The following is a 57671-nucleotide window of genomic DNA, read 5'->3' on the forward strand; positions in this document are numbered from 1 at the left end:
GAGACCGGCTTCGCCCGGCTCAAGATCGGCATGGTCTGCGCCCGGACCGGCTATCCCAGCGGCGTCGTCTACCAGCTGTTCGGCTCGAAGGAGACCCTGGTGCAGCGGCTCGTCGAGTTCGCGGCGGAGAAGTTCGCCGACGTCTTCAGCGCCGCCGTCGCCACCAGGACCGGCGGGCTGACCCCCAGCCCGATGGACATGCTGCGGGCGCTGCTGGACGTCTTCTTCGCATTGCTCACCGACATGCCGCCGCTGAACCGGGCGTTCGTGGTGCTGTGGACGGACGCGACCGTCGGCGATCCGGCGGTGCGGTCGGCGATGACCGAGGCCGATCGCCGGTACCGGTTCGCCATCGCGCAGACCGTCGCCGCCGGGATCACGGACGGCTCCATCGCCGGTGTCCGTGATCCCGACGCGTACTCGGCGGCACTGGTCGGGCAGCTGCGGGGGATCGCCGTGGCCGCGATCATCGATCCTGGCGGCATCGATCTGCGTGCCGTCCGGGCGGAGATGGAGTACGCCGTGGGCAGACTCGCCTAAACCTTGGCCAGTTCGGCCGCACCGAAGGAGACGTCGAACCGGTCGCACCAGATGGTCACGCTCGAATACCGCGCCAGATCGGTGCCGGCGGGCAGGGTGTAGTTCTGACTTCCCTTGTTGCCCTTGAGCTTCCCGGCGCTCACATGCGTGCCGTCGTCGAACACGAACCAGCCGTCCTTGCCGGGGACGACCGGCGCGTCGGTGAGCCAGACCCGCAGGTCCGGGCCGTTGCTCGTGTCCAGGTTCTCCAGTCGCAGCACCAGCGATCCGTCGGCCGCGCGCAGGATCCGGACGCCGCCGCTGGTCGCGTGCTCGTGACTGATCAGTTCGCCGGTCGCCACGATCGCGGGCTCTTTCGGCGCGGGAGCCGCACTTTCCGAAACCGGGGCGACGGGCAGTGCCTCCTGGACCGTCTCGTTCACCCAGAGCTTCCACGGCTGGAACCAGTAGAGGCCCGCGGCCACCGCCACCACCAGTCCGGCCGCCACGACGGCGAGCACCCGCTTGCGTTTCATGGCGTCATTCAACCGCGTGCGGCGCCCGAAACGCGTTACCGAACTCTTACGGCGTGAGCACCACCTTGCCCGCGACCGTTCCGGATTCGGCCAGCCGCATCGCTTCCGCGACCCGGCTCAGCGGCAGCCGCGCCGCGACCTGTGCCGTGATCGAGCCGTCTTTCAAGGCCGCGAACACCTGGGTGAGATCGGTGCGCAGGCGGGCGCGGAAGCGGTTCTTCGCGAAGGCCCGCCCGGCCCAGACGTTGAAGAAGTACGCGTTGCGGCCGTTGGGAAGGCTGTTCCACAGCAGCACGCGGGCGAGGATCTTGAGCACGGGAAACTGCTTGGAGCCCTCGTCGTCGCGGGTCGCGGCGCTGCCGTAGGAGACGAGGGTGCCGCCGCGGGCGAGCAGCTTCCACGACGCGGGCACGCTGGCACCGCCGACGTGGTCGAAGACGGCGTCGACACCCTCGGGCGCGAGTTCGCGGACGCGGGCGGAGATGTCCTCGGTGCGGTAGTCGATCGGCACGACTCCCAGGCGCCGCAACGCTTCGTGGTGCCGTTTCGACGCCGTGCCGATCACCTGTGCGCCCGCCTGTGCGGCGAGTTGCACCAGCAGCGAGCCGACGCCGCCGTTCGCGCCGTGGACCAGGATCGTCTGCCCGGCGCGCACCTTGGCCTTGCGGTGCAGCATCTGCCAGGCGGTGATGCCGTTGACCACCGCGGTCTCGGCCTCCTCGGCGCCGAGGCCGTCCGGGACCTCGACAACGTCGGCGGCGTCGAGGACCACGTGGCTGGCCCAGCCGCCGACCTTCGTCAGCGCGGCGATCCGGCGGCCGCCGAGCGAGCGGTCGACCCCGTCACCGGTCGTCAGCACGGTGCCGACCAGGTCGTAGCCGGGGACGAAAGGGAAGGGTGGCTGGTCGTAGTACTTGCCGCGGCGCATCTGCCGTTCGGCGAACGAGACCCCGGTCGCCTCCATCGCTATCACGACCTGGCCGGGGCCGGGCGAGGGTAGTGGGCGTTCCCGCAGCTCCAGGCCTTCCGGCTCGACCTTGCCCGGCAGTACGACCTCGGTCAGCGTGCTCATTTCGATCTCCCTGATTAACTCTCGTGTTCGTTAGAGGTTGTAACTATAGTGAGCATTGCTCTCGAAAGAGTCAAGCGGGGTCACGTCTGGGTTTCGGCGCCTTGACCGGGTCGCCGCCGCTTGACACGATTGCCGATCTGAAAACGGCATATCGGACGGAGGCCCCTCGATGGGTTCGGCGATGTTCTCGATTCTCCTGCCGATAGCACTGGCACTGGTCATGTTCGGGTTGGGGCTGACCCTGACCATCGGTGACTTCACCCGGGTGCTGAAATACCCCAAAGCGGCCGTCATCGCGCTGGTGTGCCAGATGATCGTGCTGCCGGCCATCTGCGTCGGCCTCATCCTGCTGTTCGGCCTCGAAGGTGTGCTCGCGGTCGGGATGATGCTGCTCGTCGCCTCGCCCGGCGGGACGTCGGCGAACCTGTTCAGTCACCTCGCCGGCGGCGACGTCGCCCTCAACGTCACGCTCACGGCGATCAACTCCGTGCTGGCCGTGTTCACCCTGCCGCTGGTGGTCGGCCTGTCGATGGCCGAGTTCCTCGACGGCGGTGCCACGGTCGGGCTCCAGCCCGCGAAGTTCGTGCAGGTGTTCGCGATCGTGCTGATCCCGGTCGTGATCGGGATGGCGGTGCGGCACCGGTTCACCGACTGGGCCGAGCGGATGCGCAAACCGGTCAAGATCGCTTCGGCGGTGGTGCTCGTGCTGGTGATCGTCGCCGCGACCGCCCAGGAGTTCCAGACCCTGATGGACAACATCGGGACGCTGGGGCCGGTAGCGCTGCTGCTGTCCGTGTTCAGTCTCACGATCGGCTACTACGTGCCGCGGTTGTTCCGAGTGGACCGCGGGCAGTCGATCGCGTCCTCGATGGAGATCGGCATCCACAACGCCACCCTCGCGATCGCCGTGGCGATCTCGGTGCTCGGTGACGAGAAGATGGCCGTTCCCGCCGGGATCTACGGCGTGCTCATGTTCTTCCCCGCCGGGATCGCGGCCTTCCTGTTGTCCCGCAGCCGGGAACGCGTCCCAGCCTGAGGGCGGCCCTTATGGCGGGCTGGTCGTGTCGCGTGATTGGTTGGACGGCACGTGTGAGCAGACGGACGACACGCGTGATGGAATGGACGACACGCGCGCGGCCGGGACACGCGTGTCGTCCATTCCATCACGTGAGTTGTCCCGCTGGTCACGCGACATCGCCACTGGCGCACCGCGGTAGGTACTCAAGACACCCTTGGCTCAACCCGGATCGCCACTCACGACACCCGACCCGCTCAACCGGCCGGCGCGAAAAGCTGGACGTACTCGGGGGTGTCGTCCACCCGCACCCGCAGGATCGGAACGGTCTTGTTCACCGGGTCACCTTTGTCGTCGAACGAGATCATGCCGCTCGCGCCGGGGACCGCGAGCTTGCCGTGCAAGCGGTTCTTGGACTGGAGCACGTCCTGCGCGGTCACCTGGGCGGGCGCGGTCCTCGGGATGCCGCGGATCGCCCACACCACGGTGAGGACGGCGTCGTGGGAGAGGATCGCGATGCCGTCGTCCAGCCGTTCCTTCGGGAACACCGCGCGAAAGCATTCGGTGCAGCCGTCCTCCTGGAAACTCGCCACCGCAGCGGGGTTGAACACCGACGGTTCGGTGGTCCACGCGCTGGGATGGGCCAGCCCTGGACCCAGCACGGTCACCTTGGACTCCAGCCCCCGGCGCATCTCCGGGCTCGGCGGCCCGACCAGCGCCAGGTCACCGGTCAGTACCGTGATGGGCCGGTCGAGGCACGGGCGTTGCGCCAGCTCGGCCACGAAAGACGAGAGGTGGTTTTCGCGACCCGCGAAGTACACGACTTCCGCTTCGTTGCCACAGATGTTCGGCATCATCTGCAGGAACGTGTTCTCGATTCCCGGCAGGCTGGAGTCGTAGACCTCGGTGCGCCCGACCATCCGGTGCGTGGCGTCCGCGAACTTCTCGGTGAACGCCTTCGCGAGCGTCTTCGGGTACAGATCACCAGGGTTGACGTCCTGCACCAGGGTCGCCGTATGCGCGGTCGGGCGGACGTAGCCCGCCGCGGCCATCCCGTAGGTGGAGCTCGTCGGGGACACCCGCATGAAACCGGGGATCTCGGAGAACTCGTCGGCGGCCACGGGCGAGGCGACGACCGGGATCTTGTGCTGTGACAACCGTTCGATGGCGTCACGTGCCGAGCCGAGGCTCAGCCCGATCCCGGTGACGGCGACGAGGCGTTCGCGTTCCACGCGGCCGACGAGGTCGTCCACCACGGGTTCCCAGTGGGTCAGCCGGCTGCCGGGATTGGCCAGCAGCAACCGGATCAGCGGAAGACTGCCCCAGGATCCGGTGGTGTTCGCCCGGCGCTGCGCGATGTAGGCGCCTTGGATCTGGTGCCGTACCCACTCGGCGGACAGGATGTCGTTCTCCACCAGGGTCATCGGCAGCAGGACCGCGATCGTCACCGAGGGTTTGCCCGAGGCGGCGACCGCTTCGTTCTCCTTGCGGATGTGGTCCTCCACGCCGGACAGTTCCGGGGAGAACACGTAGCTTCCATCCGTGACACCGACGCATTCGGCGTGCTCACCGCGTTTCTCCACCCCGTCGGCGCAGCTGCGCCCGGCTTCGTCGATCGCCGGGACGACGACGAACACGAACACGAGTGCGACGACGAGCAGGAGCAGACCTCCGACGGCCGTCAGCCACTTCGACCACGTCGGCCGTGGTGGTCTGATCCGCTCGCTCCGTGCGGTCATCGGTATCTCTCCGCCCTCTCGTGCAACAGGATGGATCCCCGTCCTCGGCCGTGCGCCAGCTGGTGGAAACCGCCTTCGATGGTCGAATTCACCGTCCCGCCCGGATCACCGAGCGGGTCCGCCGCGATCCACAACGCGACCACCAGCCAGGACAAGGTGGTCTCCAGCTCGCCGTCGGCGTTTCCGGCGTGCGCCTCCAGCTGTTCGTACGGCGCGACGGCCGGGTCCAGCCGGTTGGGCGCCGCGGTGATGACGTCGAGTTCGGCGAGCCACGCCTCGGCGGCCGCCACGTCGAACTCCACCTGGTCGTCGGCGAACGGCCTGCTCAGATGCGCGACCACCGCGGCGACGTTCTCCAGCGCCAGATCGTGATAGCGCGCCGACACACGCTGGCCGTGCTTCTCGTAGAAGTCGCGGCACCGGGTGTGTACCCGTTCCCAGTTCAGTGGGTGATGCTCGGCGCGAGAAGCCAGTTCCTGCAACAGGATTCGGCGCAGCCAGGGATGCAGGACATACTGCAGTTCTTCGCCGGGTTCCGCCCGCAACCACAGGAGATCGCCGAGCTCCTTGAACAGCGCGCCTTCCTCGGTTGCGTTGCGCAGATCGACGATGTTCTTGTGGAACAGCGTTTCCACGTCGCGCGCGGCGCTCGCCGTGACGAGGTCCTGCCTGCTCGGCGACGGCAGGTCCTGCAGCAGATAGGACTGCGCCGCGGCGAGCAAGGTCGTCTCGGTGCCGTCTTCGGCCGTGACACCGGTCCGCAAGGAGGCGCGCAGGGCGGTGGGATCGCGGGAATCGTAGAGCTGCGCCGACGCGCCGAAAAGAGTGGTGACGGCGCCGGGATGCCCATCGGTGAGCCGGTACAGGAATCGCGGCAGCCTGGAGGTCGGGTGAATGTCGCCACGGGCCACGATGTCCACCACGTCGTCCTCGGAAAGCGTGCCGAGTTCGAGGAGGTACCACGGATACCACCGTGGATCCTGGCCCGCCGTCCAGTCCGATTCCACATCGGACGGTCGCCGCGGCGACGGCGCCGGAAGCCCGTCCGTCCGGTGACCGCTCGGCCGTCTTCGTCGCGGGGTGCCCCGCTGCGGCGTCAGCAGCGACCAGCTCTCGTTCCAGTCCGGATTCCATCGGCGGCTGGTGGCGATCACCACCAGCGGGTCCGGCTCTCCGCCGGAGCGATGCCGCGCCTCCGTCAAGGTCCGCAGGAAGACCTGACCGCCCGGCGTATGCGCGTTGTCCAGCAGGACCACGCTGTTGAGGGTGCGGCGTGACCGGTTGACGCCCTGATAGGCCAGGCGCAGATCGGTGAGGAAGGCGTCGCAGAAGATGCTGTCGACGGCGGCACGGTCCTCGTCGTCACCCCGCGAGTGCTTGGCGATCTCGATGAGGAAGTCCTCGTGGTTGCCGGTGTTGGCGGGCAGTGCCTTGATCTTTCCCAGCAGCCGCCGCCTGTTGTACCAGCCGAGTCCGCGCAGCAGCAGGTCGGTGGCTTCGGACCAGCCTTTGAGCCCGCCCGCCGGAGCGACGCCGCCGACGAGGCGCACCACATCGACGATCGTCTCCCGGTTCTGTTCGAGCGGCTGGTTCTCCAGCAGCAGTTCGCGGATCTTGCGCAACGCGGCACGGCGGTCACGCAGTTCCACCGGCGCGCTCAGCACGAGCATGCACAGCCACAACCGGGGAAACGCCAACCGGCCGAACTGTTTCCGGTGCCTGCCGAGGTCGAACGCGAGATTCGCCAGCAGCTCCCGTGGCTGGATGTTCTCGCGTTCGTGCCGTTCGAAATCAAGGTAGGCGTGCGGAATTTCCTCGCAGCGCTCGGCGATCGAGTCCAGTAACGCCGACTTCCCGGCACCTCGAGCGCCGAGCGCGACCACGACGGGCAATGCGCGGCTGTGCCCTTTCGGGCGAGTGAGCAATTCCTCGACCAGTCCACCGGTAATCGAACCGAGACCGGAAATGCGGGGTATGCCGGCAGGCATCGGCCCCCCTCCCCGCGCGGCTCCCGATTCGACCGCGCCCGCTGTGAGCGTCGACTATAGACAGCCGATGGCGTAGCCGCAGGGAATCCCGCGGGGACAAAGACATCGCCGATTCGTGTTAACCGATTTGGCCTAAGATCAGGTCACGGTTAGCTTCGGGATGGGAAGCGTGAAACGGTAATTCGCGCACGGATATGAAGACGTTACGAATGTGACGAGAAATTATCCGCCGAACCGCGCGCAGGCGTCCGTGATCGCCTCGTCCAGTATCCCCAGTCCTTCCGCCAGTTCGTCCTCCGTCGCGGTCAGCGGGGGAGCGATCCGGAAGACCCCGCCCATCCCCGGCAGCTGAACGATGTTCATGTGCAGCCCCAGCTCGAGACAACGCCGGGTGACCAGCGCGCCCAGTTCGTCGGAGCTCTGCTTGGTGGAACGGTCCACGACGAGTTCCACGCCGACCAGCAGGCCACGCCCGCGGATGTCGCCGACGACGGGATGGCGGACGGCGAGGTCGTCGAGACCGCGGCGGAGGAACGCCCCCAGTTCGGTGGCGCGTTCGTCGAGGCGTTCGCGGGTGAGGACGTCGAGCACGGTGTTCCCGACGGCCGCCACCAGCGGGTCGGCGACGTGTGTGGTGAAGAACAGGTAGCCGCGGTCGTGCGCCTCCTGCTCGATCTCCGCGCTCGTGATCACCGCCGCCAGCGGCAGACCGGCACCCAGCGTCTTGGACAGCGTCAGGATGTCGGGGACGACGCCGTCGCGTTCGAAGGCGTACCAGTTCCCCGTGCGGCACAAGCCGGTCTGTGCCTCGTCGAGGATCAGCAGCATTCCGCGTTCGCGGCACTTCTCTCGCAGGGCCGCGAAATACCCGGGCGGCGGTTCGATGATCCCGCCCGAGCTGAGGATCGGTTCGACGACGCACGCCGCGAGACTGCCGACGGACTGGGCGTCGATCATCTCGAACCCGAAGTCGAGCTGGCGCCTCCAGTCCAGTTCCCCTTCGGCGGTGAGGAAGTCCGGCCGATAGGAATTCGGCGCGGGGATGGCGAAGTTGCCCGGCGCGGACGGGCCGTAACCCTTGCGGCCCGCGCTGTAGGTGGCGCTCGCCGCCGCCTGCGTCATCCCGTGCCACGATCGGGCGAACGACACGATCTCGTGCTTGCCCGTCACCAGTTTCGCCATCCGGATCGCGGCCTCGTTCGACTCCGCCCCGGTGGTCAGCAGCAACGCCTTTTCCAGCGGTGACGGCAAAGTCTCGGCCAGCCGCCGCGCGAGGTCGACGACGGGCCGGCTCAGCATCCCGCTGAACAGGTGGTCGAGCGAGCCGATCTGCCGCCGCACGGTGCCGACGATCTCGGGATGCGAATGCCCGAGGATCGCGCTCATCTGCCCGGACGTGAAGTCGAGGATCCGCCGCCCGGATTCGGTGAACAGATAGCTCCCGGCGGCGTGGTCGATGATCTCGCGGGTGAAGTCGCCGGCCCCGGCGTAGCGCACGAGGTGCCGGTCTGCGTCGGCCCAGAAGCGGTCGGCGGTGGACAGGTCGGTGATCGGAGCAGCCATGCCTCGACGGTAAAACGGAGCCGAGCGACACGTCCATCTCGCAATTCCGGCTATGCTGTTCGCCTGATCCGTACAACAATGGCCGGATGCTCAACCCCTGGAGGCTCAGCCTGCTGAGCCGGCTGGACACCCTCGGCACGGTCCGCGCGGTCGCGAAGGCGGCCAACCTGAGCGCGTCGAGCGTGTCCCAGCAGCTCGCGGTCCTCGAGGCCGAGACGCGTACGCACCTGCTGGAACGCACCGGCCGCCGGGTCCGGCTCACCCCGGCAGGGCTGTTGCTGGCCCGCCGCGCGAGAGCCATCCTCGACCACATGGACACCGTCGAGGCCGAGTTGCGCGGCCTCGGCGAGGCGCCGACGGGGCTCGTGCGCCTCGGCGCCTTCCAGAGCGCGATCCACACCATCGCGGTCCCCACGATGACCAGGCTTGCCCGTTCGTATCCGCAGCTGCACCTCGAACTGCTCGAACTCGAACCGCACGTGAGCATGCCCGCGCTCCGCGTCGGCGACGCCGACATCATCATCACCACCACGGATTTCGTCGAGCAGCCGCTGGGCCCGGACATCGACCTGGTGCCGCTCGCCACCGACCCGGTCGTGCTCGTCGTCCCGCCCGGCCATCCGGCCGCGGGCCGGGGTCCCGCCGACCTCGCCGCCTACGCGAGCGAGCCCTGGGCGTTCGACATCCCCCAGTCGTACATGGCGAACCTCGCCACCCGGCTCTGCCGTGAGGCCGGCTTCGAGCCGCGCGTGGTCGCCCGGTTCAGCAACTACATGATGACCTTGCAGCACGTCGAGGCCGGGCACGCGATCGCGCTCCTGCCCGGCCTCGCCGTCGACAAGCGTTACCGCGTCGCCACCCGCGAACTCGCGACGCCGGTCACCCGCTCCATCACCGCCGCGATCAGGCGCGGGTCCGCGCCTCGCGCCGCTGTCGACCTGGTTCTCGAGGCGATCCGGAGTCATCCGGAACTGCCGCTGTGAACCCGTGCCGTCGCGCCAGCAGCACCACGGCCAGCGTCGGCACGAGCAGCACCAGGACGGTCCAGGGAAACGACTCGGCGCCGAAGCCCGCGAGGAGGACGCCGCCGGCGATCCCGCCGCCCGCCATCGCGGCGTTCCACAGGGTGACCAGCATGGCCTGCGCGATGTCCGCCACGCCGCCTTTGTCGCCCGCCTGCGCGGCGGCGGTCTGCAGCAGGGTCGGGACGCCACCCCAGCCGAGCCCCCACAGCGTCACCGCGACGTAGACCAGCACCGGACTTTCGCCCAGCAGAGCCAGAATCGTCGCGCCGAGGGCGACAAGAAGAGTGCAGGCGACGGTCAGTGAGCGCAGTCGCCGGTCGATGCGGACGCCGACGACCCAGATGCTGACCATCGACGCCAGGCCGAACACGAGCAGGATTCGGTCGACCGCGCCGCCCATCGACACGTGTTCGAGGAACGTGGCGATGTAGGTGTAGAGGATGTTGTGCGCCAGCACGAAGGCCAGCGTGACGAACAGGACCGCGGCCACTCCTGGCACGGCGAGGGTCCTGCGCACCGGGAGCCTGCCGCCCTTGTCCTGTCCCGGGAAATCGGGGACGGCCAGCGCGATCCAGCCGAGGAGGCCGAGCGCGATCGCCGACATGAGCGAGAACGTCACCTGCCAGCCGAAGAGGTTGCCCAGGAACGTGCCGGCGGGGATGCCGAGCGAGAGCGCGAGCGGGATGCCGGTCATCACGATGGCGATCGCCTTGCCCCGCACCGGTTCCGGCGCCATCCGCCGGGCGTACCCGGCCAGCAGCGCCCAGACCACGCCCGCCGCGATCCCGGCGACGAACCGCGCACCGAGGGTCAAGGGGTAGCTCGTGGACAGCGCCGTGACCGTGTTGGCGACCGCGAAACCGGCCACTCCGGCCAGGAGCAAACGTTTGCGGCGCCAGCCGGCCGTCGCGGTGGACAAGGGGATCGCGGTGAGCGCGGTGCCGATCGCGTACACCGTCACCAGCTGGCCGGTCGCCGCCTCGCCGACGCCGAGACCGGCGCTCATCGCGGGCAGCACACCCGCGGGAAGGGCTTCGGTGAGGACGGTGACGAACGCCGCCGTCGTCAGCGCGAGCAACGCGCCGAGTGGGAGTTTCGGAGTCATGGTCCGTATGCTCGGACCATCACATAGATGTGAAGGTCAAGTCGGCCGGGGTGAGGTGGCGCACATGCGGATCGGAGAGCTGTCGGAGCGGACGGGGACGTCGCGCCGTCTGCTGCGGTACTACGAGGAACAGGGTCTCATCATCTCGGAACGGCAGGCCAACGGCTACCGCGACTACGGCGAGCCTTCGGTCGACAGGGTCATCCAGGTCCGCGGCCTGCTCGACGCCGGGCTGCCGACCCGGATCATCAAGCAGATCCTGCCGTGCCTGGACAAGCCCCGGCAGATCTACTTCCCGGACGCGACCACGGAGATGCTCGAAACCCTGGAATCCGAACGCGACCGGATGACCCGGCGGGCCGAATGCCTGCTCCGCAACCGGGATGCCATCACCGAGTACCTCGACGCCGTCCGCGCTCGCCGTTGAGCCGAAGGGGACCTTCCCCGCGTCCGATGAGGGGAAAGCTCCCTTCGCCGCGTCGCATGTGGGGAAAGTCCCCTTCGGCTCTCCTTGGCCTTGACACCGCGTGAAAGCGCTTTCAGGATGTTCGTGGGAAAGCGCTTTCAAAGGAGAACGGATGACCACGCGGAAACTCGGCGTCGTGATGAACGGCGTCACCGGGCGGATGGGCTACCGGCAGCACCTGGTGCGCTCGGTGCTGGCGATCAGGGAGGCGGGCGGGGTCGAGCTGGCCGACGGGTCGCGGGTCCAGCTGGAGCCGGTCCTGGTGGGGCGTAACGCCGACAAGCTCGAAGAGATCGCCAAGCGGCACGGGCTGTCCCGCTGGACCACCGACCTCGACGCCGCGCTCGGCGACGACGACCTCCCGCTGTACTTCGACGCGCAGCTGACCGCCGTCCGGGAGAAGTCGATCGTCCGCGCCATCGACGCCGGCAAGCACATCTACACCGAAAAGCCGGTGGCGGAGTCGGTCGAAGGCGCGCTCGCCCTGGCGCGGCACGCGGAGGCGGCCGGAGTCAAGAACGGTGTCGTCCACGACAAGCTGTACCTCCCCGGCCTGCTCAAGCTGAAGCGGCTGATCGACAGCGGCTTCTTCGGCCAGGTGCTTTCCGTGCGCGGCGAGTTCGGGTACTGGGTCTTCGAAGGCGACTGGCAGGCGGCGCAGCGTCCGAGCTGGAACTACCGCGCCGAAGACGGTGGCGGCATCGTCGTCGACATGTTCTGCCACTGGAACTACGTACTGGAGAACCTTTTCGGCGCCGTCAACGCCGTGACCGCGAAAGCCGTCACCCACATCCCTGAGCGCGTCGACGAGAAGGGGGACTGGTACGCCGCCACGGCTGACGACGCCGCGTACGCGATCTTCGAGCTCGAAGGCGGGGTCATCGCCCAGCTCAACTCGTCCTGGTGCGTGCGGGTCCACCGCGACGAACTGGTGGAGTTCCAGGTCGACGGCACGCGCGGCAGCGCCGTCGCGGGTCTGCACAAATGCGTCATCCAGCCACGTGAGGCCACGCCGAAGCCGGTGTGGAACCCGGATCTGGCCGAGACCCGGTCGTACCGCGCGCAGTGGCAGGAAGTGCCGGACAACGAGGACTTCGGCAACGGTTTCCGCGCCCAGTGGGAGCAGTTCATCCGCCACGTCGTCGAGGACGCGCCGCATCCGTACGACTTCATGGCAGGCGTGCGCGGCATCCGGCTCGCGGAAGCGGGCCTCGAGTCTTCGCGGGAGAACCGCCGGATTTCGCTCGCCTAGTGTCGCGTGATCCTGCTTGCTTGACGTTGGGTTTCGTTCCTCGGACGGCGATCTCGCGTGATCAGACGGCGGTTACGCGTGATCAGACGGCGGTTACGCGTGATTGGACGGCGATCTCCGGAGATCGCCGTCTGATCACGGGTAAGACCTGCAGGATCACGCGACACTAGCGGCCGAAGACCGTTCCCGGGTCCTCGGCGATCAGCACCGAGATCTCCCGGATCTTGCGGTTCGTGTGCTGCGATGCGTCGGTGAGCCAGCGGAAGGCTTCTTCGGCGTTCAGTTCCAGACGTGCCATCACGATGCCCTTCGCGGTGGCGATGGCGTCCCTGGTCTCCAATGCGGCGACCAGGGTCTCCGCCTGTTTTTCGGCGGCGGCCCAGCGGGACGCGGTCAGGATGATCGCCGAGATCGCCGAAGTGAACATCGCGACCAGTGCCGCCTCGACCGGGTCGAAGGCGTTCTGCTCGAAGCTCCAGACGTTGAGCGCGCCCGTCAGCGGCTCGGTTTCACGCCGGTTGACATGCGATTCGTCGGGGACGAACAGCGGGCAGGCCAACGCGGTCCGCACGCCGAGCTGTTCGGCGGCGGCCGCGAAGTCCGGCCAGCGTTCGGCCGCGGTCTCCAGCCGGGTCCGGACGATCGTCCCGCTTTCGGCTGCCTCCAGGCAGGGGCCCTCGTCCGCGCTGTACTGCGCCTTGTCCAGGGGGAGCAGGGACTCGTCGGTGGTGGCGACGGTGCTCGGTTCGTTGTCGGAGTACAGCGTGACCGTGGCCGCGTCCGCGCCCGGCAGCAGGCCGACCACCTTCTTCGCCGCCCGCTCCAGCAAGTCGTCACGGGGCTCGTCGAGCCTCATCGACTCCGTGAGTTCCCGCAACGCCGACGCGGTGTCGCGAAACTGATCCATCGTGTCCCTTTCCCATGACCGGCCCGGCCACGCCGGCCTCCCCAAAACGTACTCGTTCCGGCTGTCCGGGCATTGGCCGATTCGGGGTAACCCTCGAACGGTGGACCGCCCGGTTCGGCGGTGAACAAGCCCTCACCGCGTGTGAGCCCATTTCCGGCCGAAGGACCTTTCGGTCCTGGTCCGGTCGTTGCTGAAGTGCGGAGTCCGTGCTTCACTCCTTGCGTGCCGTACCGACGTACCCCGAAGACACAGGCCAGACTGGACTCCCAGCGCGGGGAGATCCTGGCCGCCGCCATCGCACTGCTGGCGGAAACCGGCTACGCGGGCTGCTCGATGGCCGCGGTCGCCGCGCAGGCGGGCGTCGGCACCGGGAGCGTGTACCGCCAGTTCCCGTCCAAGGCCGATCTGGTCGTCGAGGTCTTCCGCGAGGTGGTTTCCCGCGAGGTCAAGGCCGTCGAAGCCGCCGCTGCCCAAGGCGACGTCCGGGAGCGGGTAGTCGCGGTGATCGAGACCTTCGCGGGCCGGGCGTTGAAGGCGCCGAGGCTGGCGTACGCCCTCCTGGCCGAACCGGTCGACGCCGTGGTGGAGGCCGAGCGGCTGGTGTTCCGCCGCGCGTTCCGCGAGGTCATCGCCAGGAACATCGCCGACGGGGTCGCGAGGGGACTGCTGCCCCCGCAGGACGCGGAAGCGACCGCCGCCGCGCTGGTCGGCGCCGGCGCGGAAATGCTGGTCGGTCCCCTGGCCGGGGATGGCGGTCCGGACACGATTCCGCACCTGGTCACGTTCACCCTCCGCGCGCTGGGGGGCTCCGATGACGTTTGAGACGCTCTCCTACCGCGTCGCGGATCGGAAGGCCTACCTGACGTTGAACCGTCCCGAACGGCTCAACGCGATCAACGACGTCATGCCCGGCGAGATCCGGCAGGCCGTGGAACGGGCGAACGAGGACGACGCGGTCCGGGTGATCGTGGTGCGGGGCGAGGGCCGGTCGTTCTGCGCCGGGTACGACCTCAAGCAGTTCGCCGAGCAGGACTCCGAAGGCCACTGGAACCAGGGCCCGGTGTGGGATCCGGTCAAGGACTACCGGGTGATGAAGCGCAACACCGACGACTTCTTCACCCTTTGGCGGTCGCTGAAACCCACGATCTGCCAGGTACAGGGACACGCTGTCGCGGGTGGCAGCGACATCGCGCTGTCGTGCGACGTACTGCTCATGGCGACCGACGCGCGCATCGGCTATCCGCCCGCACGGGTGTGGGGCTGCCCGACGACCGCGATGTGGGTCTATCGCGTCGGGGCCCAGCGCGCGAAACGGATGCTGCTCACCGGCGACACCATCGACGGCACCACCGCGGCGGACTGGGGGCTCGCGCTCGACGCGGTGGAACCAGGGAAACTGGAAGCCGCCACCGAGGAACTGGCCGGCCGGATGGCCGGGGTGCCGACGAACCAGCTGGTGATGCAGAAGCTGATGATCAACCAGGCCTACGACAACATGGGCCTGTCCGGCACCCAGACGCTCGCGACGCTCTTCGACGGCATCACCCGGCACACCCCGGAAGGCCGCTGGTTCCGCGAGTTCGCCGAACGCGACGGTTTTCACGAGGCGGTGGCCTATCGCGACTCCGGACAGGTCATCCCGGACGGCGGCGGACCGCTGCCGGAGAGCACGGATCCAAGGAGGTCGTCATGACCGCGAACACCGAAAGCGAACGGGTCGCCGAGCGCCTGCAACGTTCTTCCGCGCGGCTTTCCTACGACCCGGACGTCGACGTCGATTGGCTGGCACCGTTGGTCGACGGCGCCTACGGCAAGGCACCGGAACGATGTTCCCTGTACGGCACCGCATTGTGGGAACGGCTCGACGAGGACCAGCGTGCCGAACTGAGCCGTCAGGAGGCCGCGGCCGCGGCGGCGTCGGGGATCTGGTTCGAGCTGATCCTGATGCAGGGCCTGGTGCGCCACGTCTACAACAGCGATCCGACGACGCACAACGCCCAGTACGCGCTCACCGAGATCGCCGACGAATGCCGTCACAGCACCATGTTCGCCCGCTCGATCGCGAAGACCGGCGGCGTCGTCCGTCGCCCCAGCCGCTCGGCGCACCGGGCGGGCAAAGTGTTCGGCGCCGTCTGCGGTCCGGCGCTGCTGTTCGCCGGAGCCATCTATGTCGAAGAACTCGCCGACGGCATGCAACGCGAGATGATGCGCGACCCCAGCCTGCAGCCGATGATCCGGATGATCTCGCGTATCCACGTTATCGAGGAAGCGCGCCACATCAGCTTCGCCAAGGACGAACTGGGCCGGGCGTGGGCCCGCCACGGTCGCGTCGGCCGCGAACTGATCCGCTGGGCGATCGCCGCCATGGCCTATGTGGCGACGTCGGAGTTGTTGCACCCCAAGGCATACACCTCCGTCGGCCTCGACCCCCGCGAAGCAGGCCAAGTCGCCGCCTCGAACCCGCACTGGCGCCGGACGAAGGCGTCGTGGGCGGCAAAGGCCGTCGAGTACTTCACCGAGATCGGTCTCATCGGCGGCCCGAGCCGCCGTCTGTGGCGCCGCGCCGGCGTCCTCGACTGAACGACGACGAAAGGAACCCATGTCCGCACGCACCGGCCAGGTCCTCGGCCTCACCATCGCCGCGACCGGTCTCGCCCACTTCGCCGCCCCGGCGGCGTTCGAACCCGTGACGAAGATGGCCTTCGCCGACGACGTCCGCAGCTGGACGTATCGCAACGGAGCCACCGAACTCGCCATCGGGCTCGCGATCGCGGCGGCCCCCACCCGGAAGGCAGGGGTCGCGGGGCTGGCCGTCTACGCGGGATGGCTGGCACGCCGGGTTCTTTCACGGCGCTGAGAGCTTCGAGGACTCGCGCGCCGACGAAGGCGGCGGTGAAGCTGCCGTGGGGCTCGGGACGCGGGCGCACGAGGCGCGCTCGGTCGTCTGAGACTGGGGCTTCACCCGTTCGCGACTGTGATGAATGGCGCCACCAGACGGCCTCGCCAGGGATACCGGGCTATCGTCGAGCTCAGCACTTCGTTGCCCTTCACCGCACGAGCCCGATCCCCGCTCGTAGCGTTGAGGGACCGCTCTGGACCCGGCGGCGCTCGTTGTGTCGCGACGGCGACCACGCACGAGCCGGCGAGCCGTCCGCAGCGAGAGGCTCCGATCATGGCCGACCTCCGGCGTGAGCCGTGTGGCCACGACGACGTCCGGCGAGCGGTGCCGCGCCTGGTGCGGGCGGCCGCGATGCTGGCTCCCGCGGTGGCCTTCCTCGTCCGTCGCGGGGTTTCCCGCCGTCGGTCTCGCGGGTCCAGCTCACGAAGAGCGTCGACGCCGCGGCGAACTGGCTCACCACCGGACCCCCCACCTCAGTGCCGCGCCGAGCACGGCGGCGACCGTCGGCGGGGTGCCGGCGCAGATGCTGATCTTCCAGCTCGCGTCAGCCACGTGCGCGCGAGGATGGCAGACGTCCACGCGAGCAGGCCCGCGGAATCCGGCCCGCCCGAAGCCGGCCTCGACCGGGAACCCGAACTACGTCAAGGAGATCCCCATGACCACGACGACCCGAGAACTCGATCAGGCCCAGGTGGAACTCATCGGCGAGGAACTGGATTCGCTGCGCCAACGGGTGGTGGCGGATCTCGGCGCGGAAGACGCCGACTACATCCGCCGCGTCGTCGCGGTGCAACGGCTCAGTGAGGTGTCAGGCCGGGTGCTCCTGTTCGCGGGCTGGTTCCCGCCGGCGTGGATCGCGGGCGTCGGCGCACTGTCGTTGTCGAAGATCTTGGACAACATGGAGATCGGCCACAACGTCCTGCACGGTCAGTACGACTGGATGAAGGACCCGACGCTGAATTCGCGGACCTTCGAATGGGACATGGTCTGCCCGGGCGAACAGTGGCGCCGCTCGCACAACTTCATGCACCACACCTACACCAACATCCTCGACAAGGATCGCGACGTCGGTTACGGCATCATCCGGATCACCGAAGACCAGAAGTGGAATCCGTACTACCTCGGCAATCCGCTCTACGCGGCCGCGCAGGCACTGTTCTTCGAGTACGGGATCATGCTGCACGACCTCGAAGCGGACAGGATCGTGCAAGGCCGCCGGTCATGGGCGGACGTCCGCCCGCTGCTCGGCCCGATGCTGCGCAAGGTGGGGCGGCAGGCGGGCAAGGACTACGTGCTGTTCCCCGCGCTGACCGGGCTGCTGTTCCCGGTGACCCTGGCGGCGAACGTCAGCGCGAACCTGATCCGCAATCTCTGGGCCTTCTCCATCATCTTCTGCGGCCACTTCCCCGACGGCGCCGAGGTGTTCACCGAAGAGGAGAGTGAGGCCGAGAGCAAGGGGCAGTGGTACCTGCGCCAGATGCTCGGCTCCGCGAACATCACCGGAAGCCCGCTGTTCCACCTGTTGTCAGGGAACCTCAGTCACCAGATCGAGCACCACCTGTTCCCGGACATCCCGTCCCGCCGCTATCCGCAGATCGCGGCCGAGGTGCGGGAGATCTGCGAGAAGCACGATCTGCCCTACAACACCGGTTCCCTGTCGAAACAACTCGGCTCGGTCATTCGCAAGATCTTCCGTCTCGCTTTGCCATGACCGAACGGCTTCTCGGTGATTCGACAGCCGGTTGATCATCGAGCAGGCGAAGGGCGTCCTTCCGCGCGCGGCCATGATCCGGGCAGGGAACACGCCTTCGCCGCCCTGCGCGGTTGAGCGCGACCGGCAGGTCCGGTGCGGAAGAACCGGCCACCAGGTGCGGGCCGGGAAGGCGATGGATCCGGCATTCGGGGGTCACGACCTCCTCCCCTTGGTCACCATAGACAGTCCTTAGTGGACTGTGTCTCGTTCCTTCTTACGAGGACGGCGGGACTGGAGCCCTCTGTACGCACGTTTTCGTGCGACACGGATTTCGACTGTACAATGGAAAACACCGAGAGTATTCCGCACGTCGGAGAACGACCGATGTCACCTTCGGTTCTTCATCGACGCCGGCCTGCGTGGCCGGAGACCGGAGCCGAACTTGTGCGCCGCCGATCGGCTGAAAATCAAGCCCCGCAACTCCGAGAGCGGTTTCGTCGACGGCGCCTGGTGACCCCGGTCCCGTGATTTGACGAGCGAGGTGCCCGAGCTCGCCACGGCGCTCAATGGCCGGATCGGCCCGGTGTGGCGGGTGGCGTTCCAGCCGACGGTCTGGGCGGTCACGGTCCGCGAGCTGATCTGTCAGGGCCGGTTGGTCAAACTGGAGGGAATCGACTCGCAGAGCGTCCATCTCGTGCATGTGACCGGCGGGAACATGGACCGGGTCACGCTCCTGGTCATCCCGCCGGAGGCGGGTCCGGTGGCCGCCGAGCGCGTGCTGCTCGCGGCCTCCGGGCAGAACAACGTGGCCGGCCCGGAGGCGCTCCTCGACGAGTTCGGCGCGCGGCCCGCCCCGGAAAACGCCCTCGCCCGTTGGGAGTCCGAAGGCGGACATGGCGACACTGCCGTGACAGGCGCGTGAGCTGCGGGCGCAGTGAATCGACCGTGGCCCACTGGGTTTCGGTGTCGCAAACACTGAGGAAGAAGATCCCCTGCCGCCACGCGTAAACCGCGTTCTTGACCGCGATCAACGCGGTGTGCCGGTCGGTGGTGGGCACGGTCGTGCGGTGCACCGGCTGCGGCCCCGTGTGGCGTCAAGACACCACCCTCGCCGCCGAGCCCAGGGGAATGGTTTGAGATGGGCCAGGGCCAGAAGTGCTCCCAGGCATACCGCGATCTACCGAGGTAGTGAACGGGGGGCGTGCTTGAGAGCCTTGAGCGACCTGACCTTCGCTACGCAAGACTCAACCGTGTCTTGCGCCGTGTACTTGAACGGCGGTCTGATGCTGCTCACCAAGACTCGGCGCTCTCAGCCATTTCCGGTGCGGGCATAGCCATGGTTTGGTCCCGCTCGTGGTCCACCACGTCCACGTGTACGAGGACTTCTATCGCCAACCGAACTGTCATAGGTGCGCTCCGGGTTTGTCTGAGCTGAAGTGCTTCGCTCGAGCAGAAGGGGCTGCGGTGAGGACGGGCGCGCCGGTGGCGGCGAGGATGTCGTCGGGGGTGACGCCGGGTGCGGTTTCGGCGAGCTGGAGCCCGTCGTCGGTGACGTCGAGGACGCCGAGGTCGGTGATGATGCGGTTGATGCACCTGCGGCCGGTGAGCGGCAGGGTGCATTCCTCCACGATTTTGCGGCTGCCGTCGCGGGCGGTGTGTTCGGTGAGTGCGACGACGTGGCGTGCGCCGTGGACGAGGTCCATCGCGCCGCCCATGCCTTTGATCATTTTCCCGGGGATCATCCAGTTCGCGAGGTCACCCTTGGCGGAGATCTGCATGGCGCCGAGGATCGCGGTGTCGATGTGGCCGCCGCGGATCATGGCGAAGGATTGCGCGGAGTCGAAGAAGCTGGCTCCGGGGAGTGTGGTGACGGTTTCTTTTCCGGCGTTGATGAGGTCGGGGTCGACCTGTGAGTCACGGGGGTAGGGGCCGGTGCCGAGGATGCCGTTCTCGGAGTGCAGGACGACGTGGATTCCCGCTGGAATGTGGTCGGGAACGAGGGTGGGCAGGCCGATGCCGAGGTTGACGTAGCTGCCGTCGGCGAGTTCGGCGGCGGCGCGGGCGGCCATCTGGTCGCGTGTCCACGGCATCAGTCGGTGGTCCTTTCACTGGTGGTGCGGCGTTCGATGGGTTTGTCCACGGCCTGCTCGGGCGTGAGTTCCACGACGCGCTGGACATGGATACCCGGTACATGGATCTGGTCGGGGTCGAGGGTGCCGGGTTCGACGAGTTCTTCGACTTCCGCGATGGTGATGCGCCCGGCGGCCGCGGCCAGCGGGTTGAAGTTGGCCGCCGACCGGCGGAAGACCAGGTTTCCGTGCCGATCCCCGCGATAGGCGTGTACCAAGGCGAAATCGCAGGTGATGGCTTGTTCGAGGACATGGTCGCGGCCATCGAACTCGCGGGTCTCGCGCGGCGGGGACGCGACCGCGACCGTGCCGTCCTCGGCGTAGCGCCAGGGCAGACCGCCGTCGGCGATCTGCGTGCCGACTCCGGCGGGGGTGAAGAACGCGGGGATACCGGCGCCTCCGGCGCGTAACCGCTCGGCGAGTGTGCCTTGGGGGATGAGTTCGACCTCGAGTTCGCCCGCCAGGTATTGGCGGGCGAACTCCTTGTTCTCGCCGACATAGGACGCGACGACCCGCGCGACTCGGCCGGATTCCAACAGGACTCCGAGTCCTCGTCCGTCCGTGCCGCAGTTGTTCGACACGAGGCTCAGCCTGGACGCTTCGGTTCCGTGCACGGCGTGGATGAGGGTCTGGGGTATGCCGCAGAGTCCGAAGCCGCCGACGGCCAGGGACGCTCCGTCGTGGATATCTGCCACCGCCTCGGCGGCAGTGGCGACGAGTTTGTTCATGGAGAAACCGCTCCTGGTGGGGTCATGGTGTTCCCGGCCGGGGGGCCGGGCCGGTGGATGCCGCTACGCGCAGGTGCTGTCTTTGACGTAGTAGTTCGTGCCGGTCTGACGCAGTTTCGTTGCTGTGTAAAGGTTGTTGAGGCCGAGGTTCTGGTCGGAACCGTTGGCCAAGGCGTAGCCATAGCTGTTGTGCGCCCGGCCGGCGACCACGTGGCTGTAGTTGGATCCGGAGAAGCACTGACCGGACGGAGTGCTGGTGGGCGGTGCCGTCGTGCTGGTCGGCGTCGCCGTGCCGGTCGGCGGGTTCTCGTGGGCGACGATGAACGCGCGCATCGCGGCGAACGCGGTAGCGTCTTTGACGATGGTGAAGTGCGTCGGCGCCATCGGCCCGGAGAGCAGGTAGTTGTCGTCGGCGCCCGCGAGTTTGGCGGTGTCGTAAGGTGCCGCGTTGGTGTCTTTGACCGACCGGACGGTCAGGTACGCGACCTGCGGGTGGCCCGGCACTTCGGTGCCGGAGTTCAGCTCACGCAGGAACGGGGAATTCGCCGAGCCGAACTGCTGACAGGACACATAGAACTGACAGCCGTTGTTCGTGGTGCCGTGCTGCGGGCCCGCGTAGCCGATGTACTGCGAAACCTTGTCGGCGCCACCGAGGTTCTTGATGTAGTAGCGGGCCGCCAGCGTGGACGCGGACCAAGTCGCGAGCACGACCTTGGACGCGCCGGTCTGCGAGCGCACCTGATCGACCTTGGTGCCGAGTTCCTGGGCGGCCTTGGCGAGGTCCTGGGTCATGCTGCTGCTGTCGGTCCAGGTGAACAGCCGGTTCGCCGCCCAGCCGTTGGACTGCAGGTTCGACTTCATCGCGTCCATATTGGACGGCGTGCCGGTCATGCCGGGCACCAGGATCACCGGGTCGTGTGTCGCGGCGGTCGTCTCGGCGTTGGCCGAGTACGACGTCAACGCGACTACCGTCGTGACCACCGCGACCAGCGCGGCGGACGTGGCAGCCAACAGTCGCGTCCGTCGGTTCGGGCGGTTTCGCGAGGTGAAAGACGGCTGGGTATTCGCAGGCATCGTTGCCTCCTTGAGCTACGGTACTCACGCGAAATCGCTCGAAGCGTTTCGTGCTCTCGGTGCCTGAAGGGCCGTTTGATCCGAGGTGGCAACACTGTAGGTACAAGGCACCCCGGTAGCGATATGTGCAGAGGACACACTCTTGCGTGGGTACGCATGTGTTACCCGCTGCCATGCCTTGGACCTCGTACCCAGGGAGTGACACGTGGACATCGACGAGGGCCCGGAAGTGTGTTTCCCGCCCATATGTTCGGTGGTCCGGCACCCATATCGTGTGGCTCACTCGCAAGTCTTACTCACGGTCGAGGCATTCGCGGACAGGTTACCGGCCCACCGGGCGACGTCTTCTCGGTGACGCCCCCTCGTAGTCAGGCTTCCTCGTGTCTCGTGGCCGACCAGGTTCAAACCTCCTCGTGAAGGAAGTCGTTCAGTGACCCGTTTCGGCATCATCGGCGGCGGCCTCATGGGCCATGGCATCGCCGTCGCCCTGGCCCAAGCCGGCCACCAGGTCGGTGTCTTCGACATCGACCCCGCCGTCCTGAAAAGTCTCGACGACCGTGTCGGCCAGGCGTTGTCGCGCATCGGCGTTCCGCCCGGCCAGATTCGCACGGTTCAGGAGCGCATCGCCCCCGTTGCCTCGCTGCCCGAGCTGGCGCGGCAGTCGGAGATCGTCGTGGAGGCGGTATCGGAACGCTTGGCGGTCAAGCACGACGTACTGGCGGCCATCGAGTCCGACATCGCGCCGGACACTCCGATCTGGACGAACACGTCGGTGCTGTCGATCAGCAAGGTGGCCCACGCGATGGCCCACCCGCAGCGCCTGGTCGGCGTGCACTGGTGGAACCCGCCTTATCTGATTCCCCTGGTAGAGATCGCGCCAGGTGAGGACTCCGACGCGAATGTCGTCGAACACGCCTATGACCTGATCGCGTCGCTGGGCAAGACCACGGTCCGGCTGCACCGGGACGTACCGGGGTTCATCGGGAACCGCCTGCAGTTCGCGCTGGTGAGAGAGGCCCTCTACCTGCTCGACGAGGGTGTGTGCGAGCCGGAGACGATCGACACCGTCGTCCGCGCCAGCCTCGGGCTGCGCTGGGCCGCCGTGGGGCCGATGGAGAACGCCGACTACATCGGACTGGACCTTACCCGCGCGATCCTGGCCAACCTGGCGCACGACCTGTCCACCCAGACGAACTCGTTCCCCACCCTCGACCAGCTCCTGGAGCAGGCCCGCACGGGCCGCCCCACGGGGAGCGGGCTGCTCACCTGGCCGGACGGACGCGGGGACGAAGTGGCCGCGCGCCTGGAAGCCGGGATCCGCCGAGGCCTTTCCGCGAACTGACTCGCCACCCCGGTCATCGAAGGTCACACTGTGCACAAGCGTGGTCGAACGCGCGGCGGGACGTGCCGTTGCCCATCAGGAGGATCGATGCGGACGAAAGGTGAATCCCTGCTTCAGCTACTGCAGCAGGACGCGGACATCAGTGCCTTCGACACCGCCGTGACGCGGGCACGGGCGGCGAACCTGGCTCCCGACGAGCTGGCCGAAGTCGAGCGTGAACGCGCGATCGCGCTGCGATTGCGCGAGACCCTCATCCGGCACCGCCGCAACGAAGCCGAACTGCAACTGCTCAACGACACGGCCAACGACCTGGCTTCCATCCGCGACCTCGACTCGATCCTGCAGGCCATCGCCGACCGGGCCCGGCGTCTGCTGGAATGCGACCTGGCCTACATCAGCCTCAGCGACAACGACCGCGGTGACTGCTTCATCAAGGCGGCGTCGGGCAACATCTCCGGCCTGCTCGTCGGCCTGCGGCTCGCTCCAGGCTGCGGGCTCGGCGGCATGGTCGCCCGGACTGGTGAGCCCTACAGCGTCGAGTCCTACCTGCTCGACACCACGCTCACGCACACCGGGCCGGTCGACAGGACTGTCACGGCCGAGGGTATCGACTCGCTCCTCGGTGTCCCGGTGAAGCTCAAGCAAGAGGTGATCGGGGTCCTGCTGGCAGCCCACCGTGCGGTACGGACTTTCAGCAGCCGTGACATCAACGCGCTCAGCATGCTCGCCAACCACGCCGCTGTGGCAATTCAGAACTCCCGGCTGCTGACCGCCGCCCAATCCGCGGTCGAAGACCTGCGCATCGCGAACTCGACCATCGGTTCCCACGTCGATGACCTGGAACGCACCGCCGAGGTGCACGAACGCCTCACCAAACTGGTCATCCAAGGCAAGGGCGTCGACGAAGTCGTTCAAGCGACCGCCGCCGCGGTGCCCGGTGAGGTCGTGGTCGTGGACGAACACGGCGTCGCGATCGCCACCTCGGGCGACGACGGGGACGCGCCCCTGGTGGAGCTGGCCGAGATAGGGGTCGAGGCCCGTCGATCCGGTCATACCCTCGTGCGGGAGCATCTTTGCGTCGTGCCGATGATCACCGAATCCGAGCCATTGGGCACCATCGTCCACATCGGCCCGTCGACGATCAGCGACACCGACCGGCGCATCCTGGAGCGTGCCGCCCTGGTCGCCGCGCTGGTCTTGGTCACCCGGCGGCGGATGGCCGAAGCCGAAGCGCGGGTGCGCGGCGAACTGCTCGGCGAACTCCTCACCCAGCAGGCCCAGGACTACGACCTGCTGCGGCGGCGTGCGGCGATCCTCGGCGTCGACCTCGACGTGTGCCAGGTCATGGTCGTCGCTCACCTGGAAGGCCCCGCGCGCGAGCGGATCTATCCCGCCATCGCCGCGCTGGCACGCCGCTTCCGCGGCCTGGCCACCCACCATCACGACGCGGTCGTGCTGCTGGCACCCGGCGACGAACCACGCGCGGTCGCTCGCGCCGCGTCCCGCGAGCTCGCCCGCGCCTCTCGTCACCGTGTCACCGCCGGCGTGGCCAGGGTGCCGCACCCCACCTCGATCATCGCCGCCCATGACGAAGCCACCCAATGCATGCGCGCCCTGCTGGCCCTCGGCCGTCACGGTGACACAGCCGAAGCAGGCGACCTCGGCTTCGTCGGCACCTTGTTCAACGGCCACCCCGATCTGAGCGGCTTCATCAACGCCACCATCGGACCGATCCTGGACTACGACCGGGTCAACCGGACCGAACTCCTGCACACTCTCGAAGTCTTCTGCGCCACCAACCACAACGCCCGCACCACCGCGCAGACACTGCATTTGCACCACAACACGGTGTCCCAGCGCCTCGGCCGCATCAGTCACCTCATCGGCGACACCTGGCGTCACGCCGATCAGCTCCTGGAGATCCAAGTCGCGTTGCGCCTGCTCAAGGTCACTACCTCGCATCCACGCGCCGAATCGGCGGACGAGGCGTGATGCAGAGCCATGTCGCGACATGGCTCTACATCGAATATGGGACTAAAGGCCAGTCGCGTGGGGAAGTCGGTCAGAAACACACCGCGAGTGTCACATCCGAACAGTCGCCAACAGAATCCAGTGTGCCCCGCGCACATCGCGATGAGTGGTCGTCGCTGCCTAGCCTGATGGCCGAACCGGGATACGAACGATGGAGGTCATCATGAAGGTCTTCCGAACGGCCGCGGTGGTGACCCCGTTGCTCGCCACGCTCGTCATGCCGCTCGCGGCACACGCTCAGCAGTCAGCGTCCGGGCTCTGCGCCGACCTCGACGGCGTCCAGATTCCCGCCGCCGCGATCAGCCTGCCCACCTCCGGCGGTCAGGTCACCGCGACCCGGCTGGTCGCCGCCACCGCGACGATCGGGGAGTACTGCTCGGTCGATGCCGCGATCCGGCCCGTGGACCCGAACGCCCCCCGGATCAAGATGCAACTGGCCTTGCCGACCCAGTGGAATCACAGCTCGCTGATGTTCGGTGGAGGCGGCTACGACGGCACCATCCCCAACATCGCGGGCAACGTCCCGTTCGGACCCGCCGATCAACCCGTACCCCTCGCCCGTGGCTACGCCGTCTTCGCCAGCGACTCCGGGCACCAGGCCACGCCCGGATTCCCGCCGAGCACCACCCTCGACGGCTCGTTCGGTCTCAACGACGAAGCGGTGCGGAACTTCGCGGGCGACGCGCTGAAGAAGACCAGGGACACGGCCGTCCACCTCATCTCCCGGCGTTATCCCGGTGCACACCCGGCCCACAGCTTCTTCGCCGGAGGCTCCACCGGCGGACGGGAAGCGCTCGCCGTGGCGCAGCGCTGGCCCACCGCGTTCGACGGGGTGATCGCGGTCTATCCCGCGTGGAACGCCGCCAGTCTCGACCTGTTCTTCGGCTACGAGACGCGGGTCTTGTCCCAGCCAGGTGCCTTTCTCAACCCCGCCGAGCAAGCCGTGCTCTACCGCGGCGTCATCGACGCCTGCGACCGCCGTGACGGCCTCACCGACGGCGTCGTGTCCAATCCGGACGGCTGCCATTACCACCCCTGGGCCTTGCGCTGCCCCGGTGGGAAGGACACCGCGGACACCTGCCTGTCCGACACCCAGATCAACGCCGTCGTGCGGCTCTCCTCGCCGTTGTACTGGAACTACCGCCTCGGCAGCGGCGAGCGAGGCTACCCCGGCTTCCCGTTCCTGTCCGGAGCCAAAATGAGCACGCCTCTGCTCGGCATGGGAACTCAGGCACCTGCCCACCCGATGCCGACGACAGCCGGGTACGGACCGCAGTTCTGGGACCAGTGGACGCGGTACTTCGTCACCCGCGACCCGTCCTTCAACTCCCTCACCCTCGACCCGCGAGCCCCCGGTGAATGGAAGCAGCGGATCAGCGACCTGTCGCAACTGCAGGACGTCAACAATCCCGATCTGCGTCCTTTCGCACGGGCGGGCGGCAAGCTGCTGATGCTGCACGGCGCCGCCGACGAATTGGTCAGCTCTCGCTCCACCGCCGAGTACTTCGGACGCGTCCAGCGGACCGTCGGACGTCAGGCCACCGATCGGTTCGCCAGGTTCTATGTCGTGCCCGGCGCCAACCACGTCAACGTCGGCGCGGCCTTCGCCGCAGGCTGGGACTCGCTCGGCGCGCTGGAAACCTGGACCGGGCAAGGGAAATCGCCCGTCCACCCGGTCGTCACCGACGTCAACCCCACGGCAGGACAACGCACCCGCCCCCTGTGCCAGTACCCGACGTGGCCACGCTACACCGGCGGAGATCCGGACAACGCCCACAGCTTCACCTGCCAGAGATAACAACTCTTCAGCCGCAGCAGCGAATAGCACCCTTCCCCACCCCTCCGGTCGAAGGCCGGGAGGGCTACCAGTGGAGTCTCAATGACGAGAACGCACGAATCCACCACGCCTCGGACCAGCATGGGCCGGGTCGTCGCCGCCAGCCTGGTCGGCACCGCCGTCGAGTGGTACGACTTCTTCCTCTACGGCTCGGCCGCGGCGCTGGTGTTCAACAAGCTCTTCTTCCCCAACAGCGACCCGCTCGTCGGGGTGATGCTCGCGTTCCTGACCTACGCGCTCGGTTTCGTCGCCCGCCCCATCGGCGGCCTGGTCTTCGGCCACTTCGGTGACCGCCTCGGCCGCAAGAAGCTCCTCATGGTCAGCCTCATGCTCATGGGCGTGTCCACCGCCGCCATCGGCCTGCTCCCCACCTACGGATCGATCGGCATCTGGGCGGCGGTGCTGCTGACCAGCCTGCGGCTGGTGCAAGGTTTCGCCGTCGGCGGCGAATGGGGCGGCGCCGTGCTGCTGGTCAGCGAACACGGCTCCGCCGAGCGTCGCGGATTCTGGGCGAGCTGGCCACAGGCGGGCGTCCCGATCGGCAACCTGCTGGCCACCGCCGTCCTGGCGATCCTCGCCGGAACGATGGACGAAGCGGCCTTCCTCAGCTGGGGCTGGCGCATCCCCTTCCTGCTTTCCGCCGCGCTCGTCGTCCTCGGCTTCTGGATCCGCACGGCGGTCGAAGACGCCCCGTCGTTCATCAAGGCGAAAGCGCTGGCAGACGCCGGTGAAACTCCGCGCCGGGCACCCGCCCTGGAAGCACTACGCCGCCACCCCAAGGAAATCGCGATCTGCATGGCCGCACGGGTCGGGGAGAACGTCTCCTACTACGTCATCACCGCGTTCGTGCTCACCTACGTCACGACCCACCTCAAACTCTCCAGCGGCGTCGTCCTCACCGCTCTGCTGGTCGCCAACGCCGTCCACCTGGTGGCGATCCCACTGTTCGGCGCACTGTCCGATCGGGTCGGCCGGCGGCCGGTGTACCTGGCGGGCGCCATCGGGACCGCCGCATGGGCGCCGGTGTTCTTCCACCTTCTCGACACCCGCCAACCCGCACTCATCATCCTGGCGGTGACCGGTGGCCTGTTCATGCACGCCGCCATGTACGGCCCGCAGGCGGCGTTCTTCGCCGAGCAATTCGACATCAGCGTCCGCTACAGCGCCACCTCCATCGGCTACCAGGTCACCTCGATCTTCGCCGGTTCTCTCGCCCCGATCATCGCCGTCGCGCTGCTGCGGAACTACGGCAACGGCACGCCGATCGCCATCTACATCGCCATCGCCGCCGCCATCTCGGTCCTCGGCATCCTGGCAGCCAAAGAAACCCGACGCCGCAACATTTCGGAACTTCCGACCCACTGAATCACGGCTTGCTTCACCGCCACGGCTTGAGAAAGCAGACACTCATGACGGACGCGGTCATCGTTGACGCCCTGCGAACGCCGATCGGCAAAGGGAAACCCAACGGCGCACTTGTGGCTGCGGCCGGCCATGGCGAGTCGATGGCGAATCGCTCGCACGAGGGGTAGCGGGCGCTGGCACCAGGACGCGGCAGCGGTGACGCCGTGGTGTGGCCCGGCCATGAAGAAGTACATCGACACCTTGTCCTGGGCGCCGGGCCCGTTCTTCAGAGAGGACCGGGCGCCCAGCGCCGCTCCGGAGCCGCGAATGACGGTTCGACATGAGGAACTGGTGAGGATTCCGCTGCCTGATCGACAGTGCCGAGGCGAACCACGGGAGTCGGAATTCCATGAATAGGCGTGGGTAATCCGAATTGGATATGAATGCGCGCAGAAGGCTCTCGTGTGCAAGTCGGAATACCGGTCTGATTCACGTTGTCGGCGTTGCGTGATGATGTTCAGGGGTGTGCAGTTCGTGCAGTCGCAGCGCGAGTTGGATTTCCAGTTTTCGGTCCGGGGCTTGCCAGTCCGGGCCGAGGAGTTTGCCGATCCGGTCCAGGCGCTGGCCGACGGTGTTGGCGTGGACGTGGATGGTGTCCTTCGTGCGGGGGATGCTGCAGCCGCTCGCGAAGTAGGCCTTGAGGGTGCGGACCAGTTCGGTTCCGCGGTTGCGGTCATAGTCGAAGATCGGGCCCAGTGTCTCGTGGATGAAGCCGGTGTGATCGGCGTGGTCGGCGAGTACGAGGCCGATGAAACCCAGTTCTGCCATCGAGGCTCCCGTGCCTTCGCGGCCCAGCCGGAGCAGCGCGCGCAGGCAGCGGGTTGCTTCGTGGTAGGCGGCGGCGAGATCGGGGGGACCGGAGGCCGGGCCGCCCGCCGCGACGGTGATCGGCAGGCCCGCGTGGGAGCCGAGCGCGGAGGCGATGCGGGCGGCCAGGGCCCCGGGCGTATCGGTGGAGGCCAGGAGTACGACCTGCTCGGCGTGGATGCCGCTGAGGGCCGCGAAGGGGGCGGCTGCCGCGGCCAGGCGTCGCCGGGACACCTCGCCGGCGTGGACGATGAAGACCGCGTGCCGGGCGGTCAGGTCCACGCCGAGGCGATGGCCGCGCTCGATGAGGGCGGAGGGGTTGCGCTCAGGTGCGGTGAGCAGGTCGGTGAGTAGTTCACCGCGGACTTCGTCCTCGGCCTTGGCTGCCGAGCGGCGCAGCATCTGCAGCAGTGCGGTCACCACGGCGGCGCGCTCGAAGAGACGTCGATCGGCGGCGGAGAGGCTGGTGTCGGTGCGCAGCACGATGCTGCCGAGCAGTTCAGGTCCTGCTTGCACAGCACAGACCCAACCCCCTGAGGTGACTGTGGCGCGGCCGGAGTTGTGGGACGCGGTGACAGCCTGGGGGTCCGGCGGGGCCGTGGGCAGTCCGGCGTGGGCGAGTTGCCCGCCGTCGTTGGTGTACACGCCGATGCCGCCGTGCAGTACGTCGGCGACCGCGGCGGCGACGGCGGAGGTGTTCTCGCCGCGCAGCACCAGGTCCATCAGCCGGTCGTGGGCTTCCTCGGCTCGCTCCATCGTTTGGCTGTGGGTGCTGAGTTCTGCCAGTAGCCGCGCGTTGTCCAACGCGATGGCGGCGTGGTCGGCGAGAGAGGACAGCAGGGCTATTTCGTCGGGTGTGAATTCCCGGGGGGTGCGGTCCGCGGCGTACAGCACGCCGGTGACGGTTTCGCCTACCGTCAGCGGTACCGCGAGCAAGGCGGTCAGGCCTTCGTCGCGGACCGCGTCGTCCACTGGCTCGGAGTGCAGGAAGTGCTTGTCGGAGCGGTAGTCGGGGGTGGTGTACGGGCGCGCGGTCTGTGCGACCAGGCCACCGATTCCCACCCCTAGTTTCATTCTGACCTGTGGGAACAGCTTCGACACCGAGCCGTCTGCGATCTGCATCCGGGTGACGCCCGCGGCGGCGTCGGTGAGGGTGAGGTAGGACAGGTCGACACCGAGCAGCCTGCGGGCGCGGTGCACGATGGACTGCAGTACCTCGCCCGGATCACGCAGTCGCGCCAGATCGCCCGCGGTGTCGAACAACGCCGCCAGCTCGGTCTCTCGTCGCCGGTGCCCGCGCAGCGTCGCGCTGATGCGCAGTGCGGCCTTGAAGGCCGCGGCTGCTGAGGGCTCCTCGACCGTCACCCGCGCCAATTCATCGCTGTCCGCGCCGCCGGCGAGCAACTCGAGAAGTCGAGTGGGGACGTCGTTGTCCATGGACCTGTCTCCTCACTGCACAGCGTTGTGCAGGGCCTTGCTCGATGGGTTCTCGACTTCGTTTCTCGGCGCAGAGAGCGTCTTTTGGCTTCGCTGGGGGAGGTAGCGGGGTTGAGCAACGGGCAGGCGACGCGAAAGGTGGTCGAGTCCTGTGCCGCCCGAGGTGCGGTGCTCAGCCAGCATGCCCGAAATAGGGGTTTCCTTTGATTCGACCGTGGGAGGCTCTGGACGAAACCGCACTTCCTCCCGGCCGCTGACCGCCGCTGAAACGCGGCAATGAGCGCGTAGGCGCGTCGGCTGCACCTGGAGCGTGGTGGAAACCACGGCGTCCCGATCCTCTTTCCATACGTCGCCTCCTGCTCGCAATGTTGCTGTCAACAGTGTGACCTCATATGCGTGGCCGACAATGTTCGGTTCTCACATACCAGGAGGCGTCGGGATGTTTCCTCGAAACATTGGTCCTGGGCTGCCTTGAATTTCTTGTTCGCGGCAGGTGAAAACCGTCATCGCTGACCTGGACCGGACTTGGTCGGCTTTGGCGGAGCGAATGGCATATGAGCCTGATCTGTCAAGGTCGATACTCGGGTCCGCTCGTGCCGCAGCGTCAAGGCACGTCACGCGACGAGGGCAAGGCTCCGACCCCCCAGTTCGCATCGACCGCGGCGCGGAACGCGACCGCTGTGGGCTTCGGCGCCGGGCGCACCGTCGAAGTGTTCCACCATCAGAAACGAGCGGGGAGCCCGACCGGTGTCGGGCTCCCCGCTCGTCGTGTGCGGGTGTGGTCAGGCGCCGGGGACGGCCTGGGCTTTGGCGTTGCGTTCGTAGATCGACCAGAACTGTGAGGAGCAGTAGGTGCAGTTCGGGCCGAAGTAGAGGCCTCGGGCTTGTTCGTCGCGCATGAGGTGGAGACGGAACCAGGAGGTGATGGTGCCGTGCAGGGCGGGGATGCTGTAGTGGTCGGCACCGCGTTGTTCGGCGAAGATGGCGGGGACCTGGGTGGCCTGGTTGTAGGGGGTGCGGACGACGATCGGCACGATGGTGGGGTCGTTCTGGCCGGCGATGAACAGTGCGGGGCCGCGTAACCGGTTGCCGTTGGTGGTCGCGAGGGGGTAGATCGGGGCGATGGTGTCCACGCGGGGGTCGGCTCCGGCGTCGATCGCCGCGCCGCCGCCGAAGGAGTGGCCGGTGGCGCCGACGTTGGTCAGGTCGACCTTGCCCTGCAAGGGGCTGCCGGCGCGGTTGTTCTCCGCGGTCACGTAGTCCAGGCCCTGAAGCATGGGGGCCGCGTTGCCCGCGTTGCCCTCCGCCGCGGCGACGACGAAGCCGTGGGAGGCGAGGTGGTTGAGCAGCGGGAGATACCGGTCCAGCTTGGATTTGGCGCCGTTGTTCCACAGCACGACCGGGTGCGTGGTGCAGCCGAGGGTGCCGGGGTTGACCGGTCGGACGACGGTGGTGCCACGTCCGTTGGAGGCCGAGGTCACCGCGAACGGGCCCGCGGTGCCCCACTGGCCGTTGACCGACGAGCAGGGCGAGGCAGGCGGGGTGGTGGTGGTGGTCGTCGTGGGGCTGCTCGTGCTGGTGGGAGTCGGAGTCGTGGTGGGTGTCTGTTTCTCGTGTTCGATGATGATGTTCTTGATCTGGGTGAAGACGCCGGCGTCCTTCGGGAAGTCGAGGTGGCCGATGCAGGTCGGTGTCTGGAGGTTGGTGGCCCCGGCCAGCTCCGCCGAGGTGCTGGGGTTGACGTTCCAGTCGCAGTTGGAGCGCTGCGTGGTGTAGCGGACACCCGGCGAGCCGGGGTCCTCGGTGCCGGAGTTCAGGTCGGCCAGCCAGGGTGAGCCGATGGCGAACTGCTTGCACGAGACGATGTGCTGGCACATCGAGGCGGTGGTGGTGCCGTGGTGCGGCCCGGCCATGGAGAAGTACAGCGCGACCTTGTCCTGCGCGCCGGTGACCTTCTTCAGGTAGGAGCGGGCGGCCAGCGTCGAGGCGGACCAGGTGACCAGAACGACCTTGCTGGCTTTGGTGCGCCCCAGCACCTCGTCGACCTTCTGCCCGATCTCTTGTCCGGCCGTGGTGAGGTCACCGTTCATGCTCTTGCTGTCGGTCCAGGTCTCGACCCGGTCCGACCGCCATCCCGCGGCGACGAACTTGGTTTTCATCGGTTCCATGTACTGCGTCGTGCCGCCCATGCCGGGGATGATGAGCACCGGATCGTGCTCCACGGCCGCCGAGGCCGCGTCGGCGAGGCCGGCGCTCGCCTGGGACGAGAACCCGACCAGGGACACCGCGGCCGCCACCGAGGTCAGCACCGCGAGCAGTGCCGGACCGCGCCGGCGGATAACGGCGCGTGCGTTCTTCGTGGACATCGGACAGCCTCCAGGGACCGGGGGTGATGTGGGGAATCGACAGGTGATCCAGGTCACGCTGTCGCGCTGATATTACGAAGGCGAAAACGGCAACGCCATGGATCCATCCACACTCTTGTGCTGCCCTGCATGGTGGAAATTACACACGCGGTCCCCGGCTGAAGAGAACTCCGAATTTTCCGGTCGAAGTCGTCCCGCGGTTTCGGCGTCCAAGTCTGTTCGCACCGCGGTCGTGAGGCTTCAGCACAGCAACCCGACGTACAGCATCGGGCGGTCCCCGTCTGCGCCGGTTATTACTTTCGAGAAGTCGAGCTGTTGATTTCTTGCGTCATGGCCTGGTCTTGCGTCCATCTTTCCCTTCGTATTTCGTCTTTCTGGAGGGTGATCCCAACGTGGCTAGTGTCGCGTGATCCTGCTTGTTTGACGTTGGGTTTCGTTCGTCGGACGGCGATCTCGCGTGATCAGACGGCGGTTACGCGTGATTGGACGGCGATCTCCGGAGATCGCCGTCCAATCACGGGTAAGTCCTGCAGGATCACGCGACACTAGCCGATTCGACGAGGTACCGTCGTCGCGCCCGGGGCACCCAGCTCGCCGTCCTCGCCGAGCCCGATCCCCGGCACGGCTTCAACGGCTATGTCCACGCATCTCGAATCTGCTACAAACCCCTGGGTCTGTTTGACTCCCAGTGAATTCAGAGTCGGACATCGTGCCGGGAAGACGCGTCGAGTTTGCGGAGTACGTTGGCGACGTGGTCCTCGACGGTGCGCCGTGAGATGAACAGGGCTTGAGCGATCTCCCGGTTGGTGTGGCCGTTTGCCAGCAGGCGTGCGACATCGTGTTCGCGCGGCGACAGCTGCGTGCCGTAGCTGCGGCGGCCACGGACAGAAGGTATGACGGTGCCGGTGCTGCGGATGTGGTGACGGCAGCGGGCCGCGTCGACGGTGGCGCCCAGTGCGTCGAACGTGACGGCCAGCTCACGGAACACCGCGGGACCGGCGCCGGTGATGCGAGCGGCCCTGTCGGCGCACTGCGCGGCGCGGTAGGGCTGCCCGAGTTCCTGGTATCGCAGCTGCGCGTCACGGTAGTGCTGCTCCGCGTCGTCGTGATCTCCCGCCGCGGCGGCCACCTGCGCCTTGCACACCGTGAGCGCCATCCGCGCCGAGGGTGCGTCGATGCCGTCTAGCTCCTCCTCGGCTTCCGCGACGAGCTGCCGCGCGGCACCGGTTTCGTCGTCGGCGAGGTAGCACGCGACAGCCTGGGGGACTATCTCGGCGGTCCACGCCCAAGAGCCCTTCGCGCGGAGCAGGGCGAGTCCGCGCTCCGCGTGACCGCGAGCCGTGGTGTCGTCCCGGCTGAGCAGCATGGCTGCCATCCCTCCCGCCGCGGCCACCGCCACCGGGATCACCGCCGTCGGGTGAATGTCGAGGGCGGCGTGAAATCCGCGTTCGGCGGTCAGCCAGTCGCCGCGTGCGGCGGCCAGCCAGCCGATGACCAGGTTCAGTTCGTTCGCGATGTGTGGCAGATGGGCATAGGCATGGATCTGCGCCTGTACCCGCTCGGCCAGACCGGACCACTCGCCCGCGAGCCAATCCAGTCGGGCCGCGGTGGCTTCGGCTGTCGCCACCACATAGTCGGCGCCCGCACGTGAGGCCATCGCCAACCCGGTGTGCAGGAACGATCGTCCCTGACGGTCCCGGCCGGTCCACGAGCACGCGTCGGCCAAATTGGTGTGGGCCTTGGCGAGGTGCCTGATCTCAGCGGGGTCGCCGCACACCCGAGTGCGGCATCCAGGCACGCGAGTCACGCCTCCACCCCACTGCCGGCCCGCCGACGACCACGCCACATTTGCCTTATTCCTCGATAAGAGTCGGCACCTGGGTGGGTCGGACGGTGCCGAGTAATGCCGGACATGACCTTTTCGTCTGGTCGTCGCGTATCCGCGATGTCGGGGTGTGTCGCCTGGTGTCGGACTGGTTCGGACCTCTCGGGCTCGGAGATGCCGGGTTCTGTCGCTTGGTCCGGCCACGGTGAAGGGCTGCGTTGCCGGGTGGGTGGACGATAAAGGCGGCGGATCGGCGAGACCCGGTTGTTGCCCCGCCTGCCCGCAGCGGACGCGTTGCTCACCGGCGAGTTGCAACGCGTCAGCGAGCCGGTTCTCGGTGTCGCGGCGCGGGAACCGCCGGGCTCTAGCGCGTCCATGCGTCCCCCTAGTGGTCCCCTGCCTGACCGGGTCAGGTTTGGGGGACGCCCGCACAGATTCCGAACACGTTCAGTCCCAACCGGGAACCTCGCCGTGGTGCCGGTAACTGCTCGGCGGCAGGCCGAACTCGCGGCGGAACGCGCGGCTGAAGTGGAACTGGTCGACGTAGCCGACGGTGCCGGCGACCGCGGCGACGGACATTCCCGTGCCGGTCAGCAGCCGAGCCGCGCGGTGCAGGCGGCGGGTGCGCACCTCCTGCATGGGGCTGTGGCCGGCGGCCCTCGCGTAGAGGTGACTGAAGCGCGACGGTGACAGCCCGGCTATGGCGGCGAGCGAGTTCAGGGTGTGCGGGGCCTCCGGTGTCTCGGCAATGAGCTGCCGCACGCGGGCGATGCGCGGGTCAGGGCCCGGCGGTGCGGCGGGGGCACCGGCGAGGTCGGCCAGGCGCACGATCTCTTCGAGCGCGCACATGGCGAGGGCCCGCTGTTCGGGGCGGGTGGCGAAGGCCGGGAGGTGGACCGGCGACGGCGGGATGTGATCACCGGTGAGCCGGGCGTAGCGGCGGAGCCGGTCGAAGGCGGCGTCGATGGCCTCCGCGGCGCCACTCGCCGCCGGGGTCAGACGGCGACTCGTCCCGAGCCAGTTTCCTTGTGGTGTTCGGAAGTGTGCCCACAGCAGCGACCATTCCTCGGCGCCGGGCGCGACTCCGTAGGTGTGCCGCACACCGGGTTCGATCAGCACGAGCTGCCCCGCGCTGGTTGTCAGTGCCGTGTCCCCGTGGTGCACGACGCCGCGCCCCCGCGTTGTCCACATGAGCAGCCAGCTCGGCGAGCCGGTCGGCCGGATCGCTTCGATGCGCTTGGTGAAGGTGCTCTCGCCGACGACGAGCAACCCGGCCGGAGGCGAGGGCGTCGCAGCAGGATCTGTCATCTCCCCGGCAGGTTCAGCCATGTCCGCGACGCCCCGCCCTTCGTACAGTCGAATCCGTCGAGACCCCCACGGCGGAGGCAGAACATGAAGCAGTTGATCGATTCCAGCGACATCGCCGACGACGTCGCGGCGCTACGGGAGCGCATGTCCGAGGACGGCTACGTCTACTTCCCCCACCTGCTGCCCAGCGACTACGTCACCGGTGTTCGCGCCGACATCGCGGCCGTGCTCCACGACAGCAGGTGGCTGGCCTCCGGCACCGAGCCGCACAAGCTGCGGGCGTCCGGCCGGGCGGTCGAGGAGGGCAAGTCCACCTTCTTCGGCATGTACTCCGCCGTGCAGGCGACGCAGTCCTTCCACGAGCTCAGCGAACGGGAGGAGCTGCGCGGCCTGGCTCAGCGGCTGCTCGGCGAGGAGGTCTTCTGCCACCCGATGCACATCGCCCGCCTCACGGCGCCGACGCCGCGGGCCACCCCCACGCCCGCTCACCAGGACTACCGCCTCATCCAGGGCGCGGTCGACACCCTGACGATGTGGATCCCCCTCGCCGACTGTCCCTCCGACGCCGGCGGGCTCGAGGTCCTCGCCGGGTCGCACAAGCTCGGCGTGCTCGGTGTGTCCAGGGCGGAGGGCCCCGGCGGGGTCACCGCGCAGGTGGCGGGCAGCGGCGTGGATGACTGGCGCAGCACCCACTTCGGCCAGGGTGACGTGCTCATGTTCACCAGCCTCACCGTGCACGGGGCCCGCCCCAACCTCAGCGACCGGCTGCGGTTGTCGGCGGACATCCGGTGGCAGGCGAGGTCGGAACCGGCCGCCTTCATCGACGGCTACGAGCCGTTCCGACCGCACTTCCACCCCGACGTGCCCGACTGGCCCACCCTGACCCGGGGCTGGACCTCGACGACCGGCATCGAGATCCCGAAGGGGCTGAGCTATGTCCGCAAGTTCGACTCGATGAGCGAACACGTGCCAACCCCTCCGTCCCGGTTCAGGTGAGCTGGCGCTTAACGGCTGCTTTTAGGTGCGGGCCGGACCCGGTCGAGCTTCGGCGGCCGGGCCGGCGACCGCGCCTCCATGTACCCCCAGAGCGCGTCCGCACCGGAGTAGATGCTCCGATCTTGTTTCCTGGCGTCAAAAAGCGCCGTGAACCCGGGTGTGGCGTTGCGGGCGAAGAAGTTGTTGGCCAGCGTCGCGATCCGGTACTCACGGTCGGCCTTCACCGGCTTCCCGTTGATCCGGATCTTCTTGATGTCGACGTGCTGCCCGAGCGGGGCGCCGGGGTCGTAGGTGTAGGAAACGTTGCCGGAAACGGCCATGTGCCGATACGTCACGACACCGTCGGCCCCCCGCTGCCATTGGCTCTCGATCAGCTCGTCGAGTTTCCTGCCGGTCACCGTCGCGCGCACGACGGCCGGGCCGATGCCGTTCTCATAGACCGTGCCGAAGACCAGCTCGGAGAACAGCACCCGCCCCGGCGCGTCCGCGGGATTGGCCGGATTGGGAGCGAAAGGTATGTCGCGCAACAAGATTCCCGGCATCGCGACCGCGAGATCGGCCTGTCCGTCCTTGTTGGCCGCCCAGAGGAACGCATCGGCGGTCACGTTGCCGAGCGTGGACTCCTCGTCGGTGCCGGAGGTGCGGGTGAGATCGCCGGTGACCGTGGCGACCTGCTGGTTCCCCCGCGCGGGGAGCCGGTCCTTCCAGTATTTCGCCATCCGCTGCACCTCGGGATCCGGTGCGACATCACGGGTGTTGGCGTGGCTGACCGACTTCGTCCGGTCTCGGCGGACATCGCCGGTCACCGGGTCCAGCTCCAGGTTGATCTCGTTGATCAGCCTGCCGTGGTTCGCCGCTTCCACCACCGGGCGGGGATTACCGGCCGGGTCGGGCAGCATGCAGTTCACCAGCGCGTGCCAGTGCCCGCCGACGATGGCGTCCACCGCCGGGCTGATCTGCTTGCTCATGTCGGCAAGCGGGCCGAACGGTGCGGTGCAGTCGTTGTACCCCGCACCGTTCGCTTGCGAGAACCCTTCGTGCACAACGGCGACGATGGCCTGGACGCCCCGCGCGCGCAGCTCCTCGGCGTGACGGTTGATCGTCTCCACCTCGGGTAGGAACTTCAGTTCGCTCGGCCAGTAGGAGAGCTGCTCTTCCGGCGTGTGGGTGGTCGTGGCGTGGATGAATCCCACCGGGAGCGTGCCGCCGCGACCGTCGTCGACCTGCCGCACGTGGTACGGCTTGACCAGGGGCCGGCCGGTGGCCTCGTTGATCACGTTCGCGGAGTAGTAGTCGAAGTCCGCGCCCTGGAAGCGTTTCCCGGTCGAGTCGGTGAAGCAGAGGTCGCGGTCGGGGCGGCCCTGGCAGGTGCCCTCCATCATGTGCTCGAGGTAGGCCGGTTTCCGGTCGATCTCGTGGTTGCCCACGGTGGAGAATTCGACGCCGATCATGTTCATGTACTCGATCGTCGGCTCGTTCCAGAACCACGCGGTCTCCGACGGCCAGCCGGAGAAGTCGTCGCCCGCGGAGAACAGTACGGAGTTCTCCGGTGCGCGCAGCCGGTTGAGGTGCGAGGCGAGATATGCCCCGCCACCAACGGTTTTCGCGGGCTCACCGGCACGCGAGCCGGGCACGGTCGTGGTGTACTCGCCGAAGTAGCCGTGCAGGTCGGTGATCGACAGCAGCTGCACGGGCACCCCGGGCGCGGGCTCGGCCGTCGCGGCCGGTGCCAGGGAGACGGCCAGCAACGCGGCGGTGGCGATCGCCGCCACGCGCCACCTCTTGGTTGATGCGGACATGGGCGACCTCCTTACTTCTCGGGGCTGAGCAGGGCGTTACCTTGTTCGACGGCCGCGCGGGCGGCGTCGGAGACCTTGACCGATCCGAGGTACATGTCGTTGAAGATCTGGTTGATCTTGGGTTCCGCCGCGGCGAAGCCGGACACGATCGGGAAGTTCGCCGTCTTGCCGCGCGCCTCGTCAAGGAACGGCTGGGTGTCGATGCCCTTGGCCTTCCAGTGCTCGACGTAGCGCGGGGCGAGGTCGTTGATGGCCGGGAAGACATAGCCGCCCTCGGCCATGATCGCCTGCGCCTGCGGGGTGGCCAGGAACGACACGAGCTGCTTGGCCTGGTCGGGATGCTTGGTGCGGGAGTAGACAGCCTCGCCGAGGCCGTTGATGATCACGACGCGGCCTGCCTTGCCCGCGGGAAGCGATGCGGTGCCGATCGGGAAGGTCGAGCTGGGGGCCACGAAGGGCAGCAGCGCGTTGTTGGCCGGGAAGACCGCGACCTCGCCGCGCTGGAACATCTCGGTCGCACGGCCCGCGGGCGGGTTGGTCTGCTCGGCGGGCGGGGACACGTGCCACTTCTTGATCAGGTCGACACCCCACTGCAACGCCTCGACCGAAGCGGGCTCGTTGAAGTTGAACGTGCCGTAGGGCTTGGTGATCGTCGTGCCGCCGTTGCTCGGGATCCAGTTCAGCCACTGGGTGCCCGAGTGGTTCCAGGAGGCGAAGCCCCACCGCTTGACCTTGGCCGGATCGAAGCCGGATTCATGGGGGTGCTTGCCGTTCACGTCGACGGTGAGCTTCTGCATCAGCGGCAGGAACGTCCCGGATCCGTCGGGCGCCCAGGTCAGCGGCTCGGTGGGCATCTCGACGCCGGCCTCGGCGAAGACCTGCTTGTTGTAGAGCATCCCCGGCACGCCCCAGTCCTTGGGGACGGCGTACATCTTTCCCTTGTAAGTGAAGGAATCCACGACGTTGGGGTGGTACTTGTCCTTGGCAAGGCCGGACTGCTCCACGGCGGCGGAGACGTCCATCAACGCGCCCTGCGTCGCCAGTTCGGGGAAGTTCGCGGGCGTCATCCAGAACACGTCGGGCGCGGTGCCGGAGACCATCTCGGTGACGAGCTTGGTCCAGTATTGGTCGTAGGGCTGAAGCTCGATCTTGACGTCGATGCCGGGGTGCTTGGCCTTGAACGCCTCGAAGACCTTCTCGTAGCCCTTCTGCTGCTGCTCGTCCCAGATTCGGTAGGTCAGTGTCATTTTGCCATTGCTGTCGCCGCTGCCGCCGCAGGCGGCGACCAGCCCGACCAGTGCGCCGACTGTCAGCGCGCTGAGCATCTTCCGCCGGAAAGTCGAGAGCTTCATGGGGACACTCCTTCGTGTCACTTGAGTCCGGTCAGGGCGACCGACCGGACGATGTAGCGCTGGAAGAAGACGAAGACGAGCAGCATCGGCAGCAGCGTGAGCAGGCTGCCTGCCATCATCCGGGTGTAGTCGATGCCGATCTCCGAGCGCAGGGCGGCGATCGCGACGGTGACCACGCGGGTGTCCGCGCTGCTGGTGATGATCAGCGGCCACAGGAAGTTGTTCCAGGACGAGATCACCGTGACGATCGCCAGCGTGGCCAGGATCGGCCTGCTCAGCGGCAGGATGATCCGCCACAGGATGGTCAGGTGCCCCGCGCCGTCCACCCGCGCGGCCTCCTCGATCTCGCGCGGGATGCTGCGGAAGAACTGGCGCATCAGGAAAATCCCGTACGGCGTGCCGAAGACGTACGGCGCGACGAGCCCGTACCAGCTGTTCACCAGGTCCAGCTCACGCATGATCAGGAACAGCGGGATCAGGGTCACCACGTTGGGCACCATCAGGGTGGCAAGGTACAGCCAGAACAGCGAGTTGCGGCCCCGGAAGTCCAAGCGCGCGAACGCATACGCCGCCAGCGTGGTGAAGATCAGCTGCCCGACGGTGAGGACGGTGACGAAGATGAAGGTGTTGAGGATGGACTGCGCGAAGTCCGAGCCCAGCAGCGCGCCGAGGTTCTCCAGCGTCGGTGAGGACGGCGGCGCCCACGGTGCCGCCTCGAAGAGCTCACCGCGCGGTTTCAACGCGGTCGAGACGATCAGCCAGTACGGGAAGACCGACATGGCCGCCCCGATGATCAGCGTCGCGTAGAGGGCGGCGCGGCGGGAAGGCCGCCGTCGCCGAGTGGTCGTGGTCACGGTCGGCCCCTCTCAGGTCAGGTCGTAGGTGGTGGTGCGGTTGAAGTACCGGACCTGCGCCATGGTGACCGCGAGGATGATCAGGAACAGCACCATCGCGATGGCGGAGGCGTAGCCGAACTCGAACTGCCGGAACGCGGTCTGGTAGATCGTGTAGTTGATGACCTCGGTGCTGTTGCCGGGACCGCCGTTGGTCATCACGAAAACGGTGTCGAAGACCTGGAACGAGCCGATCACGTTGGTGACGAGGACGAAGAACAGCGTCGGGCGCAACAGCGGCAGTGTGATCGAGAAGAACTGCCGGACCGGAGACGCCCCGTCCAGCGAGGCCGCCTGGTAGAAGTCCTTCGGGATGGACTGCAACCCGGCGAGGAAGAACAGCATGTTGTAGCCCGCGAACTGCCACACCTGCGTCGCCGCCACCGAGGGCAGCGCGAGGCTGGGCGAGGACAGCCAGCTCGGCCCGTCGATCCCGGAGATCTCCAGGAAGGAGTTGACCGCGCCGTTGGCCGGGTCGAAGATCCAGCCCCACACCAGGCCCATCACCACCGGCGTCGCCATCCAGGGCAGGACGAACATCGCGCGAAAGATCTTCACACCGCGCACTCGCTGGTTGAGCAGCAGCGCGAGCAACAGGGCCAGCACCGTCTGCACCGGGATGGTCAGGAGCACGTAGGCGATGGTCACCAGCAGCGAGTGGCCGATCCCGCCGTCGGCGAAGAGCCGCTCGTAGTTGGCCAGCCCGACGAACTCCGGCGCGGCCAGCAGCTTCCAGTCGAACAGGCTCAGCCCGGCGACGATCAGTACGGGCAGCAACAGGAACGCGACGACGCCGAACAGGCTCGGGGCCACAAAGGCATATGCCGTCAGGGTTTCCCGTGCCCGCCGACGACGTCCCCGTGGCGGCACCGGCCGGGTCGAGACCGGTGGCGGCGGGGTCGGCACCGTGAGGACCTGAGCCATGGCGGACTCCCTTCCGGAGAGATCAGGCAGGACCGGTTGACGGCGTGAGCAGCTCGCGGGTGCGCGTGGCTCCCCACTCGTCGAGGTCGGCGAGGCGATCGCTCGAACACCTCCACCCACCGCTGGAGGCCACGTGATCCGCCCAGCCGGCGCGGTCTTCCACGCGCGGAGACACCAGCAGGCAGTCGGGATCGTTGACCCACAACCGGCCGTGCATGAACTCCCGCGCGGCCCCGGCCAGCCGCGCGCCGAGCTGCGAGGGCTGACTGACGTCCCCGGACTTGGGTTCGACGGCGACCGCGGTGTCCGGGCTGACCCGCATGGCGTCGACGAGTCCCACACTGGGCAGCATCGGTGCGCCGCAACCGAGAACGGTCGAGTCCGGCCCGACCGCCTCGCGGATGATCCGCATCCCCGCCACGTAGGCGTCGTGCCCCGACACGTCGGCGTGCCGCGGGCCGGGGTGCGCTCCGGCGTAGATGTAGTCGATCTTGAAGAACGAAAACCCGGTCGCCACAAGGGATCTGAACACGTCGCCGAGATGCTCCGCCGCGCCAGGGTGCGTCACGTCGAGCACCGCGATGTCCCGGTCCCACTCGCGCATCGCGGGCGTGCCCCGCACCAGCCAGTCCGGATGCTCGGTCGCCACGCGGCTGTCGGCGGCGACGAAGAACGGCGTCAGCCAAATGCCCGCGCGCCGCCCGGTGTCGGCGACGCGTTTCGCCACTCCTTCGAGGGATCCGAAGCCCGGTCGGATGTCGAGCCAGTCCCCGATCGCGCTCTGGTAGCCGTCGTCGAGCTGGATGATCTTCAGCGGCAGCTCCAGTCGATCGGCGTGCACCAGGGTGTCGGCGATGTCCTGCTCGGTGACCTTGTTCCAGTGCCCGTACCAGCTGCTCCACCCCGGACCGAGCGGACGGACCGCCGTCACGCCACCGTTGGCCGCCACCTCCTCAGCCCAGGCGACGAGCGCGCGCGGGAGGTCGGTGTGCTCGGTCTCCCGGACAGCGCCCAGGCTGGAGACGACGAGCCGGTCCCCGAGCGCCTGCACGCGGATGGAGGGGACTTCGGCGGAGTGATCCACCGCGGACCACGACCGCACCGGGCCGCCGTCGCCAGGGTCGAGCACGACAAGTCCCTCGCCCTGGAAGCCGGACTCCGGCATCGGCCGGTCGAAACGGAAGCAGCTCGCCGCGATCTGCGCCGAGGACGGCCGGGGCGAGGTCGCGTCACCAGGGTAGGTGCCGGTGGGACTCCAGGACTGCCAGCCCTGCTCGAAGACGCGCGCCCGAGCCGGCACGCAGGCAACCTCGGCGATCGGAAGGTACATCGGCGTCCCTTCGTGATGGTTTTCGTTCGTTTATGCGCACACTAGCCCCTAGAATGAGCACTATATGCTTACTCTAGACGGTGAATGAACAGAAAGAAACATATATACGCATACCGGGAGGCAGCGACCATGAGCCATGACGACGCGCGAGAGCGGGCGGCATACCTCGTTCCCCAGCCGCACTCGGTGCTGCTCGGCGCGGGGGTGCTCCAGCTTCCGGCCGAACTCCCGGTGCGCCTGGATGTGCCGGCGGAGGAACGGGCGGCGGTCCTGCGAGCGATCGCGCTGCTGCCCATGACCAGCAAGGTTGTCACCGGACCCGCAGGTCTGCGGGTGCTGCTGCGCGCGGGCGCGACCCCTCCCGAGGGCTACGTGCTCGACGTGACCGAGGACGGAGTGACCATCACCGCGGCGGACCGTTCCGGTGTCGTGTATGCCGTGCAGACCCTGCGCCAGCTCCTTCCCGACGCCGCTTACCGGCAGGCCGCGCCATCGAACATCCTGTGGGTCGCACCGGTCGTCCGCGTCGAGGACAGTCCACGATTCCGCTGGCGCGGAATGCTCCTCGACGTCGCCCGGCACTTCCTGCCCAAGCGGGAGGTGTCGCGCCACATCGACCTGATGAGCGCGCACAAGCTGAACACCCTGCACCTGCACCTCAGCGACGACCAGGGCTGGCGGGTGGAGAGCCTCCGCTTCCCGCGTCTGCACGAGGTCGGCGGCTGGCGGGCGACGAGCCAGGTCAGCCACTACTCCGACGAGGTCGTCCACGACGGCACACCGCACGGCGGCTACTACACCCGCGACGACCTGGCCGAGATCATCGCCTACGCGGCGGACCGCGCGATCACGGTCATCCCGGAGATCGGCGTTCCCGGCCACACCGGCGCTTTGCTGGCCGCCTATCCGGAGTTCGGGTCCCCGGCCGTGCCGGATCGCGCGGTGCACACGAACTGGGGTGTGCACGACGCGCTCCTGGCTCCGTCGGAGCGGTCCCTGGAGTTCCTGCGCCTCCTGTTCGACGAGCTGCTCCCGCTGTTCCCTTCCCCTTACGTGCACGTGGGTGGCGACGAGTCCGTCCTGCGGGCGTGGGAAGACGACCCGGTGGTGCGTGCCTTCGCCGACAAGCGGGGGCTTTCCGGGAGCGCCGAGATCTTCGCCGCCCTGATGGCCGAAGTGCGGCAGATGCTGGCTGTGCACGGCAAAACACCGGTCACGTGGGACGACAGCTTCGCCGCGCAAGGGACCGCCGCCGACGCGGAATCGACCACCACGCTGGTCATGGCGTGGCGTGGCGCGGAGGTCGCCCGCCGGGCGGCGGCAGCCGGTCACGACGTCGTGCTCTCGCCGGTCATGCCGACCTACTTCGACTACTTCCAGGAGGCCCACCCCGACGAGCCACTCGCGATCGGCGGCCCGGTCACCCTCGGCGACGTCGCCTCGTGGGAGCCGATCCCGCAGGACTGGTCCGAGGCCGAAAGTGCTCGTGTGCAAGGGATCCAATGCCAGATGTGGACCGAGTTCGTAGAGGACCCACGACTGGTCGACTACCTTCTGTACCCGCGAACGTGTGCCTTCGCGGAGATCGCTTGGGGCTCCCGCACGCAGGATCTCCACCGGCGGCTGCCCCGCCACCTTGACCGGCTGGCGGCGGCCGGAGTCGAGTTCCGCCCGCTGACCGGCCCAGCGCCGTGGCAGCGCGGCGGCACCGGCCGGCGAGCCCATCGCGCCGGGGTCCCGATGGCCGAGCGCCTCGCGAACTACGCCGAGGCGGCCGCGACCGGAACCGTGGCGGATATCCCCGATGTGTAGCGAACCCCGCGCGCGGTGACGGTGCGCAGACACCGTCACGGCGTCGGAGTCCGGATCGATCGGGCGAGGTCCAGCGCGTCGACGTGGTGCGGGTCCTCCGCCAGCAGCGCGGCCAACCGGTCACCCGCGCGTGCGTGCTGCCCGTCGAGAATGTGGAGCTGCGCCCGCAAAAAACTTACTCGGCGCAGCTGTGCGGCGGCCAGGTCCTCGGTGAACAACAACATCGACGGCAGCGAAGTCGCGAAGTAGTCCACGGTCGCCGGGCTCGCCTCCAACGTGTCGCAGAAGGCGCGCAATGCCTCGGTGAGCCGGTCGGCTTCCTCGGTGCGACCAAGCCTGCGCAGCGCGAGCACCGAAGAGTAGGTCGCCTCGGAGTAGGGCTGGGTACTCATCCCCAGGAAGTCGCCCTGCTGCGCGGCGGCCAGCTCCCACGCCGCCCGATCGCCGAGCACGTCACCCCGCATCAGGTGCAGTTGCGCGGTGTTCGCGAGCGGATGCCTTGCCTCGCTGAGGGATTCCGGCGGCGCGAACGCATCGTCCACTGTGGATCGCGAGCGGAACAGCCGGTCCCACACGCGCAGCACGTCGCCCTCACCGCCCTCCCACGGTTGGAAGGTGCGGCCAAGCAGCAGTTCGCGGGCCTCGTCGAGCCGGTCGGCGGTGATCAGCAGGTGCGCGAGCTCAAGGGTGGCGTCGTCCCGCGTCTCGACCAGGGCGCGGTTCCGCAGGAGCCAGTCCAGCCGTTGCCCGGGCGGCACGCCGAGCCTCGCACTGAGCTGGTCACGCTCGAAGGTCAACCTGGCGTCGTCCCCCGCGACGGCGAGCGCGGAGTCGTAGGCCGCGCATGCCTGGTCGGCGTCACCGAGGTGGTTGAAAGCCGCGAGTCCCAGATTCCGCCACACCACGGGATCATCCGGGTCGATCGCTGCCGCGGCGGTCCAGGCCGTGCACGCGTCATCAGGGCGTCCGTTGGCGTAGAGCCAGTGCCCGAGCAGCGCGCGAGCCCGCGCGTCCGTGTCGTCGGAGTTCGCCGCACGCTCCAGCGTCAACGCGTCGTCCAACCGCGAAGGAAAACACCACGTCGCGTCGAGTTTCTGCGCCATCGCAACGGCTTCACGCGCCTCGTGGTCTCTGCCCAGCCTGCGCAGCACCTCGGCTCGGTAGTACTCCAGCAACGGCCCGGCCGCTGTCTGTCCGATCGCGCGAGAACCCTCCCGCTCGCGGGCGACGTCGAGCACCCGCAGCGCCGCATCGTGTTCACCAGCGCCGACGTACTCCAGCGCGATGTCAAGGCAGGTCTGCGCGTCCGTGGTGAGAGGCAGGCCAAGCAGATCGCGCGTCCACCAGTCCAGGGGATCAAGCGCACGGGTGGCTTCGGCGAGTTCTGCCGCTTGACCGTCGTTTCCGTTACGGCGCAACACAATCACCCGGAGCGCACGGGCTTGCAGGTGCTCCGGCTCGGTGCGCAGCACATCCTGAAGCCTGGCCAGCGCCTCCCTGTTCCGCCCGTGTGCGGCGTCGATGCGCGCCATGCGATAGCCCGCCGGTGCCCGCCACGCCCGCGCCCAGGAGCTGGAACCGTATACGTCGTACGCCTCTTCGGCCCGGCCGAGTCGCTCCAGCACGAGACCGAGGCAGTACAGCGCGGTCGTGTCGACCGGGTTGGGGTTCACCGCCGTCAGCCGGGAAACAGCTACTCGCAACAACTTCTCGGCTTCAGCGAAGTCACCACGCTGGTACGCGCGCCCAGCGAGCCCGACATTGGCCGCGACATGCGCGGGATCGCGGCGCAGCGCCTCACGCCAGTACAGCTCCGGCGAGCGCGTCGCGTGCCGGTACTGATCGAGGTGCGCGCCGATCACGGCCAGCTCTTCCACCGTCGGCACGTCCTCGGGCGCGGCGGGCTCGCGTGCCGGGGTGACTTGATCGTCCGCACTGGGGACCAGGGAATCCCACTCCACCAGCAGTTCGTCACCGTGGAGGACGCGCAGCACGAGTCGATCAGCGGGCCGCGTCAGCGGGATGCTCTCCTGGAAGGGCTTGCCCGGCGCGATGTCGGCGCGCGCCTCGGCGACCTCGGCCCCAGTGCCGTCAACGAGCGACAAGCGGCATCCGGGGCGGTCAGCCGTCACGGCGACTCCGACCCGCGCGCTCGTTCCCCGGCGGTCCACCCGCACCGCGGCGTCCACGGTTGCCGCCTGCACCGGACCGATCTCCTGAATCGGATACCAGAACTGGGAAAACACCTTCGTCTCCCCGGGCGCGATGAAGGAGAAGTCCGGCTGGTTGTCGGTGAAAACCCCGGCCATCAATTCGACATAGGCCGAACCGTCGTCGGTCAGATTGCGGCCCCACGCATCACCGAACTCCGAAGCGCCCCAAGTCCACTGTTTCTTCCCGACAGCGATCTGCCGATCGGCGACGTGCACGAACCCGGCCCGCGCGGCATGGTCATAGCCGCCGAAGAACGTTTCCTTGCTGCCCACACACATGTACGAGGTCGGCACGGGGATGTTGCGGTACCAGTCAAGGCGGTCGCCGCGGACCCGCCCGCCACCGGCGACCGTGTCGACCTCGTCGTGCCGGGCCGGGTAGTCGACCCCGTAGTAGGCCCGATCCGCGGCGGGGAAGCCGGTCTTCGCGCGCTTGGCGTGATCGGCGACCACACGCACGTCACGGGGGAAGAACGACTGGTAGTTCTCATCCGCTCGCGCGGCGATATTGGTCCACCACAAGAACGTCCGGGTCCGCTCGCAGCGGTTGTACAGCCGCACCCGCAATTCCAGGACGGCGCTGTCGGGCCGCATCCGGACGCCGTGCATTCCCTTCATCCGGTCGAAGGGGTCGTGGTCGGAGCACCACACGGTCACGGCGCCATCGTGCTCGTGCTCGATCTCGACGTCGGCCGGCAGGAACGTGGCGGGGCGATGGTGCTGCGGCCAGTTGAACTCGACTCCGCCGGAGATCCACGGGCCGGTCAGTCCGACGAGGGCGGGCTTGATCACCGGGTTGCGGTAGAAGAAGTCGTAGTTTCGGGTGCGGTCGAAAGCGACGTGAATGCGGCCACCGAGCTCGGGCAGCACCATCAGCCGCAGCCAGCGGTTCTCCAGGTGCACCGCGTCCCACTCCGCCGGGGCCTTCACCGGGCTGATCCGGTCATGGAACGGCAGTGGATACACCCGTCCGGAGGAGCCCTGGTAGACGCGCCGGTCCAGGTAGGCGGGATACCGGTCGGGCGCTTCGGGAAGGTAGCTGTCGATCATCACCCCCGCCCGCCACGCCGCGACCCCGGCCTCGGCGTGCTCGGCGGGGCGGGACGGCAGGATCAGCGTCGATTCAGCCTGTGACATGCGGCAACGCTATGCCTGGGCACCCGTTCAGCGGGATGGCCGTTTCGACCGAATCACCTGGACGATTCGACGGCCGGCGGTACGGTGTGCGGATGCTGCTGCCCGATGGCTTCCCAGGTCAGCGGTTGCGCGTGCTGCCGCGGCCGCTGGTGGCGTCGGCCCTGCGCAGAGCCCCGACCTCGGGCCTGCTCGTCACCGACGCCGGGTACTTCCCCAGCGCGGCCAACCACGGCAAGCACCGCCCGCGCAGCGCACCAGAAGCCATCGTGATCGTCTGCACCGACGGGGTCGGGCACTGCGAGGTCGACGGCAGGGTGAGCGTGATCAGGCCGGGGAACGCCCTCGTCCTGCCCCCATCCCGCCCGCACTTCTACTGGGCGGACGCGCGCGACCCCTGGACGATCTGGTGGCTGCACGCCGCGGGCTCCCAGGTCTCGGAGCTGCTCTCGGTCGTCACGCCGGACGGCGGAGAAGCCATCATCGAGGTGCGCGACGCCTACCGGGCCGTCTCGGCGATCGACGACGCCATCGGCTTCCTCGAACGAGCCGAGACCTTCCCGCACCTTATCTCGGCTTCCGGCGCGGGCTGGACCCTGCTGGCGCAGCTGGCCGCGGACGCGCTGACCGAAGCCCACCAGCCCACCGAGCCGGTTCGCCAGGCGCAGGAGTACCTGCGGCACAACTTCGCGAAGCCGGTGATCGTCAAAGAGCTGGCGCGCACGGCAGGCCTGTCCCCCTCGCACTTCGCGGCCCTGTTCCGGCTGGCGGCGGGCTGCGGCGTGGTCGAATACGCCAAGCGCCTGCGGATGGTCCGAGCGCGCGAGCTGCTGGCCACCACGTCCCGCGACATCTCCGAGATCGCCAGGACCATCGGCTACAACGACGCGTTCTACTTCTCGCGCACTTTCCGCAGAGAACACGGTTGCAGCCCCAGCGAGTACCGACGCGGGAAGAACTAGTCGTTGCGGGTCGTGAGGTTTTGACGCGGGGTAGGGCCTGAGGACGGGGGCGGGTCTTCAGCGGCAGGATGAGAACTGCGTGCTCCACCGCAACGCGTCATTGTCTGTCGAAGGCCGCCGCCGTCTCGTGTAGCGCTGCCAGACTCGCCCGGTCACACACGTCGCCGCGGAGATGGGTATCTCACGGCAGTGCGCCTCGAAATGGGTCAACCGCTACCGCCAGTACGGCGAGGCCGGGTTGCTCGACCGGCTCAGCGTCCCACCGCCACCCCCGCGGATCGAGCAGCTACGCCGCCACTACAAGCACTCCGGCTCGGCATTAGCTGGGTCGACAATGGGCTGTTGTTCACCCAGCCTCTGCACCTGGCGGATGTCACCGAGCGGTTCTACGAGATCGGTCTGCCGCCGATCCGGCTGCATGGTCTGCGGCCCGGAGCCGCCACACTGGCGTTGGCCGCCGGTGCGGATATGAAGGTCGTGCAGAGCAAGCTCCGGCACTCGTCGATCACCGTGACATGGACACCTACACCACGGCCTGCCCGAGATCGCACTCGCGGCGGCAGAGGCCACAGCATAGATCATCCCCAGGAACCCCACTCGACAGCTCGGGCGCGTCTCGGGCTCGGATGTGACCACAATGGACAGTAAGGAAGTGGAAGAAATACGTCCAGATAACACAAAACCCCACGTCATCGAAACCGAAAACGTGGGGCCTGAATGTGCGCCATCAGGGACTCGAACCCCGAACCCGCTGGTTAAGAGCCAGCTGCTCTGCCAATTGAGCTAATGGCGCCTGCTTGTTCCGCCGCTTTGGTGTTCCCCTCGGCGACGTGGAAAACATTAACACAGGGTTGCTGGGGCCCGTTTCAGGGGGTCCCCTCCGGCCGCCGTGGGCGTCACGGGGACGGATTCGGCCATCCGGCCGCGAGCGTTGCGGCCGGTCAGGCAGACTATAGCCAGACGTAGGGGTTGGTACCACGCGAAACGGGCGGTGTGCATGAGGGTCTGGGGAGCGACGGGGCGGTCGCGGGTGGCGTTGGTGGCTGTGGTGGTCGGGTTCACACTCGCGGCGTGCAGTAGTACACCGTCGGGTGAATCGCCGTCTCCGGGTGGTACTCCCGGTGGTTCCCAGCAGAGCGGTGAGGCCGCTCCGGCTCCGAAGCCCGCCGCGATGACGCTGACTCCGGCGCAGGGCGCGGCGGACGTGGCGCCCGGCGAGCCGGTGTCCGTCGCCGTCGCCGACGGCAAGGTGGGCGAGGTCAAGCTGGCCGGCACCGATGGCAAGGTCGTCGCGGGCAAGCCGAAGGAGGACGGTTCGGGCTGGGAGTCGTCGGAACCGCTCGGCTACGGCAAGAGCTACACCGTCACCGCCGCCGCGACCGGCACCGACGGCAAGCCGGTCACCGCGACCTCGACGTTCTCCACGGCCAAGGCGGGCCGTCAGATCGGTGTCTCGATCAACCTGGTCGAAGGTGAGACGGTCGGCGTCGGCCTGCCGTTGATCTTCAGCTTCACCGGCAACGTGCCGGACAAGGCGGCGACCGAGAAGGCGCTGAAGATCGTGACCGAGCCGCCGGCCGAGGGCGCTTTCCATTGGTTCGGTGAGAAGACCGTGATGTGGCGGCCCAAGGAGTACTTCAAGCCGGGCACGAAGATCTCGGTCAACGCGGCCATCTACGGCAAGAACCTGGGCAACAACACCTTCGGTCGCGAGGACAAGCCCGCCAAGGTGGTCGTCGGCGACAAACTGGTCGCGACCGCCGACGGCGGCACGCACCAGATGAAGGTCGTGGTGAACGACCAAGAAGTCAAGCAGATGCCGATCTCGATGGGCAAGCCGTCGAGCAGCACTCCCACCGGGACTTACACGGTGATGAGCGAGCACACCGGGTACACAATGGACTCGAGTACCTACGGCGTCCCGACGGACAGCAAGGCCGGCTACCGGACGTTCGTGAAGTACGCGGTGCGGATGTCGAACAGCGGCATCTTCTACCACTCGGCGCCGTGGTCGGTCGGATCGCAGGGCAAGCGGAACGTGAGCCACGGCTGCATCAACCTGTCGACGGAGAACGCGAAGTGGCTGATGGACACTTCGAAGAAGGGCGACATCATCACGGTCGCCAACTCGGGTCCGCAGGTACTGAAGCCGACCGACGGCTGGTCGGTGTGGCAGATGTCGTGGGACGACTGGAAGACCGGCGGCGACCGCAACTGACGCGACGCCATGAGGGGTCCCCTAGGACGAAATCGGTCCTGAAGGGACCCCTCATGGTGTTCCGGAGGTCGAGGTGAGCCGCGCCGCGGTCACGGTTGCGATCGGACCAGGCGTCACCGGCGGCGTGGGTTTTCGGTTCGACGGCGAGGCCGTACAGGCCCCGGCGAGCATGCAGAATCCCAAACCGCAAGACCGGCCATCGTTCAATGGCATTCTCCGCGCGTGAACCCGCGCGATCGCCACGCCGTGTCACCGGCGGCCCCGGGAAAAGCGAAACCCCAGTCCGGATGAAGGCCGTGAGACCCGACCAAACTGGGGTGATGGGGTGAGCGACGGGTTTCGAACCCGCGACCTCCTGGACCACAACCAGGTGCTCTACCAACTGAGCTACGCCCACCATCGCCAGGCTCGGGAAGCTTCCCCATCACCTCGGCCGCACTATATTAGCGTGCCCGTTTCCGGGGCTCGCAACGGGTTACGGTTCGTGGCGTTCCTGCACTTCAGCGGCAGCGGCCTTGGCCTGTTCGGTGGTCGGTCCGGGCTGCGGGACGAAGGCCACGCGACGGTAGTAGTCGAGTTCGCCGATGGATTCCTTGATGTCGGCGAGCGCGCGGTGGGCGAGGCCCTTCTCGGGCTTGGCGTAGTAGATCCGCGGGTACCAGCGCCGGACGAGTTCCTTCACCGACGAGACGTCGACCATGCGGTAGTGCAGGTGCTCGTCGAGAGCGGGCATGTCGCGGGTGATGAAGCCGCGGTCGGTAGCGATGGAGTTGCCGGCGAGCGGGGCGACGTTGGCCTCGGGCACGTGCGCGCGGATGTACTCGAGGACGCGCCGCTCGGCCTCCTCCATGGTGACCGTGGAGCGCCGGACCTCTTCGGTGAGGCCGGAGTGGGCGTGCATCTCGCGGACGACCTCGGGCATGCCGTCGAGGGTTTCGTCGTCGGCGTGGATGACGATGTCGACGCCTTCGCCGAGGACGTTGAGTTCGGCGTCGGTCACCAGCGCGGCTATTTCGATCAACGCGTCCTTGCCGAGGTCGAGCCCCGTCATTTCGCAGTCGATCCAGACTAGGCGGTCGTTCACCCCGGAACCCTAACCCGACCCGGGAATTCGGGGCGCGCGACGTGCGGGTTCGGCGGCTAACTGGCAGCGTGTGCACCCTCAGGTGAGCCGTATCACAGACCAGGGAGCGACAGTGGCCGAACAGGGTCCAGCCCAGGAGATCGCGCAGGGTTACGTGAGCGAGGGGGCGGCGGTCGAGTTGGGTGCCGTCGTGATCGACGGCAAGGCCGAGGCGGGTGCCGCGGTCCGTCGGGGCTCGCGGCGCAGGGCGAGAGCAACGACAAGATCGCCGAACGCGTGGAAGAACTGGGTGATCAGTGGGAGCCGTCCGCGTTCCCCGTGCAGTTCCTGTCGCTGGGCACGGGTGGCAAGGGATCGCCGATCCGGGCGACGATCACGAGTTTCGGCCCGATCCTGCTGTCGAAGGTGCTGGGGCTCAACGAAACCCAAGAGTCGACGCTCGGCCTGATCTTTCATTGGGCCGATCAGCGCGGCCTCGCGCTGCTGGACTCGAAGGACCTCCGTTCGGTCATCACGCACCTGACCAGTGACGAGGGCAAAGGGGACCTGAAGGGCATCGGCGGCGTCTCCACCGCGACGGCCGGGGTGATCCTCCGGGCGCTGTCCAATCTGGAGGCTCAAGGCGGTGAGGACTTCTTCGGCGAGCCCGAGCTGGACGTCCACGACCTGATGCGCCAGGTCGATGGCAAGGCGATGGTGACCTTGCTGGAGCTGGACAACCTCCAGTCGAAACCCGCGCTGTTCTCGACGTTCCTCATGTGGCTGCTGGCCGAGTTGTTCGAGGAACTGCCCGAAGAGGGCGACCTCGACAAGCCGAAACTGGTGTTTTTCTTCGACGAAGCACACTTGCTGTTCCACGATGCGTCGAAGGCGTTCCTGGAACGCATCGAGCAGACCGTGAAGCTGATCCGCTCCAAGGGTGTCGGCGTGTTCTTCTGTACGCAGCTCCCGACGGACATCCCGAACAACGTCCTGTCCCAGCTGGGCGCTCGGGTGCAGCACGCGTTGCGCGCCTTCACGCCCGAGGACCAGGCAGCGCTGACGAAGACGGTGAAGACGTACCCGAAGACGGAGCACTACGAACTGGACTTGGCGCTGACGTCGCTCGGTATCGGCGAAGCGATCGTCACGGTGCTTTCCGAGCGGGGCGCGCCGACGCCTGTCGCGTGGACCCGCCTTCGCGCGCCGCGGTCGAAGATGGGGTCCATCGGGGCCGAAGCCATCTCCGCGGCGACGACGTCTTCGGATCTGCACGCGAAGTACGCCAAGACGATCGACCGCGAGTCGGCCTACGAGAAGCTCGCGGCGAAGGTGGCCGCGCCGCCCGCCGGTGAGGCTCCGCCGGAAGTGCCCCCGGCGCCGAAACCCGAGAAGGAAGGGCCTGGGATGGTCGAGCAGGCGATGAAGAACCCGGCGGTGAAGTCGTTCCTTCGCTCCGCGGCGAGCGCGCTCGGACGGGAGATCACCCGCGGCCTGTTCGGGAACCGGAGGCGGTGAGGAATACCTGACGTGTTTTGTCAGGTATGTGAGACAGGCTCGACGTCATGATCAACACCGCGACAGCGTCGTTCACCGTGGACGGCTGGGATCCGCAGAGCACCGAGAAGGCCGAAGACACCGAGTTCTCGCGAGTGCGGCTGACCAAGACGTTCACCGGTGACGTCGAGGGGACCAGCGCCGTCGAGATGCTCACGGCGGTGAACGAGACGTCCTCGGCGTACGTCGCCTTCGAGCGGCTGGCCGTGTCCGTCGGCGGACGTAGAGGTGGCTTCGTCCTGCACCACTCGGCGGGGGAGAACGGGCATCGCCTGATCGTCTTGCCGGGCTCCGGTCACGGCGAACTGGCCGGTATCACCGGAACTGCGGAGATCGTCCAGGACGACGAAGGCAACCACACTTTCACCCTCACCTACGAACTCTGAAAGTCCGTGAAGGTCTCCCCGCACGAAGGAGGCCTTCACGGACAGTGCCTGCTGGGCCGCCCCCTGACAGCGGTCCAGACGGCCGGGTCAGCCGACGATCTGCTCGACGATCTTCTTCGCGTCGTTGATGGGGATCGCGAAGCCGATGCCGATGCTGCCGGTCGAAGCCGGGTTGTACAGCGCCGAGTTGATGCCGATGACGTTGCCCCGCGCGTCCACCAGCGCCCCTCCCGAGTTGCCCTGGTTGATCGGGGCGTCGGTCTGGATCGCGGTGTAGCTCGGCCCGCTTTCGTTCGTGGTCCTGCTGTAGGGCGAGCGCCGGTCCTGGCCGCCGCTCAACTCGTCGAGCTCGCGGTTCAGCGCGCTCACGATCCCGGTGGTCACGGTGTTCTGCAGTCCGCCGGGCGAGCCGATCGCGACGACCTGTTGTCCCGCGACGAGCTTGCTCGAGTCGCCGAGCGAGGCCGGGGTCAACCCGCTCGCGTTCTTCGCTTGGAGGACGGCGATGTCGGCCTTCGTGTCGGCGCCGACCACGCTCGCCTTGTACTGCTTGCCATCCGAAAGCGTGACGGTCACGTCGCCTAGGGCGTCGTTGACCACATGGGCGTTCGTGACGATGCGCCCGTCCGCCGTCAGGATGACGCCGGAGCCGACAGCCTCACCCTGTGCGGTGGTCACGTTCACCTGGACGACGCTCGGCGTCACCTTCGCGGCGACCCCGCTGACGTCACCCGAAGTGTTGTTCCCGACCAGTTGCCCGTTGGCGACCGAGGACGAACCTGTGCCGGACCCCGACGAAGCGGAGTCGATGCCCATGAGTGCCGCTCCGCCGACACCGCCGACGAGTGCGGCGGCGAGCGCCGTCGCACTGACGAGGACGGCGACCCGGCCGCCCTTCTTACGGGGCGGCGGGGCCGGCGTCTGGGTGAAGAGCGGATTCGGCGCGGCCTGCCAAGGGGTGTGACCGGGGTAATGCTGCTGGTGCGGCGGCTGGTGCCCACCGGTGGAGGCGGGGCCGGGCCGACTCTCGTTCTCTGTCATGGCACCAGATTCGCGCCCGTACTTGTGAATCGCCTGTGGAAATCCCCTGGGCTTTGCTGAGAAGAATCAGCTGAGACTCTGCCCATGCCCTCTCAGCGGAAGAACTTCGAGCGTGTCGACGTTTTCTCAGTCGAAGAACGCCGGTACGTCCAGCGCGCCGCCCGAAGCCTCGAACTCTTCGTGCACCGCGGCACGGAGTTTCGCGTCGGCCAGGTAGTCGACGGCGGTCATCGCCAGCCCCAGCGCGCCGTCGACGACCGCGCGATCACCGTCCGGCGAACCGGCCGCGGCCGCGAACTCCTTGGTGTGCAAGGCGGTCGTCGGCCCGGCGATGGCGATCATCGGGTGGATCGCCGGCATCCGGTAGGAGAGGTTGCCGAGATCGGTCGAGCCGGTGAGGAACTCCGGCACGATCCCCGGCGGCAGCGGTTTGCGGCCGGCGTCGACCTGATGCGCCGACCAGCGTCCGGCGAGGGTGGTGTTGAACCGGATCGGCAGGTACGCGGGCTGCTCGTCCCAAAGCAGTTCGACGCCGCAGCCGGTCATCTCCGCCGCGCCGCGCGCGATCGCCGAAACCCGCTCGGCGAGGTCGCGCAGCGTTTCCGGTTGCGCGGAGCGGAGGTAGAACAGCAGCGCCGCCCGTTCGGGAACGACGTTCGGCCGTGCGCCACCGTCGCTGAAGACGCCGTGGACGCGGTCGCTGGAGGGCAGATGCTGCCGAAGTGCCGCGACGCCCTGGTACGCGGCGACGGCGGCGTCGAGTGCGTTGCGCCCCATGAACGGCTGAGCCGAGGCGTGCGCGCCGACACCGTGGAACACCATTTCCAGCTGTCGCCTGCCGAGGAACGGGTGCATGGCGATGTCGTGACTGAAGGGGTGGAGCATGAGCACGGCGTCGACGTCGTCGAAAACGCCCGCGCGGGCCATGGTTTCCTTGCCGCCACCGCCTTCCTCCGCCGGTGTGCCGATCAGCGACACCCGGCCGCCCAGCCGTTCGGCGACCGCCGCCGCACCAAGGAACCCGCCCGCGCCGGCGGTGCAGATGACGTTGTGCCCGCAGCCGTGGCCGAGCCCGGGAAGGGCGTCGTACTCGGAGAGGACCGCGATGTGCGGGCCGGTTCCGGGAGTGCTCGCGACCAAGGCGGTGTCGAGCCCGCCCGCGCCGATGGTCACCTCGTGGCCGTGCCGCTGGAGCAGGTCCCCGAGCGCGCGAACCGAGCGGTGCTCGGCGAAACCCTCTTCGGGATGCGCGTGCAGGTCTCGGCTCAGTTCCACCAATTCCGCCGTCAGCGCGCGGATTTCGGCACCGACGGCGTCCCGTGTGGCGGAGTCCGCGCCATCATGCGGCGAGCCGAGGGGCTCGGCCGCGGTGACGGCGTCCGCGGTCGCTTCGACCAGCGAACGGAGGTAGCTGTCGTCTGGGGGAGTCGGCGAAGCGTGCTCAGAGCGGATCATTTCCGGATGTTAACCGGTAGCTCGCCCGTGACGATCTGCGTGACGCCGGAGTACCGCTCGTCCACGTGGTCGAAGCCGCGCCGGAACAGTTTCACCGCGATCTCGCCGCGATCGAACATCCGCTGTCCGCTCAGCCTGCCGAGGACGGTGTCTGCCAGCCGCATCGGCTGGTCGCTGTGCCGGGCGCTGGTCAGCATCACGAGCGAGCCGCCGGGTTTCAGTACCCGGGCGAACGAATCCAGTGCCGCGTCCGGGTCGGCGAACATGTGCAGTGCGGCGAAACAGCAGAGGGCGTCCACAGTGGAATCGTCGAGCGGCAGATCGACGGCGTCGGCACGCACATAGGCCACCGAAGCGGGGTTGGGTGCGGCGAGTGCCTTCTTCAGCATGGTGACCGAACCGTCGAGCCCGATCGACAGCCCATCCGGGCCGACCGCTTCGCCGAACGCGCGGGTGAACCGGCCGGTGC

General features: G+C 67.8%; 43 protein-coding genes, 2 tRNA genes and 3 pseudogenes (2 of these 48 cut by a window edge). 22 read left to right on the plus strand and 26 right to left on the minus strand.

The window, feature by feature from the left end:
* A protein-coding gene (locus ACM6LR_RS15730; RefSeq protein WP_414944007.1) for a TetR/AcrR family transcriptional regulator crosses the window boundary here: on the plus strand, nucleotides 1-540 show its 3' portion. The gene continues 90 nt to the left of window position 1, outside the view; the window shows 540 of its 630 coding nt (coding positions 91-630); its start codon lies beyond the left edge, outside the window; it ends in the stop codon at nucleotides 538-540.
* Here the strand turns inward: ACM6LR_RS15730 and ACM6LR_RS15735 are convergent.
* Nucleotides 537-1055: a DM13 domain-containing protein gene (locus ACM6LR_RS15735; RefSeq protein WP_414939215.1), complete on the minus strand. Its 519-nt coding sequence runs from the start codon at nucleotides 1053-1055 to the stop codon at nucleotides 537-539. The genes ACM6LR_RS15730 and ACM6LR_RS15735 overlap by 4 nt on opposite strands.
* A 46-nt stretch (nucleotides 1056-1101) precedes the next feature.
* Entirely contained in the window at nucleotides 1102-2127 is a 1026-nt protein-coding gene (locus ACM6LR_RS15740; RefSeq protein ID WP_414944008.1) for a medium chain dehydrogenase/reductase family protein, read from the minus strand.
* Nucleotides 2128-2296: 169 nt separating this feature from the next.
* Here ACM6LR_RS15740 and ACM6LR_RS15745 point away from each other — a divergent pair, with 169 nt between their 5' ends.
* A complete protein-coding gene (locus tag ACM6LR_RS15745; RefSeq protein WP_414939213.1) occupies nucleotides 2297-3163 on the plus strand; it encodes a bile acid:sodium symporter family protein in 867 nt (288 codons plus the stop codon).
* A gap of 236 nt (nucleotides 3164-3399) precedes the next feature.
* Here the strand turns inward: ACM6LR_RS15745 and ACM6LR_RS15750 are convergent, their stop codons facing one another.
* From ACM6LR_RS15750 to ACM6LR_RS15760, 3 genes are all read right to left on the minus strand, one after another.
* Nucleotides 3400-4881: a hypothetical protein gene (locus tag ACM6LR_RS15750; RefSeq protein ID WP_414939212.1), complete on the minus strand. Its 1482-nt coding sequence runs from the start codon at nucleotides 4879-4881 to the stop codon at nucleotides 3400-3402.
* The gene (locus ACM6LR_RS15755; RefSeq protein WP_414944009.1) at nucleotides 4878-6869 is read right to left on the minus strand and encodes a hypothetical protein; all 1992 of its coding nucleotides are present in this window, start codon (nucleotides 6867-6869) and stop codon (nucleotides 4878-4880) included. The genes ACM6LR_RS15750 and ACM6LR_RS15755 overlap by 4 nt, the downstream gene beginning before the upstream one ends.
* Before the next feature lie 222 nt (nucleotides 6870-7091).
* Complete coding sequence (locus tag ACM6LR_RS15760; protein ID WP_414944010.1) at nucleotides 7092-8432, minus strand: aspartate aminotransferase family protein; 1341 nt, start codon at nucleotides 8430-8432, stop codon at nucleotides 7092-7094.
* Nucleotides 8433-8518: 86 nt separating this feature from the next.
* Here ACM6LR_RS15760 and ACM6LR_RS15765 point away from each other — a divergent pair, with 86 nt between their 5' ends.
* Nucleotides 8519-9415: a LysR family transcriptional regulator gene (locus ACM6LR_RS15765; RefSeq protein ID WP_414939209.1), complete on the plus strand. Its 897-nt coding sequence runs from the start codon at nucleotides 8519-8521 to the stop codon at nucleotides 9413-9415.
* On the opposite strand, the gene ACM6LR_RS15770 is transcribed toward ACM6LR_RS15765, so the two are convergent.
* Nucleotides 9336-10562, minus strand: a complete 1227-nt coding sequence (locus ACM6LR_RS15770) for an MFS transporter (RefSeq protein WP_414939208.1) — start codon at nucleotides 10560-10562, stop codon at nucleotides 9336-9338. The genes ACM6LR_RS15765 and ACM6LR_RS15770 overlap by 80 nt on opposite strands.
* A 64-nt stretch (nucleotides 10563-10626) precedes the next feature.
* Here ACM6LR_RS15770 and ACM6LR_RS15775 point away from each other — a divergent pair, with 64 nt between their 5' ends.
* Nucleotides 10627-10989, plus strand: coding sequence for a MerR family transcriptional regulator (locus ACM6LR_RS15775; protein WP_414944011.1), 363 nt, complete (start codon nucleotides 10627-10629; stop codon nucleotides 10987-10989).
* Between the two features lie 151 nt (nucleotides 10990-11140).
* Complete coding sequence (locus tag ACM6LR_RS15780) at nucleotides 11141-12280, plus strand: Gfo/Idh/MocA family protein (RefSeq protein WP_414939206.1); 1140 nt, start codon at nucleotides 11141-11143, stop codon at nucleotides 12278-12280.
* Nucleotides 12281-12446: 166 nt separating this feature from the next.
* Here the strand turns inward: ACM6LR_RS15780 and ACM6LR_RS15785 are convergent, their stop codons facing one another.
* Nucleotides 12447-13187 carry a GAF and ANTAR domain-containing protein gene (locus ACM6LR_RS15785; protein WP_414944012.1) on the minus strand — a complete coding sequence of 247 codons (741 nt, stop codon included), beginning with the start codon at nucleotides 13185-13187 and terminating at the stop codon, nucleotides 12447-12449.
* A 222-nt stretch (nucleotides 13188-13409) separates the two neighbouring features.
* Here ACM6LR_RS15785 and ACM6LR_RS15790 point away from each other — a divergent pair, with 222 nt between their 5' ends.
* From ACM6LR_RS15790 to ACM6LR_RS15815, 6 genes and pseudogenes are all read left to right on the plus strand, one after another.
* Entirely contained in the window at nucleotides 13410-14009 is a 600-nt protein-coding gene (locus tag ACM6LR_RS15790) for a TetR/AcrR family transcriptional regulator (RefSeq protein ID WP_414944013.1), read from the plus strand.
* Nucleotides 13999-14880: a crotonase/enoyl-CoA hydratase family protein gene (locus ACM6LR_RS15795; RefSeq protein WP_414939203.1), complete on the plus strand. Its 882-nt coding sequence runs from the start codon at nucleotides 13999-14001 to the stop codon at nucleotides 14878-14880. Before ACM6LR_RS15790 ends, ACM6LR_RS15795 begins: the two co-directional genes overlap by 11 nt.
* Entirely contained in the window at nucleotides 14877-15767 is an 891-nt protein-coding gene (locus tag ACM6LR_RS15800; RefSeq protein WP_414939202.1) for an AurF N-oxygenase family protein, read from the plus strand. The genes ACM6LR_RS15795 and ACM6LR_RS15800 overlap by 4 nt, the downstream gene beginning before the upstream one ends.
* 19 nt (nucleotides 15768-15786) lie before the next feature.
* The gene (locus ACM6LR_RS15805) at nucleotides 15787-16044 is read left to right on the plus strand and encodes a hypothetical protein (RefSeq protein WP_414939201.1); all 258 of its coding nucleotides are present in this window, start codon (nucleotides 15787-15789) and stop codon (nucleotides 16042-16044) included.
* A gap of 697 nt (nucleotides 16045-16741) precedes the next feature.
* Entirely contained in the window at nucleotides 16742-17797 is a 1056-nt protein-coding gene (locus ACM6LR_RS15810; RefSeq protein WP_414939200.1) for a fatty acid desaturase family protein, read from the plus strand.
* Nucleotides 17798-18305: 508 nt separating this feature from the next.
* Nucleotides 18306-18701, plus strand: a pseudogene (locus ACM6LR_RS15815) (DUF5994 family protein); the annotation flags it as partial.
* Nucleotides 18702-19182: 481 nt separating this feature from the next.
* On the opposite strand, the gene ACM6LR_RS15820 reads toward ACM6LR_RS15815, so the two are convergent.
* The 3 genes from ACM6LR_RS15820 to ACM6LR_RS15830 form a co-directional block, all read right to left on the minus strand.
* Nucleotides 19183-19869: a 3-oxoacid CoA-transferase subunit B gene (locus ACM6LR_RS15820; protein WP_414939199.1), complete on the minus strand. Its 687-nt coding sequence runs from the start codon at nucleotides 19867-19869 to the stop codon at nucleotides 19183-19185.
* The gene (locus ACM6LR_RS15825) at nucleotides 19869-20636 is read right to left on the minus strand and encodes a CoA transferase subunit A (protein ID WP_414944014.1); all 768 of its coding nucleotides are present in this window, start codon (nucleotides 20634-20636) and stop codon (nucleotides 19869-19871) included. The genes ACM6LR_RS15820 and ACM6LR_RS15825 overlap by 1 nt, the downstream gene beginning before the upstream one ends.
* Before the next feature lie 63 nt (nucleotides 20637-20699).
* Nucleotides 20700-21647: an esterase/lipase family protein gene (locus ACM6LR_RS15830; RefSeq protein ID WP_414939197.1), complete on the minus strand. Its 948-nt coding sequence runs from the start codon at nucleotides 21645-21647 to the stop codon at nucleotides 20700-20702.
* 493 nt (nucleotides 21648-22140) lie between these two features.
* On the opposite strand from ACM6LR_RS15830, the gene ACM6LR_RS15835 reads away from it, so the two are divergent.
* From ACM6LR_RS15835 to ACM6LR_RS15850, 4 genes are all read left to right on the plus strand, one after another.
* Complete coding sequence (locus tag ACM6LR_RS15835; protein WP_414939196.1) at nucleotides 22141-23052, plus strand: 3-hydroxyacyl-CoA dehydrogenase family protein; 912 nt, start codon at nucleotides 22141-22143, stop codon at nucleotides 23050-23052.
* A gap of 87 nt (nucleotides 23053-23139) precedes the next feature.
* On the plus strand, nucleotides 23140-25044 hold the full coding sequence (locus tag ACM6LR_RS15840) for a helix-turn-helix domain-containing protein (RefSeq protein ID WP_414944015.1): 1905 nt from the start codon (nucleotides 23140-23142) through the stop codon (nucleotides 25042-25044).
* A 202-nt stretch (nucleotides 25045-25246) separates the two neighbouring features.
* On the plus strand, nucleotides 25247-26881 hold the full coding sequence (locus tag ACM6LR_RS15845; RefSeq protein ID WP_414944016.1) for a tannase/feruloyl esterase family alpha/beta hydrolase: 1635 nt from the start codon (nucleotides 25247-25249) through the stop codon (nucleotides 26879-26881).
* Between the two features lie 81 nt (nucleotides 26882-26962).
* Nucleotides 26963-28285 (plus strand): MFS transporter, encoded by a 1323-nt coding sequence (locus ACM6LR_RS15850; protein ID WP_414939193.1) that lies wholly within the window; start codon nucleotides 26963-26965, stop codon nucleotides 28283-28285.
* A gap of 468 nt (nucleotides 28286-28753) precedes the next feature.
* Here the strand turns inward: ACM6LR_RS15850 and ACM6LR_RS15855 are convergent, their stop codons facing one another.
* The 4 genes from ACM6LR_RS15855 to ACM6LR_RS15870 all read right to left on the minus strand — a co-directional run bounded on the left by ACM6LR_RS15855 (nucleotide 28754) and on the right by ACM6LR_RS15870 (nucleotide 36067).
* Nucleotides 28754-30568 carry a helix-turn-helix domain-containing protein gene (locus tag ACM6LR_RS15855; RefSeq protein WP_414944017.1) on the minus strand — a complete coding sequence of 605 codons (1815 nt, stop codon included), beginning with the start codon at nucleotides 30566-30568 and terminating at the stop codon, nucleotides 28754-28756.
* 782 nt (nucleotides 30569-31350) lie between these two features.
* Nucleotides 31351-32934 carry a hypothetical protein gene (locus ACM6LR_RS15860; RefSeq protein WP_414944018.1) on the minus strand — a complete coding sequence of 528 codons (1584 nt, stop codon included), beginning with the start codon at nucleotides 32932-32934 and terminating at the stop codon, nucleotides 31351-31353.
* Between the two features lie 694 nt (nucleotides 32935-33628).
* On the minus strand, nucleotides 33629-34741 hold the full coding sequence (locus ACM6LR_RS15865; protein ID WP_414939190.1) for a helix-turn-helix domain-containing protein: 1113 nt from the start codon (nucleotides 34739-34741) through the stop codon (nucleotides 33629-33631).
* A 465-nt stretch (nucleotides 34742-35206) separates the two neighbouring features.
* Nucleotides 35207-36067: a helix-turn-helix domain-containing protein gene (locus ACM6LR_RS15870; RefSeq protein ID WP_414939189.1), complete on the minus strand. Its 861-nt coding sequence runs from the start codon at nucleotides 36065-36067 to the stop codon at nucleotides 35207-35209.
* 84 nt (nucleotides 36068-36151) lie between these two features.
* Between ACM6LR_RS15870 and ACM6LR_RS15875 the strand changes: the two genes are divergently transcribed.
* Nucleotides 36152-37063, plus strand: coding sequence for a phytanoyl-CoA dioxygenase family protein (locus ACM6LR_RS15875; protein ID WP_414944019.1), 912 nt, complete (start codon nucleotides 36152-36154; stop codon nucleotides 37061-37063).
* 8 nt (nucleotides 37064-37071) lie between these two features.
* On the opposite strand, the gene ACM6LR_RS15880 is transcribed toward ACM6LR_RS15875, so the two are convergent.
* The 5 genes from ACM6LR_RS15880 to ACM6LR_RS15900 are packed head-to-tail and all read right to left on the minus strand — an operon-like array spanning nucleotide 37072 to nucleotide 43331.
* Nucleotides 37072-38862: a bifunctional metallophosphatase/5'-nucleotidase gene (locus tag ACM6LR_RS15880; protein WP_414944020.1), complete on the minus strand. Its 1791-nt coding sequence runs from the start codon at nucleotides 38860-38862 to the stop codon at nucleotides 37072-37074.
* 11 nt (nucleotides 38863-38873) lie between these two features.
* The gene (locus tag ACM6LR_RS15885) at nucleotides 38874-40214 is read right to left on the minus strand and encodes an ABC transporter substrate-binding protein (protein WP_414939186.1); all 1341 of its coding nucleotides are present in this window, start codon (nucleotides 40212-40214) and stop codon (nucleotides 38874-38876) included.
* A gap of 17 nt (nucleotides 40215-40231) precedes the next feature.
* A complete protein-coding gene (locus ACM6LR_RS15890; protein WP_414939185.1) occupies nucleotides 40232-41068 on the minus strand; it encodes a carbohydrate ABC transporter permease in 837 nt (278 codons plus the stop codon).
* A gap of 12 nt (nucleotides 41069-41080) precedes the next feature.
* Nucleotides 41081-42031, minus strand: coding sequence for a carbohydrate ABC transporter permease (locus tag ACM6LR_RS15895; RefSeq protein WP_414939184.1), 951 nt, complete (start codon nucleotides 42029-42031; stop codon nucleotides 41081-41083).
* A 22-nt stretch (nucleotides 42032-42053) separates the two neighbouring features.
* Nucleotides 42054-43331 (minus strand): glycoside hydrolase family 36 protein, encoded by a 1278-nt coding sequence (locus tag ACM6LR_RS15900; RefSeq protein ID WP_414944021.1) that lies wholly within the window; start codon nucleotides 43329-43331, stop codon nucleotides 42054-42056.
* Nucleotides 43332-43490: 159 nt separating this feature from the next.
* Here ACM6LR_RS15900 and ACM6LR_RS15905 point away from each other — a divergent pair, with 159 nt between their 5' ends.
* Nucleotides 43491-45173: a beta-N-acetylhexosaminidase gene (locus tag ACM6LR_RS15905; protein ID WP_414944022.1), complete on the plus strand. Its 1683-nt coding sequence runs from the start codon at nucleotides 43491-43493 to the stop codon at nucleotides 45171-45173.
* A gap of 35 nt (nucleotides 45174-45208) precedes the next feature.
* Here the strand turns inward: ACM6LR_RS15905 and ACM6LR_RS15910 are convergent, their stop codons facing one another.
* The gene (locus ACM6LR_RS15910; protein ID WP_414944023.1) at nucleotides 45209-48523 is read right to left on the minus strand and encodes a DUF5107 domain-containing protein; all 3315 of its coding nucleotides are present in this window, start codon (nucleotides 48521-48523) and stop codon (nucleotides 45209-45211) included.
* A gap of 92 nt (nucleotides 48524-48615) precedes the next feature.
* Between ACM6LR_RS15910 and ACM6LR_RS15915 the strand changes: the two genes are divergently transcribed.
* Nucleotides 48616-49482 (plus strand): helix-turn-helix domain-containing protein, encoded by an 867-nt coding sequence (locus ACM6LR_RS15915; RefSeq protein ID WP_414939180.1) that lies wholly within the window; start codon nucleotides 48616-48618, stop codon nucleotides 49480-49482.
* 79 nt (nucleotides 49483-49561) lie between these two features.
* Nucleotides 49562-49807 (plus strand): annotated as a pseudogene (locus ACM6LR_RS15920) (helix-turn-helix domain-containing protein); the annotation flags it as partial.
* Between the two features lie 395 nt (nucleotides 49808-50202).
* Here ACM6LR_RS15920 and ACM6LR_RS15925 read toward each other — a convergent pair.
* Nucleotides 50203-50275 (minus strand) — tRNA-Lys (locus tag ACM6LR_RS15925).
* A 204-nt stretch (nucleotides 50276-50479) separates the two neighbouring features.
* Between ACM6LR_RS15925 and ACM6LR_RS15930 the strand changes: the two genes are divergently transcribed.
* Complete coding sequence (locus ACM6LR_RS15930) at nucleotides 50480-51700, plus strand: L,D-transpeptidase (RefSeq protein ID WP_414941507.1); 1221 nt, start codon at nucleotides 50480-50482, stop codon at nucleotides 51698-51700.
* Nucleotides 51701-52021: 321 nt separating this feature from the next.
* On the opposite strand, the gene ACM6LR_RS15935 is transcribed toward ACM6LR_RS15930, so the two are convergent.
* Nucleotides 52022-52097: transfer RNA gene (locus tag ACM6LR_RS15935), tRNA-His, on the minus strand.
* A gap of 78 nt (nucleotides 52098-52175) precedes the next feature.
* A complete protein-coding gene (gene orn / locus ACM6LR_RS15940) occupies nucleotides 52176-52784 on the minus strand; it encodes an oligoribonuclease (RefSeq protein WP_414941506.1) in 609 nt (202 codons plus the stop codon).
* A gap of 112 nt (nucleotides 52785-52896) precedes the next feature.
* Between orn and ACM6LR_RS15945 the strand changes: the two are divergent.
* Together ACM6LR_RS15945 and ACM6LR_RS15950 are read left to right on the plus strand one after the other, a co-directional pair.
* Nucleotides 52897-54281: pseudogene (locus ACM6LR_RS15945) on the plus strand (helicase HerA-like domain-containing protein).
* 47 nt (nucleotides 54282-54328) lie between these two features.
* Nucleotides 54329-54706 carry a DUF3224 domain-containing protein gene (locus ACM6LR_RS15950; RefSeq protein ID WP_414944024.1) on the plus strand — a complete coding sequence of 126 codons (378 nt, stop codon included), beginning with the start codon at nucleotides 54329-54331 and terminating at the stop codon, nucleotides 54704-54706.
* An 87-nt stretch (nucleotides 54707-54793) separates the two neighbouring features.
* Here ACM6LR_RS15950 and ACM6LR_RS15955 read toward each other — a convergent pair whose 3' ends face one another.
* From ACM6LR_RS15955 to ACM6LR_RS15965, 3 genes are all read right to left on the minus strand, one after another.
* Nucleotides 54794-55747 carry a trypsin-like peptidase domain-containing protein gene (locus tag ACM6LR_RS15955; RefSeq protein WP_414941503.1) on the minus strand — a complete coding sequence of 318 codons (954 nt, stop codon included), beginning with the start codon at nucleotides 55745-55747 and terminating at the stop codon, nucleotides 54794-54796.
* 126 nt (nucleotides 55748-55873) lie between these two features.
* Nucleotides 55874-57202 (minus strand): M20 family metallopeptidase, encoded by a 1329-nt coding sequence (locus tag ACM6LR_RS15960; RefSeq protein WP_414941502.1) that lies wholly within the window; start codon nucleotides 57200-57202, stop codon nucleotides 55874-55876.
* A protein-coding gene (locus ACM6LR_RS15965) for a class I SAM-dependent methyltransferase (RefSeq protein ID WP_414944025.1) crosses the window boundary here: on the minus strand, nucleotides 57199-57671 show its 3' portion. 298 nt of this gene lie beyond the right edge of the window; only the last 473 of its 771 coding nucleotides appear in the window; its start codon lies beyond the right edge, outside the window; the stop codon is at nucleotides 57199-57201. Before ACM6LR_RS15965 ends, ACM6LR_RS15960 begins: the two co-directional genes overlap by 4 nt.

It is taken from the genome of Amycolatopsis sp. cmx-11-32 (assembly GCF_047608695.1).
Lineage (GTDB): Bacteria > Actinomycetota > Actinomycetes > Mycobacteriales > Pseudonocardiaceae > Amycolatopsis.

Bases quoted from the DNA above. Each gene is read 5' to 3' on its own strand.
- ACM6LR_RS15735 (WP_414939215.1), bottom strand. From the start codon at position 1,055: ATGAAACGCAAGCGGGTGCTCGCCGTCGTGGCGGCCGGACTGGTGGTG.
- ACM6LR_RS15740 (WP_414944008.1), bottom strand. From the start codon at position 2,127: ATGAGCACGCTGACCGAGGTCGTACTGCCGGGCAAGGTCGAGCCGGAA.
- ACM6LR_RS15745 (WP_414939213.1), top strand. From the start codon at position 2,297: ATGGGTTCGGCGATGTTCTCGATTCTCCTGCCGATAGCACTGGCACTG.
- ACM6LR_RS15750 (WP_414939212.1), bottom strand. From the start codon at position 4,881: ATGACCGCACGGAGCGAGCGGATCAGACCACCACGGCCGACGTGGTCG.
- ACM6LR_RS15755 (WP_414944009.1), bottom strand. From the start codon at position 6,869: ATGCCTGCCGGCATACCCCGCATTTCCGGTCTCGGTTCGATTACCGGT.
- ACM6LR_RS15760 (WP_414944010.1), bottom strand. From the start codon at position 8,432: ATGGCTGCTCCGATCACCGACCTGTCCACCGCCGACCGCTTCTGGGCC.
- ACM6LR_RS15765 (WP_414939209.1), top strand. From the start codon at position 8,519: ATGCTCAACCCCTGGAGGCTCAGCCTGCTGAGCCGGCTGGACACCCTC.
- ACM6LR_RS15770 (WP_414939208.1), bottom strand. From the start codon at position 10,562: ATGACTCCGAAACTCCCACTCGGCGCGTTGCTCGCGCTGACGACGGCG.
- ACM6LR_RS15775 (WP_414944011.1), top strand. From the start codon at position 10,627: ATGCGGATCGGAGAGCTGTCGGAGCGGACGGGGACGTCGCGCCGTCTG.
- ACM6LR_RS15780 (WP_414939206.1), top strand. From the start codon at position 11,141: ATGACCACGCGGAAACTCGGCGTCGTGATGAACGGCGTCACCGGGCGG.
- ACM6LR_RS15785 (WP_414944012.1), bottom strand. From the start codon at position 13,187: ATGGATCAGTTTCGCGACACCGCGTCGGCGTTGCGGGAACTCACGGAG.
- ACM6LR_RS15795 (WP_414939203.1), top strand. From the start codon at position 13,999: ATGACGTTTGAGACGCTCTCCTACCGCGTCGCGGATCGGAAGGCCTAC.
- ACM6LR_RS15800 (WP_414939202.1), top strand. From the start codon at position 14,877: ATGACCGCGAACACCGAAAGCGAACGGGTCGCCGAGCGCCTGCAACGT.
- ACM6LR_RS15805 (WP_414939201.1), top strand. From the start codon at position 15,787: ATGTCCGCACGCACCGGCCAGGTCCTCGGCCTCACCATCGCCGCGACC.
- ACM6LR_RS15810 (WP_414939200.1), top strand. From the start codon at position 16,742: ATGACCACGACGACCCGAGAACTCGATCAGGCCCAGGTGGAACTCATC.
- ACM6LR_RS15820 (WP_414939199.1), bottom strand. From the start codon at position 19,869: ATGCCGTGGACACGCGACCAGATGGCCGCCCGCGCCGCCGCCGAACTC.
- ACM6LR_RS15825 (WP_414944014.1), bottom strand. From the start codon at position 20,636: ATGAACAAACTCGTCGCCACTGCCGCCGAGGCGGTGGCAGATATCCAC.
- ACM6LR_RS15840 (WP_414944015.1), top strand. From the start codon at position 23,140: ATGCGGACGAAAGGTGAATCCCTGCTTCAGCTACTGCAGCAGGACGCG.
- ACM6LR_RS15845 (WP_414944016.1), top strand. From the start codon at position 25,247: ATGAAGGTCTTCCGAACGGCCGCGGTGGTGACCCCGTTGCTCGCCACG.
- ACM6LR_RS15850 (WP_414939193.1), top strand. From the start codon at position 26,963: ATGACGAGAACGCACGAATCCACCACGCCTCGGACCAGCATGGGCCGG.
- ACM6LR_RS15855 (WP_414944017.1), bottom strand. From the start codon at position 30,568: ATGGACAACGACGTCCCCACTCGACTTCTCGAGTTGCTCGCCGGCGGC.
- ACM6LR_RS15860 (WP_414944018.1), bottom strand. From the start codon at position 32,934: ATGTCCACGAAGAACGCACGCGCCGTTATCCGCCGGCGCGGTCCGGCA.
- ACM6LR_RS15870 (WP_414939189.1), bottom strand. From the start codon at position 36,067: ATGACAGATCCTGCTGCGACGCCCTCGCCTCCGGCCGGGTTGCTCGTC.
- ACM6LR_RS15875 (WP_414944019.1), top strand. From the start codon at position 36,152: ATGAAGCAGTTGATCGATTCCAGCGACATCGCCGACGACGTCGCGGCG.
- ACM6LR_RS15880 (WP_414944020.1), bottom strand. From the start codon at position 38,862: ATGTCCGCATCAACCAAGAGGTGGCGCGTGGCGGCGATCGCCACCGCC.
- ACM6LR_RS15885 (WP_414939186.1), bottom strand. From the start codon at position 40,214: ATGAAGCTCTCGACTTTCCGGCGGAAGATGCTCAGCGCGCTGACAGTC.
- ACM6LR_RS15895 (WP_414939184.1), bottom strand. From the start codon at position 42,031: ATGGCTCAGGTCCTCACGGTGCCGACCCCGCCGCCACCGGTCTCGACC.
- ACM6LR_RS15905 (WP_414944022.1), top strand. From the start codon at position 43,491: ATGAGCCATGACGACGCGCGAGAGCGGGCGGCATACCTCGTTCCCCAG.
- ACM6LR_RS15910 (WP_414944023.1), bottom strand. From the start codon at position 48,523: ATGTCACAGGCTGAATCGACGCTGATCCTGCCGTCCCGCCCCGCCGAG.
- ACM6LR_RS15915 (WP_414939180.1), top strand. From the start codon at position 48,616: ATGCTGCTGCCCGATGGCTTCCCAGGTCAGCGGTTGCGCGTGCTGCCG.
- ACM6LR_RS15930 (WP_414941507.1), top strand. From the start codon at position 50,480: ATGAGGGTCTGGGGAGCGACGGGGCGGTCGCGGGTGGCGTTGGTGGCT.
- ACM6LR_RS15950 (WP_414944024.1), top strand. From the start codon at position 54,329: ATGATCAACACCGCGACAGCGTCGTTCACCGTGGACGGCTGGGATCCG.
- ACM6LR_RS15955 (WP_414941503.1), bottom strand. From the start codon at position 55,747: ATGACAGAGAACGAGAGTCGGCCCGGCCCCGCCTCCACCGGTGGGCAC.
- ACM6LR_RS15960 (WP_414941502.1), bottom strand. From the start codon at position 57,202: ATGATCCGCTCTGAGCACGCTTCGCCGACTCCCCCAGACGACAGCTAC.